At 47.0% G+C, this 50,520-nt stretch carries 47 protein-coding genes, 1 tRNA gene and 1 other RNA gene; 15 read left to right on the top strand and 34 right to left on the bottom strand.

Annotated elements, in window-relative coordinates; genetic code table 11:
• Positions 1–138: 138 nt before the first annotated feature.
• The 6 genes from AB1L17_RS28130 to secG form a co-directional block, all read right to left on the bottom strand.
• Positions 139–786: a 2OG-Fe(II) oxygenase gene (locus AB1L17_RS28130; protein ID WP_412848220.1), complete on the bottom strand. Its 648-nt coding sequence runs from the start codon at positions 784–786 to the stop codon at positions 139–141.
• Between the two features lie 272 nt (positions 787–1,058).
• On the bottom strand, positions 1,059–3,938 hold the full coding sequence (locus tag AB1L17_RS28125) for an HD domain-containing protein (RefSeq protein ID WP_412848219.1): 2,880 nt from the start codon (positions 3,936–3,938) through the stop codon (positions 1,059–1,061).
• A 74-nt stretch (positions 3,939–4,012) separates the two neighbouring features.
• Positions 4,013–4,368, bottom strand: a transfer-messenger RNA (tmRNA) gene (gene ssrA / locus AB1L17_RS28120).
• A gap of 153 nt (positions 4,369–4,521) precedes the next feature.
• Positions 4,522–4,995 carry an SsrA-binding protein SmpB gene (gene smpB / locus AB1L17_RS28115; protein WP_412848218.1) on the bottom strand — a complete coding sequence of 158 codons (474 nt, stop codon included), beginning with the start codon at positions 4,993–4,995 and terminating at the stop codon, positions 4,522–4,524.
• 138 nt (positions 4,996–5,133) lie between these two features.
• Positions 5,134–7,656, bottom strand: a complete 2,523-nt coding sequence (gene rnr, locus AB1L17_RS28110) for a ribonuclease R (protein ID WP_412848217.1) — start codon at positions 7,654–7,656, stop codon at positions 5,134–5,136.
• A gap of 143 nt (positions 7,657–7,799) precedes the next feature.
• Positions 7,800–8,042, bottom strand: a complete 243-nt coding sequence (gene secG / locus AB1L17_RS28105; protein WP_412848216.1) for a preprotein translocase subunit SecG — start codon at positions 8,040–8,042, stop codon at positions 7,800–7,802.
• 287 nt (positions 8,043–8,329) lie between these two features.
• Between secG and AB1L17_RS28100 the strand changes: the two genes are divergently transcribed.
• The 5 genes from AB1L17_RS28100 (at position 8,330) to AB1L17_RS28080 (ending at position 12,185) form a co-directional block, all read left to right on the top strand.
• On the top strand, positions 8,330–8,725 hold the full coding sequence (locus AB1L17_RS28100) for a YqzM family protein (protein ID WP_412848215.1): 396 nt from the start codon (positions 8,330–8,332) through the stop codon (positions 8,723–8,725).
• Between the two features lie 82 nt (positions 8,726–8,807).
• Positions 8,808–9,560, top strand: a complete 753-nt coding sequence (locus AB1L17_RS28095; protein WP_412848214.1) for an ABC transporter ATP-binding protein — start codon at positions 8,808–8,810, stop codon at positions 9,558–9,560.
• Entirely contained in the window at positions 9,557–10,321 is a 765-nt protein-coding gene (locus AB1L17_RS28090) for an ABC transporter permease (protein ID WP_412848213.1), read from the top strand. The genes AB1L17_RS28095 and AB1L17_RS28090 overlap by 4 nt, the downstream gene beginning before the upstream one ends.
• Positions 10,322–10,432: 111 nt before the next feature.
• Positions 10,433–10,957 carry an RNA polymerase sigma factor gene (locus AB1L17_RS28085; protein ID WP_412848212.1) on the top strand — a complete coding sequence of 175 codons (525 nt, stop codon included), beginning with the start codon at positions 10,433–10,435 and terminating at the stop codon, positions 10,955–10,957.
• Positions 10,947–12,185: a YjgB family protein gene (locus AB1L17_RS28080; RefSeq protein ID WP_412848211.1), complete on the top strand. Its 1,239-nt coding sequence runs from the start codon at positions 10,947–10,949 to the stop codon at positions 12,183–12,185. The genes AB1L17_RS28085 and AB1L17_RS28080 overlap by 11 nt, the downstream gene beginning before the upstream one ends.
• Before the next feature lie 50 nt (positions 12,186–12,235).
• Here AB1L17_RS28080 and AB1L17_RS28075 read toward each other — a convergent pair whose 3' ends face one another.
• Positions 12,236–13,240 carry an ABC transporter substrate-binding protein gene (locus AB1L17_RS28075; protein WP_412848210.1) on the bottom strand — a complete coding sequence of 335 codons (1,005 nt, stop codon included), beginning with the start codon at positions 13,238–13,240 and terminating at the stop codon, positions 12,236–12,238.
• A 183-nt stretch (positions 13,241–13,423) separates the two neighbouring features.
• Here AB1L17_RS28075 and AB1L17_RS28070 point away from each other — a divergent pair, with 183 nt between their 5' ends.
• The 3 genes from AB1L17_RS28070 to AB1L17_RS28060 all read left to right on the top strand — a co-directional run bounded on the left by AB1L17_RS28070 (position 13,424) and on the right by AB1L17_RS28060 (position 16,848).
• On the top strand, positions 13,424–14,431 hold the full coding sequence (locus tag AB1L17_RS28070) for a FecCD family ABC transporter permease (protein ID WP_412848209.1): 1,008 nt from the start codon (positions 13,424–13,426) through the stop codon (positions 14,429–14,431).
• Complete coding sequence (locus AB1L17_RS28065; protein WP_412848208.1) at positions 14,431–15,468, top strand: FecCD family ABC transporter permease; 1,038 nt, start codon at positions 14,431–14,433, stop codon at positions 15,466–15,468. The genes AB1L17_RS28070 and AB1L17_RS28065 overlap by 1 nt, the downstream gene beginning before the upstream one ends.
• 552 nt (positions 15,469–16,020) lie before the next feature.
• On the top strand, positions 16,021–16,848 hold the full coding sequence (locus tag AB1L17_RS28060; RefSeq protein WP_412848207.1) for an ABC transporter ATP-binding protein: 828 nt from the start codon (positions 16,021–16,023) through the stop codon (positions 16,846–16,848).
• Between the two features lie 83 nt (positions 16,849–16,931).
• Here the strand turns inward: AB1L17_RS28060 and AB1L17_RS28055 are convergent, their stop codons facing one another.
• From AB1L17_RS28055 to AB1L17_RS28000, 12 genes are all read right to left on the bottom strand, one after another.
• The gene (locus AB1L17_RS28055; protein ID WP_412848206.1) at positions 16,932–18,119 is read right to left on the bottom strand and encodes a pyridoxal phosphate-dependent aminotransferase; all 1,188 of its coding nucleotides are present in this window, start codon (positions 18,117–18,119) and stop codon (positions 16,932–16,934) included.
• Between the two features lie 168 nt (positions 18,120–18,287).
• Positions 18,288–19,574: a phosphopyruvate hydratase gene (gene eno / locus AB1L17_RS28050; protein ID WP_412848205.1), complete on the bottom strand. Its 1,287-nt coding sequence runs from the start codon at positions 19,572–19,574 to the stop codon at positions 18,288–18,290.
• An 88-nt stretch (positions 19,575–19,662) separates the two neighbouring features.
• Positions 19,663–21,204: a 2,3-bisphosphoglycerate-independent phosphoglycerate mutase gene (gpmI, locus tag AB1L17_RS28045; protein WP_412848204.1), complete on the bottom strand. Its 1,542-nt coding sequence runs from the start codon at positions 21,202–21,204 to the stop codon at positions 19,663–19,665.
• A gap of 12 nt (positions 21,205–21,216) precedes the next feature.
• The gene (gene tpiA, locus AB1L17_RS28040; protein ID WP_412848203.1) at positions 21,217–21,975 is read right to left on the bottom strand and encodes a triose-phosphate isomerase; all 759 of its coding nucleotides are present in this window, start codon (positions 21,973–21,975) and stop codon (positions 21,217–21,219) included.
• 21 nt (positions 21,976–21,996) lie between these two features.
• The gene (locus tag AB1L17_RS28035) at positions 21,997–23,181 is read right to left on the bottom strand and encodes a phosphoglycerate kinase (RefSeq protein ID WP_412848202.1); all 1,185 of its coding nucleotides are present in this window, start codon (positions 23,179–23,181) and stop codon (positions 21,997–21,999) included.
• Between the two features lie 99 nt (positions 23,182–23,280).
• Entirely contained in the window at positions 23,281–24,285 is a 1,005-nt protein-coding gene (gene gap / locus AB1L17_RS28030; protein ID WP_048034950.1) for a type I glyceraldehyde-3-phosphate dehydrogenase, read from the bottom strand.
• A 19-nt stretch (positions 24,286–24,304) separates the two neighbouring features.
• Positions 24,305–25,669, bottom strand: a complete 1,365-nt coding sequence (locus AB1L17_RS28025; protein ID WP_412848201.1) for a Na+/H+ antiporter NhaC family protein — start codon at positions 25,667–25,669, stop codon at positions 24,305–24,307.
• 18 nt (positions 25,670–25,687) lie between these two features.
• Positions 25,688–26,713: a sugar-binding transcriptional regulator gene (locus AB1L17_RS28020; protein ID WP_412848200.1), complete on the bottom strand. Its 1,026-nt coding sequence runs from the start codon at positions 26,711–26,713 to the stop codon at positions 25,688–25,690.
• Between the two features lie 193 nt (positions 26,714–26,906).
• Positions 26,907–27,185 carry a glutaredoxin family protein gene (locus AB1L17_RS28015; RefSeq protein ID WP_412848199.1) on the bottom strand — a complete coding sequence of 93 codons (279 nt, stop codon included), beginning with the start codon at positions 27,183–27,185 and terminating at the stop codon, positions 26,907–26,909.
• On the bottom strand, positions 27,185–28,558 hold the full coding sequence (rpoN, locus tag AB1L17_RS28010) for an RNA polymerase factor sigma-54 (protein ID WP_412848198.1): 1,374 nt from the start codon (positions 28,556–28,558) through the stop codon (positions 27,185–27,187). Before rpoN ends, AB1L17_RS28015 begins: the two co-directional genes overlap by 1 nt.
• 149 nt (positions 28,559–28,707) lie before the next feature.
• A complete protein-coding gene (locus AB1L17_RS28005) occupies positions 28,708–29,748 on the bottom strand; it encodes a FecCD family ABC transporter permease (protein ID WP_412848197.1) in 1,041 nt (346 codons plus the stop codon).
• Positions 29,741–30,751 (bottom strand): FecCD family ABC transporter permease, encoded by a 1,011-nt coding sequence (locus AB1L17_RS28000; RefSeq protein WP_412848196.1) that lies wholly within the window; start codon positions 30,749–30,751, stop codon positions 29,741–29,743. The genes AB1L17_RS28005 and AB1L17_RS28000 overlap by 8 nt, the downstream gene beginning before the upstream one ends.
• Before the next feature lie 146 nt (positions 30,752–30,897).
• Between AB1L17_RS28000 and AB1L17_RS27995 the strand changes: the two genes are divergently transcribed.
• A tRNA-Arg gene (locus tag AB1L17_RS27995) sits at positions 30,898–30,972 on the top strand.
• 58 nt (positions 30,973–31,030) lie between these two features.
• Here the strand turns inward: AB1L17_RS27995 and AB1L17_RS27990 are convergent.
• The gene (locus AB1L17_RS27990) at positions 31,031–32,008 is read right to left on the bottom strand and encodes an ABC transporter substrate-binding protein (RefSeq protein WP_412848195.1); all 978 of its coding nucleotides are present in this window, start codon (positions 32,006–32,008) and stop codon (positions 31,031–31,033) included.
• A 214-nt stretch (positions 32,009–32,222) separates the two neighbouring features.
• Between AB1L17_RS27990 and AB1L17_RS27985 the strand changes: the two genes are divergently transcribed.
• Positions 32,223–32,804: a TetR/AcrR family transcriptional regulator gene (locus AB1L17_RS27985; protein ID WP_412848194.1), complete on the top strand. Its 582-nt coding sequence runs from the start codon at positions 32,223–32,225 to the stop codon at positions 32,802–32,804.
• A gap of 91 nt (positions 32,805–32,895) precedes the next feature.
• Here the strand turns inward: AB1L17_RS27985 and AB1L17_RS27980 are convergent, their stop codons facing one another.
• Complete coding sequence (locus AB1L17_RS27980; RefSeq protein ID WP_412848193.1) at positions 32,896–33,936, bottom strand: FecCD family ABC transporter permease; 1,041 nt, start codon at positions 33,934–33,936, stop codon at positions 32,896–32,898.
• Positions 33,929–34,945, bottom strand: a complete 1,017-nt coding sequence (locus AB1L17_RS27975) for a FecCD family ABC transporter permease (protein ID WP_412848192.1) — start codon at positions 34,943–34,945, stop codon at positions 33,929–33,931. Before AB1L17_RS27975 ends, AB1L17_RS27980 begins: the two co-directional genes overlap by 8 nt.
• 203 nt (positions 34,946–35,148) lie before the next feature.
• Between AB1L17_RS27975 and AB1L17_RS27970 the strand changes: the two genes are divergently transcribed.
• A complete protein-coding gene (locus tag AB1L17_RS27970; RefSeq protein WP_412848191.1) occupies positions 35,149–36,165 on the top strand; it encodes an ABC transporter substrate-binding protein in 1,017 nt (338 codons plus the stop codon).
• A gap of 67 nt (positions 36,166–36,232) precedes the next feature.
• Here AB1L17_RS27970 and AB1L17_RS27965 read toward each other — a convergent pair whose 3' ends face one another.
• On the bottom strand, positions 36,233–36,388 hold the full coding sequence (locus tag AB1L17_RS27965; protein ID WP_412848190.1) for a hypothetical protein: 156 nt from the start codon (positions 36,386–36,388) through the stop codon (positions 36,233–36,235).
• Between the two features lie 205 nt (positions 36,389–36,593).
• Here AB1L17_RS27965 and AB1L17_RS27960 point away from each other — a divergent pair, with 205 nt between their 5' ends.
• Together AB1L17_RS27960 and AB1L17_RS27955 are read left to right on the top strand one after the other, a co-directional pair.
• On the top strand, positions 36,594–38,462 hold the full coding sequence (locus AB1L17_RS27960) for a PAS domain S-box protein (protein ID WP_412848189.1): 1,869 nt from the start codon (positions 36,594–36,596) through the stop codon (positions 38,460–38,462).
• A gap of 35 nt (positions 38,463–38,497) precedes the next feature.
• Positions 38,498–38,632 (top strand): DUF4023 domain-containing protein, encoded by a 135-nt coding sequence (locus AB1L17_RS27955; protein ID WP_015893478.1) that lies wholly within the window; start codon positions 38,498–38,500, stop codon positions 38,630–38,632.
• A gap of 254 nt (positions 38,633–38,886) precedes the next feature.
• Here AB1L17_RS27955 and AB1L17_RS27950 read toward each other — a convergent pair whose 3' ends face one another.
• Positions 38,887–40,134: a branched-chain amino acid ABC transporter substrate-binding protein gene (locus AB1L17_RS27950; RefSeq protein ID WP_412848188.1), complete on the bottom strand. Its 1,248-nt coding sequence runs from the start codon at positions 40,132–40,134 to the stop codon at positions 38,887–38,889.
• A 179-nt stretch (positions 40,135–40,313) separates the two neighbouring features.
• Positions 40,314–40,775 (bottom strand): copper amine oxidase N-terminal domain-containing protein, encoded by a 462-nt coding sequence (locus AB1L17_RS27945; protein ID WP_412848187.1) that lies wholly within the window; start codon positions 40,773–40,775, stop codon positions 40,314–40,316.
• A gap of 215 nt (positions 40,776–40,990) precedes the next feature.
• Here AB1L17_RS27945 and AB1L17_RS27940 point away from each other — a divergent pair, with 215 nt between their 5' ends.
• Both AB1L17_RS27940 and clpP read left to right on the top strand, forming a co-directional pair.
• A complete protein-coding gene (locus AB1L17_RS27940; RefSeq protein ID WP_026043328.1) occupies positions 40,991–41,212 on the top strand; it encodes a hypothetical protein in 222 nt (73 codons plus the stop codon).
• Between the two features lie 131 nt (positions 41,213–41,343).
• Entirely contained in the window at positions 41,344–41,946 is a 603-nt protein-coding gene (clpP, locus tag AB1L17_RS27935) for an ATP-dependent Clp endopeptidase proteolytic subunit ClpP (RefSeq protein ID WP_007720441.1), read from the top strand.
• Between the two features lie 68 nt (positions 41,947–42,014).
• On the opposite strand, the gene AB1L17_RS27930 is transcribed toward clpP, so the two are convergent.
• The 9 genes from AB1L17_RS27930 to AB1L17_RS27890 all read right to left on the bottom strand — a co-directional run bounded on the left by AB1L17_RS27930 (position 42,015) and on the right by AB1L17_RS27890 (position 50,118).
• Positions 42,015–43,277 carry an aminopeptidase P family protein gene (locus AB1L17_RS27930; RefSeq protein WP_412848186.1) on the bottom strand — a complete coding sequence of 421 codons (1,263 nt, stop codon included), beginning with the start codon at positions 43,275–43,277 and terminating at the stop codon, positions 42,015–42,017.
• A 200-nt stretch (positions 43,278–43,477) separates the two neighbouring features.
• Complete coding sequence (locus AB1L17_RS27925; protein ID WP_412848185.1) at positions 43,478–43,657, bottom strand: H-type small acid-soluble spore protein; 180 nt, start codon at positions 43,655–43,657, stop codon at positions 43,478–43,480.
• Between the two features lie 16 nt (positions 43,658–43,673).
• The gene (locus AB1L17_RS27920) at positions 43,674–43,856 is read right to left on the bottom strand and encodes a hypothetical protein (RefSeq protein ID WP_412848184.1); all 183 of its coding nucleotides are present in this window, start codon (positions 43,854–43,856) and stop codon (positions 43,674–43,676) included.
• A 127-nt stretch (positions 43,857–43,983) separates the two neighbouring features.
• Positions 43,984–44,241 (bottom strand): HPr family phosphocarrier protein, encoded by a 258-nt coding sequence (locus tag AB1L17_RS27915; RefSeq protein ID WP_048034964.1) that lies wholly within the window; start codon positions 44,239–44,241, stop codon positions 43,984–43,986.
• A 49-nt stretch (positions 44,242–44,290) separates the two neighbouring features.
• The gene (gene whiA, locus AB1L17_RS27910) at positions 44,291–45,238 is read right to left on the bottom strand and encodes a DNA-binding protein WhiA (protein ID WP_412848183.1); all 948 of its coding nucleotides are present in this window, start codon (positions 45,236–45,238) and stop codon (positions 44,291–44,293) included.
• An 8-nt stretch (positions 45,239–45,246) separates the two neighbouring features.
• Positions 45,247–46,257: a gluconeogenesis morphogenetic factor MgfK gene (locus AB1L17_RS27905; RefSeq protein WP_412848182.1), complete on the bottom strand. Its 1,011-nt coding sequence runs from the start codon at positions 46,255–46,257 to the stop codon at positions 45,247–45,249.
• 78 nt (positions 46,258–46,335) lie between these two features.
• Positions 46,336–47,217 carry an RNase adapter RapZ gene (rapZ, locus tag AB1L17_RS27900; protein WP_412848181.1) on the bottom strand — a complete coding sequence of 294 codons (882 nt, stop codon included), beginning with the start codon at positions 47,215–47,217 and terminating at the stop codon, positions 46,336–46,338.
• 235 nt (positions 47,218–47,452) lie between these two features.
• Entirely contained in the window at positions 47,453–48,412 is a 960-nt protein-coding gene (trxB, locus tag AB1L17_RS27895) for a thioredoxin-disulfide reductase (RefSeq protein WP_412848180.1), read from the bottom strand.
• Positions 48,413–48,474: 62 nt separating this feature from the next.
• The gene (locus AB1L17_RS27890) at positions 48,475–50,118 is read right to left on the bottom strand and encodes a tetratricopeptide repeat protein (RefSeq protein ID WP_412848179.1); all 1,644 of its coding nucleotides are present in this window, start codon (positions 50,116–50,118) and stop codon (positions 48,475–48,477) included.
• Positions 50,119–50,520: the final 402 nt, after the last annotated feature.

Raw genomic sequence — 50,520 nt, 5'->3', positions numbered from 1 at the left:
CTTAAGCTAATGACTACTACTGCCTTCGCCATTCGGGACTTTAACCCTATAGATAACGCCCATGCTGGGCGCACATTGAGAATGTCCAAGCGCAATGCTTGGACATTTTTTCTGGGACTCTTCCACATATTCACACGGCTAGGAGACTCGAAAGGCTTGTCTTCTCATCCACATCGTTGCAACCCACTTCTCCCCTTTGATCACGGGTGCACCTGCATGTAAAGTGGACTCGTTTAATTCATGATTGCTGTAAAAATATTCGAAGTAGACTGCCATACCTTTGGTGGGGAAAACAGATAAATTAAGCAAAGGGAATACCGTTTCTCCGCCTTGCTCCACATCATTCAAATACATCACGAGCGTACTAATACGATTGTTGGTACTCGCTCGACTCGTTTCTGCAAAGAAATCATAATGAGGTTTATATTCTTGTCCAGGGATATATCGCAGAACTTGCAAGCCATCACCATGCTCAATAGGAATATTCATGATTTGCGAGATTCGCTGCTCGATTCTTGTAATCGCCTCAGTCTGCTCGCAGAACACCCCGCTGCTCGTTCTCACTTGATTGACCGCACGATTTTCGCCTATTTTTGAGCGTTGCAATCGTTCCCTGGAATGTTCGATAAGCTCATCGCATTCGTCATCGCTAAGCACATTTCCTAATACGACAACCAGCGGTTCCTCATACTTGGCTAGAATTCGAATGTCTCGATCATCTGTATTGATCGTATTTCCAGTATGATCAAATAGCGTTCGTTCTTTCTCTGTCGTATACCCTTTCATCATTATGCAGCCCCATATATATGACATCTATAGCAAAAATAGAATACCATAAAATGGATAAAATCACTCAATTAAATTCACATAAATAAAAATATTAATAATAATGTGTTTGTTGTTGATGTGAGGGGATGCCATGCCCATAGACCCACTCCCACACTTCCGAGAACTCCTCCTGGCTCCAGGCGGAGACCTCCGGCGTATCTCACTAAAGTTGAGCGCTAGTCATGCTACATAGTGAATAAGCAGTAAGGAATTTGAGAGCTACTGTTTTATTAATATTGATTAGTTATTTCATTTCGGTATTTAAACATATACTTTTCTAATTCTATATATAATTTTGGAAACTTCTTTTTTCTTTCTTCAATATTATACGGGATTAAAAAGTCTTCAGTAAAATAATGTTCTAATAGTTCAGTAAAAATATCTTTATTTTTAAATTTTCGTTTCGATACAATTTTTGTACCTAAATCGGTAATTAGAACAAAGTTAAATGAATTTGCATTTTCTGAAATAAAATCAGTATTAAGTAAAGGGTTTAGACTACCCTGGCTCATCTCTACCCATTTTTCAGAAGTTTTATTAATATTGATACTCATTTTAAATTCTTTTCGTATTCTTCGTTCCGTATCCACAAAAAGAAAATCGCTATGTTCTTTAGTAATAAAAAAATGTTTAGCATTAATTTTAAAGCGTTTATCGAGTTCTAATACATTTGGATAAATATAAGGTTTCAAATGAGTTGCTGATTCTATTTGATCGGTACACAATGAAACGCAAATGTTTGAGTCAAAATTCGGTAAAAAATCTAAGTTAAATTTTTTATCATTCACCAGCCAGACTTTTACTATTTTTTCCACAGATAGCTTCTCTAAGAAAAATGAGTGGGGTAATGTATAACCACTATTAAATAATAGCAACTCTCCTTCGAACCAATTTAGGTCATAAGAGTTTTTATATGGTCGATCAAATGCTGGATGACTTAATGTAGTTATATTATGAGAGACTGACTCAAACAAATTAATTTCTGGCAATAAGAACAACTTAGCCAATAAATCTTTACAAATATCTTTTGCTAAATTATCACAAAAAGGCAATTCTCCATCCACACTCTGCCGATCTAAAGATAATGGGAGAATTCCATCAGGATCTAGCACGACTACTTTTGGATTGACTGGAAAGCTGGGATAATTATATTTAAATGAGAGCCCCCTCCAATTTGGAATTAAAAACCCATTGCAAAGCAATTCCTTTCTTTTTGCCCTAAAATCCCAATAAACTAACTGAAATCGATCCGGTCGGAAAGAATATCCGGAAGGCCCTTCAATATTACTATCGATATAGTTATTGATTTCTTCTACTCCTACCCAATTATCTGGGAGCTGTAAAGTTATCTTTGGATAATTTAGCCTGTACCACGCAAACCAAGCTGTATCACTTGGTTTTAAGTCAAAACTATTTTCAAAACATTCTATATCGAACTTCAGCGAGTGGGCAACCTCATTTGAAAGCTCTATTTCTACCGTAGTCCCGACATTTCTATCTATTTTTTCTACTTCAACTTGTTCCGAATCAATCATACATTTAAATTTCCAACCGCAACTATCACTAATAAATCGTGTGCTGACGGAGATTTGCTCCCCAAGTAAAAATGCAGCTAATACTCCAACTCCAAATCGACCGCTTCTAAGTATTTTTGATCCCCCAGCTTTGTCCAAATATTTCGTTGACCAAGCTTCGCTTTTTCTAAAAGAAGCACCTGCTTTGAAAAAGTAGTTCACTATTGTATCAGCAGTCATTCCTATCCCATTATCAGAAATAAAAAGAGAATATCCCTCCGACAAATTCTTTTCTATACTTATAGTAATTTCAGGTTTGTAATTAGTGTTTTCAGTCACTCCATCTTCGTTCTCGGAATAATGCTCACGTTCCCTACAAGCGTCTATTGAGTTTTGTATTAATTCTCTGACCCCAAATGTTGGATTTTTCCCATACAAAGGAGCAATTAATAACTTAATGAGATCAGGATTAGAATCAAAAGCTACTTTTTCTGGCAAATAATTTACTTGAAGATTTTTTTTATCATCTATATTAGATTGAATTCTTCTCAAGAGTATCATTAAATTTTTAAAATCCTTATGATTCCCATAAACCTCACCAAGGACAGCCCACGCCATATCTAATTCACTTTGAATATCATTTAAAAGACGTTTTAATTTTAAGAATAGTTCACTAGATTTAGGATTACCATGAACATATAGCAACTCAGGGTCATCTGCATTATTATGTATACTTTCTATCGATTTATGAGCCTCTCTTTCTACTCTTGAGAGGGGGCTAGTGTACTTTCGTATTTCTAGAGAAGTCGGATTAACTCTGTCCGGTGTAATATGTAGATAGTCCGATATACGTAATACTACCATCAAGAAAATAATTTTAACGTCTTGAGGCGTTTTCCAAGAATGTCTAGTATACTTTTTTTGTAAATAATTAAATGTTTCCCGTACATTTATCCCATGACTTCTTGCAACTAGACCTATCAAATCTCTTAAATATTCAGGTAGTTCTGTTGCGAACGGAATATATCTCCCATCAAAAGCTGGGAAGCCAAAAATTGAAATCTCATGAGCCAATCGCGAATGTTTCCGCCTGATAAATTCGCCAATTAATGATTTATCGTACCCCGTTAATTCGGCTCTTATCAAAGATGGTTTTCGTATGTTTAATTTCTCCCCGAATACTTTTATTATCCTCTTGTCATCCCACTGCTTCATTTCGACCAAATATTTATCCCATTCGTTAGCCCATAAATCATCTTCTTCAAATATCCCCTGTCTATCTTTAGCGCTTCCGTTAATAAGTTCTAAAAAACCTTCATAGCTTATGTGCATTCCTAAATCATGTAAAAGTATTGCTAACATAAGAATCGTGATATCTTTTGCGTTTAATAAATTGTAGGTTTCATCTGTTATTAACCATTGAGCTGTTGCTAATACGTTTTCAATGTGATCTATTCCATGATTAGTGTACTCATCAAAAAATTCAAACTTACTTTCTTTTACAATAAGTTCAAATTTAGCGAAGGTAGTATATACAATACCAGCAAGCTCTTGATTAGTTTCTAGTATCTCTTTAAATTTGCTAGGAACAAACATGTTATCACATCACCCTTTTTAACAAAATAAAAAGACACCAAGTCTATAGGTGTCTTAACTAGTTGATATGTATTTGGTGGAGGCGGGGGGATTCGAACCCCCGTCCGAAAACAGCGATACATGAGCATCTCCGAGCGCAGTCACTCATTTAAATTTCGGTACTGGATTCGCGGAGTGACGCGCTGACCCGTTACCTAGCCTGATTGATCTTCTTCCTTCGGCTCCAGGCGGAAGCCTCCGGCGTATCCCACTAAAGTTGAGCGCTAGTCATGCCACATGGGCGATGGAATGGTAGCGCCTCACTGGTTATTAAGCAGCGAGAGAAAGTTGTTTGTTGCCAGTTAATGGCGTTCCGCGTTGTTGACGAGGTCCGCAGCCCCCCGGCTCGCTTCTCATGCTCTACCATCCCCGTCGAATCCAGAACGCCCCCAGGTAGGTGAGAAAAAGTCTAGGTGAAGAGCCATTAAATCCGCACCTAGACTATAAATAACAGTGTATTGGCTTGTTGTTGCTTATTAAATATAGCACAAGCGACAGCCAAAACTCAACGTTGATTGCTGCCAAGCCTGCCAGTGCAATCCAATCAACCCTTTTGACGTTCGCGCAGAGCACGTTCGATATCTCGGGCAGATTCCTTCTTCTTGAGGTCTTCGCGCTTGTCGTAGTTCTTTTTCCCTTTAACGAGTGCGAGCTCGACCTTGGCCCAGCCGCCCTTCAAATAAATGCTGAGCGGAACCAGCGAGTACCCTTTTTCACGAATCAAACCGTTGAGCTTAAGGATTTCCAGTCTGCTCATCAAGAGCTTGCGGGTCCTTTCTGGCTCGTGGTTGAAACGATTACCCTGCTCGTACGGACTGATGTGCACGTTGTACAAAAGCAATTCGCCATCCTGCACACGGGCGAAGCTGTCCTTGAGCTGGACACGCGCTGCACGCACGGACTTGATCTCCGTACCGGTCAGGGCAATGCCTGCTTCGTATACTTGCTCGATGTGGTAATCGTGGCGTGCTTTTCGGTTTTGGGCGATTGTCTTGGTTCCGGCCTTGTCTTTTGCCATGGAGATCACCTCACTTGTACGTACTGCGTTTCGTAACAGTTAGTCTAGCAAATTTTGCCCATTGTGGCAAGTGATTTACCGGGTCATGAACGAGGCCCCGAAAAGGAAAGCAGCGCTTTTCGGGGCTTAAACAACTGTTTAACGGCGTTTTCTTTTCGCCTGGCCAGCTACATTTTTGCGATTCTTTTTCTTCGATTTGACGAGATCTTCCCAGAATCCCTTCTGACGTTTGGTCGGGGTATCCCCTTCAGCGGCTCCGATTGGCAGTACATCCTCACTGCCTGATGCTCGGCCTGAACCAGCGCGACGAGGAGGTTTGTTCCCTTCTGCTTTACGGCGATCCTTGTATTTTTGACGGATTTCCGCTGGATGCTTCTTGTCCTTTGTCTGCTCTGGTCGTCCTGGTCGACCTGGACGTTCTGGACGGCCTGTGCGAGAACGATCTTGCTTGCCGCGAGTCGGCTTGCGATCTCCGCCACGTCCGTCAATTACGCGAGGAGTACGTTCGCGACTGCCACGGAATCCAGCAGACTTTGGCATGCCCACGATTTCGAAGTCGATAGTGCGTTCGTCCACATTCACACTCGCTACACGTACCTCGACAACATCCCCGATCCGATACTGCTTACCAGTCCGCTCGCCTACCAAGGCAAACATTTTCTCATGGTAATGATAGTAGTCGTCGGTCAAAAAGCTGACGTGTACCAAGCCTTCAATGGTGTTAGGCAGCTCGACGAAAATACCGAACGAAGTCACACTGGAAATGACGCCTTCGAATTCTTCTCCCACTCGTTCCAGCATGAACTCCGCTTTTTTCAGGTCATCTGTTTCACGCTCGGCATCGACAGCCAATCGCTCACGCTGGGACGCATGCTCCGCAATTACTGGCATTTGCTCTGCCCAGTACGCCAGACGTTTTTCTGATATTTCATTCCCCAGCTCGATCCATTCGCGAATCCGACGGTGAACGATCAGGTCGGGATAACGGCGAATCGGCGAAGTAAAATGCGTATAGAACTCCGTAGACAAGCCGTAATGCCCCAGGCTTTCCGCGTCGTAACGCGCTTGCTTCATCGAGCGCAGCATGACCGTGCTGATGATGATCTCTTCCGGCGTTCCTTTAACCTCTTCCAACAGCTGCTGCAACGCACGGGGATGAACAGAATTGCCCTTCCCGCGGATCGAGTAGCCAAAATTCGTGATGAACTCCATAAAGGCCATGAGCTTTTCAGCGTTAGGGTCTTCGTGAATCCGGTACATGAACGGCTGCTTCATCCAATGGAAGTGCTCCGCCACTGTTTCGTTGGCTGCCAGCATGAACTCCTCGATGATCTGCTCCGCAATCGATCGCGTACGGAAGCCGATTTCCGTAGGGGTCCCCTCTTCATCCACGTAAATTTTCGCTTCACGGAAGTCAAAGTCAATAGCACCACGCTGCATCCGCTTTTTACGCAGCGTCAGAGCCAGATTTTTCATTTCCTCGAACATCGGGACGAGCTTGCTGTACTTCTCGATCAGCGCTTCGTCCTTATCGTCCAAAATACTGCGTACATCCGCATACGTCATGCGCTCATCTGTGCGAATCACGCTCAAAAAGATATCGTACTTAACGGTGTTCCCGCCTGCATCCATCTCCATATCACACGAAATCGTCAAGCGATCTACATGTGGATTGAGACTGCAAATCCCATTGGACAAGCGATGTGGCAGCATCGGAATGACGCGGTCCACCAAGTAGACACTGGTACCGCGACGATACGCCTCATTATCCAGCTGGGACTTATCGCGAACGTAATAGCTCACGTCAGCGATATGCACGCCGAGTCTTACGTTTCCGTTTGGCAGCTTCTCAAGAGACACAGCATCGTCCAAGTCCTTGGCATCTGCTCCGTCAATCGTGACCATCATCCGATCACGCAAGTCACGACGCCCCTTGATCTCTTCCTCGGATATCTCATCTGGTGCTGCCTCTGCCTCAGCCAGCACATCCTCTGGAAAAGCTTCCGGCAAGTTAAACTTGCGGATGATCGACAGGATATCGACGCCCGGATCGTTCTTATGCCCGAGAATCTCGACGACTTCCCCTTCTGGATTCACCCGTCCCTCTGGATAGCGAACGATGTTCACGACCACCTTGTGACCATCTACAGCTCCGTTGAAGGCGTCTTTCGGGATGAAAATATCTTTGCCAATTCGCTTTTCGTCAGGGATGACAAACGCGTAATGTGTCTCATCCTTGAACGTACCTACGACCTGCTTCATTCCCCGCTCGACAATGCGAATGATCTGCCCTTCCAGACGATTGCCACCCGCTTCTTTTTCCACGCGGACAAAAACCGTATCGCCATGGAGCGCTCCATTCATATCATTCGCATGTACGTATACGTCGTCCGTGTCAGGTGTCTCCGGGATCACAAATCCGAAGCCCTTCGGATGGCTTTGCAGGCGTCCTCGTACCAGATTCATTTTTTCAGGCACACCATACCGATTCGCTCTGGTGCGGATCACCTCTCCGCTTGCTTCCAGTGCATTTAACGTTTTGACAAGCTCCTTGAACGTGGCAGAATCCTTGATCCCAAATGCTTCTTCCAGCTCCTTCACCGTCATCGGGTGATAGGCTTGCTCTCGCATGAACGAGAGAATTTTTTCTTGATCTTCCATTTACAAACCTCCTTTTTCGCGTGGCATTCCCGCGCTTTTTCCATGACCATCCTATTATGTAGTATTCACCGTTCCCGCTTATCGCAATCGGAATAGAGAAAAAGACAGCAAGTCGCACTCGCTGTCTTTCGGCCGTTCGTCTATTACGCTCCTGTTTTCAAGAAATACCCGAGCAAAATCGCAAAAAGCATGAAGCCAACCGCAAATACAACGGTCAGTTTCCCTAAAAGTGCGTCAATCCCGCGGGCTTTTTGCTTGCCCATCAGTTGCTCTGCGCCGCCACCAATCGCTCCGGAAAGGCCGGCACTTTTTCCAGATTGCAGCAACACGACGATAATTAAGCCAATACTTGCGATCACAAGTAAAATTTTCGCAGCCAATGCCATTTTCATTCACCTCAAAACGTATTTCCAAGGCGGAAAAAACCAATACAACAACTTTATCACACTTGTCTGGTAACAGCAACCCGCTATCCCTTCCATTATAAGAGAAATTCTCTCAAATAATCTGGACCGTTTTTAGGTAGAATAAGAGCGTACTGTTTTTACGAAAAAATGGCAAATTGTGTACTTTCTTTGTCTTGTTTAGTAGTCGCCTTGATATTGTCAAGATTTTGCCGTAAAATTGCAATGAAACTTTAACTTTATCCTTTGCTTTGGGAGGTCTTTGTCAGATGGCTGGGTCCAACAAAAAAGACATGAATCAAAACGACGTAATTGATTCCGCGAAGGCCTTTTTCACTTCGTTTGGTATCTTGTTTCTTGTTTTTCTCATTGCACTTGTAGGATCAATTATTTTCCCACCAAAACATGGGGAAGAGGCTAACGGTGGCGGCGCGCCAACTGCACAGATTGACGCCCCTGCTATTTTTAAACAAAATTGCGCTTCCTGTCACGGTCAAAATCTGGAAGGAATCGCAGCTCCAAACCTGACGAAGATTGGAGCAACGCTCAGCGCAGATGACATCGCCAAAATTATCAAAGAAGGTAAAGGCGGCATGCCTCCTGGATTGCTGAAGAAACAACCAGAAATTCAAGCGGTTTCACAGTGGCTGTCGGAGAAAAAATAAGTACATAGATAGCCCGTAGGAAAGAAACACCGAAGACTCGTCCTCTTCGGTGTTTTCCGCGTTCATGGGGAGGCTTTACTATATGACCATCCAGATTGAAGCTTTGGGGAAACAAATCCACTCTCCCACGAGTACATGGTTGTTCCATGATTTCAATGCTAGCATTACGGAGCCTACGATTATTGGAATTCTAGGAAAATCAGGTCAAGGAAAAAGCACCTTGCTCCGTATTTTGGGTCGCCTTCTACAGCCTGACGTCGGTACTGTTCACTTAGAGAATAGAGAAATGTCACAGTGGGACCCAAAAGCATGGCGAATGAAAATCAGTTACGTGGCACAACAGGCTGTCATGCTTCCTGGTAGCGTCGAAGACAACCTGCGCACAGTGAGCAGCCTGCACCATCGCCCATTTGATAATAAGCTCGCCTCTGATTTAATGGAGCAGCTATATATGGAAGAGATCGATTGGTCCAAGCCTGCCGCGCAGCTATCTGGCGGAGAAAAGCAACGCCTCGCTCTCGTTCGCACCCTGTTGCTTCAACCACCTGTCCTCCTACTAGATGAGGTCACAGCTTCACTCGATACGAAGAGCAAACATGCTGCTGAACGACTCCTCGTCGATTTGCACCACCAAACAGGCACGACCTTAATCTGGGTCACTCATGATTTGGAGGAAGCGCGAGTCGCCTGCAAGCGCATTTGGTTTATGGCCAATCACCAGCTGGCAGAAGATGCGGCGTGCGAAACGTTTTTCCACTCCCCCCGATCCCTTGAAGCTCGTGAGTTTTTGCGAGACGGGAATGTGCATGCAGCCCTAAGCGAGGTACAGCGATGACTCATACGTATACGTTTTCATCCATGTGGCTTCTGTTTGCCTTTGCCTTTGTTTTGATCGCCCTACTGCTCTCTACTTGGCAAAAGCTCGGATTAGAAAAAGAAATCATGATCGGCACCATTCGCTCGACCGTTCAACTGCTGGCTATCGGTTATGTCCTTCATTTTGTATTTGCCACAGATAGTGTCTGGTTTATTTTACTGATTATTCTCATGATGATTTTGGTCGCCTCGTGGAATGCGTTTAGCAGAGCAAAGCATTTATCGGGGATTTTTTGGCGGATAGCGATTTCACTTGCGATAACGGAGCTAATCACGATGGGGCTGTTAGTGTTGCTCGGACTTATTCAGCCTACACCACAGTACCTCATCCCCATGAGCGGCATGATTATTGGCAGCTCCATGATTGTTACGAGCCTTTTTCTTACGCATATGAACAGGGAGGTAGAAGCCTCTCGTGGAGAAATTGAAACACTACTTTGTCTCGGAGCTACCACACGACAAGCCGTGCAAACGGTACTGAAACGCGCTGTCAAAGCAAGTATGATCCCTACCTTTGACACGATGAAAACGATCGGACTCGTTCAATTGCCAGGGATGATGACAGGAATGATTGTCGCTGGTGCCAGTCCGATAGAGGCTGTGCGCTACCAAATTCTCATTATGCTCAGCTTCAGCTCCTCTGCTGCCATTTCGGCTGTTCTGATCAGCATGCTGAGCTATCAGCTCTGGTTTACACGCGATTCCATGCTCCACTCGTAAATGCTTGACACTCACTGTCGGACTTTGCTTCCGACAGTTTTTTCGTTTTTGTAATGAAATGCTGCCTGGGTCGTCAAATTACAAGTAGAACGTACAAAAGGTGGTTCAGCTATGGACAAAAACGGCTTAGTAGAGCAATGGTTCCTTCGCTATGGCGATGATATTTACAAATTTCTCATTTACTACACAGGTAACCGTGATGTAGACGACCTCGTCCAGGATGTCTTTTTAAAAGCACTTCGGTCAATGGAATCATTCGAGGGCAGATCGCAACCGAAAACATGGCTGTTGACAATCGCCAGGAATACTGCCATTGATCATAGGCGCAAGCAGCGACTTCGAAATTGGCTGCCCGATAAATGGCTAGCACACGTAGAGGCGGATGAGAAAACACCGGAAGAGATACTGTATTTGCACGAGGAGCAGCAAGCACTTTATCACGCCATCCGTGAAGTCAAAACAGCTTATCGCGAGGTGCTCATTTTGCGTGGCCTCAAAGGACTATCTCCCAAGGAAACAGCTGAAATCCTTCATTGGTCCGAAAACAAAGTGAATGTGACATTCCACCGTGCCATGAAAGCCGTCCGGGAAATACTTGAGCGTGAGAAAAAGGAGATGATTGGTGATGCGATCTAATTCAGATCAAGACTTACTTGGCAAATTGCAGGGCTTGCCAGATATGAAAATGAGTGCGGAGAAAAAGCAAGAGATCGTATCTGCTATTCGCCAAACAAAAGTGAGCAAATCTGGAGGAACTGCTTCTTTTCGTGGGTTCTCTGCTTTCGGCAAGGGATTGGCCATCTGCTCCGTTCTCGCTGCTACCGTCTGGCTGGGCATCGGGCTCATAACGAACCAACAACAGAGCACGCTGCCAGACTCCGTACCGCCTATTGCGCCTGGCTCTCCCACAGCTTCTCCTGGACCCGGTCCGAACAACAGCGTGACAACACAACCCGTTCAACAAACGGAGGAACTATTGTCACAAATACGCTCAGATGCTGAAAAAGGTAGAGTCATCTGGCTTCCCTTCGTCTTGGAGACAACGATACAGCAACTAGAAAAGGGTTGGAGCAAACCTGAGAAAACCTACGATGCCAATGGACTCACCTACGCCGCTTTTCCCAGTCGAGGAGTTGTATTTGGCTACAACAAAGGCATGCAGCTCGTCGACATGCACAGGACAGATCCGAAGTTACAGCGAGTAAGCCTGTCTGCCGTCGAAAAGAGCTGGGGAGAACCGAGTCGTATCAGTGAGTTTGGCAATCAGACGATTTACACCTATGATATGACGAGCAACTATCAGGTCAAGCTGATCTTTCAAGGAACGAAAAGCACGAGCAAGGACGACCTGATTCTTGTTGAATACCATCTGTATTACCCACAAGGAAACAAAAATCTGATGCTGTACGCGGACAATGCCGAGATATTGCAGAGCGTGCGTGATCTAGCTCAAAATGGTCAGACGTTCGAGAGTCAATACCGGGTAGAGAAAGATGTGTTCGATGACGTAGAAAAACAGCTGGGCAAACCGGATGTCGTCTCCGTTATTAATGGCATCACATACAATACGTACCGGGATCGCAATCTTGTCTATGCCTTTAACAAAGGAATGCAGCTAGTCGATATTCGTTCCTATGATCCACGCCTGCAAGCAATCACACTCGCTGAAGTACAGAAAACGCTTGGAAATCCAGCAAGCGTGGCCACGACAGGCGGACAAACCATCTACACCTATAAAGTAACGCCTAATTATGAACTGAAAATCATTTTCTCTGGTATCATGACCAAGGAATCAAGCACTCTCTACATCGACCACGTAAACATTTACTACCCACGAGGTACGTTCAACAACATGGCCGGATAAACAGCATCATAAACAAAAAAAGACGGGAGCATCAGTCCCGTCTTTTCTCATTATTTACCGATGATGTAGCCTTCCAGCTCATCCAGTACTTTATTCGCTGCGATTACGCCACCGGAAGTGTTCCAGATGGTGTCATCCACTTTGAATGCCTTGTTGTTTTTCACGACGTTCAGGTTTTTCCAGAGAGGATCGTTCGTCCACTCTTGCTCCAGCTTGGAAGCATCTCCCTTGCCTGTTTCGTACGTGAAGTAGAACATGATGTCGCCGTCCATTTCTGGAATGCGCTCTTTGGTTACTTCTGCTGCGAATTCTTCTTTATCTTGGGAAGCTGGACGTGCCAGGCCAAGATCCTTGAAGATCGCACCAGTGAAGGTGTCTTTGTAGTAGATGCGAACTTTACCAGGCATGAAGCGTACTACGGATACTTTCGTATTCAGCTTGTCCCCGGCTTTTGCTTTGAAGTCTTCTACGCGTTTGTTCCAGTCAGCGATAACTTTTTCGCCCTCAGCCTTTTTGTTTACAGCTTCAGCGAACAAGGAGAAGTTTGCTTTCCAGTCGCCACGTGGCTCTTCCACGAATACGGTTGGAGCGATTGCCGTCAGTTGTTGATAAATTTTTTCGTGACGGAATTTCATACCCAGAATCAAGTCAGGCTTCAGTGCCGCAATTGCTTCCAGGTTAGGTTGACTTTCCGTACCTACGGATTTTGTCCCCTCAAGGAAAGACTTGGTGAAATCGTAGAATTGAGTAGGATCAATCGTGGAGCCTACAGCGCCTACTGGCTTCACACCAAGAGCCATCAAGGTTTCTGTGCCTTGGTTGGTCAACATGACGATGCGTTGTGGTGTACCTTTAATGGTAGTTTCACCCATTGCGTGTTTTACTGTATAGCTTTGTCCATCAGAAGTGCCAGTTGCTTGATCAGCAGGCTTTTGTTCTGCAGGCTTTTGTTCGCTTGCTTGTGGAGCGCCACAACCTGTGACGATCAGCAAGAGCGCCATCAAGACAGCAAAGAAAGCTTTACCGCCTGCGGTCCGATATGTACGAGAAAACATGATGAGAGGACCCCTTTCATACTTCTATAATGAGAATTCATATCAATGACAGAGTCTATCCTACTCCCCTGCTTGTCAAAAGTCAATCATAAAATGATAATGACTATCAACATCATTGACACTTCCTCGGCGTGGCTCTACACTTAACTATGAAACCATCTAAGATATAAGGATGTAGCCATCATGAATGCTTTATTAGCAAGCAACTTTCGTAAAATTCTGGGAGTGGCATTTGCTATTCTCATCTTGACTTACCTTAGTTATGCCAGCCTCATCTTTGGCGTCATTGACACGAGTTGGCAAACTGCGATTGATGCCTATACGAATTTTAATGGTTCTAATGAACACATCGTCATTAAGGAAGTACGGGTTCCGCGTGTGCTGAATGCGCTCACCGTCGGTTTCTGCCTCGGCTTGGCCGGGACACTGCTCCAATCCTTGACGAGAAACCCTGTTGCTGACGTTGAGCTGTTCGGTCTTAATGCAGGTGCTTCTCTTTTTGTTGTGTTCGCTGTGACATTTGTCGGCATCAGCTCCTTGACCCAGTTTACGTGGATTTCCTTTCTAGGAGCCGCTGTAGCGGGGCTAATCGTGTATTTACTCGGTTCATTCGGGAGAGACGGGCTCTCGCCTGTGAAGCTGGTTCTAGCAGGTGCTGCTATCACCGCTTTGGCTTCCTCGATCCGACACGGCATGATGGTACTTAATGAAAAAGCCACTGACGAGGTGCTTTTCTGGCTGGCGGGGTCAGTCGGCGGGAGAAAGCTGGAGTACTTAGCCACAGTCTTTCCTTATATGATCATCGCCTGGATCGCTGCTTTTGTCCTCGCTCGTCCGATTCAAACCTTGTTAATGGGTGATGATGTAGCCAAAGGCCTTGGACAACGCACATTATTAGTAAAACTCAGTGTTGGAATCGTCATTGTCCTATTATCCGGTTGTGCGGTTGCGGTTGCAGGACCAATTGGTTTTGTCGGATTGGTAACCCCGCATCTGGCCCGCTATCTCGTGGGAATCGACACACGCTGGGTGCTTTTGTACAGCGGTCTGCTCGGGTCAATTCTGTTGCTACTGGCAGACATCGGCGCGCGGTATATCGCGATGCCAGCTGAAGTGCCTATCGGCGTTATGACAGCCCTGATTGGTATTCCGTTCTTCATCTATGTCGCACGCAAGGGGCTGGATAAATAATGAAAGACTACCTGTCTCTTCGCATCGGCAAGCGCTTTACATCGTTTCAGCTGCATAAAAAAACGATAATCTTTTCGCTACTCGCTTTATTAATCGTCATCGCGGTGTCAGTTATCAGTCTCGGAATGGGTGAAATGAAGATCGCCCCTCTCAATGTCGTAAAAGTTCTATTGGGAATTGGCTCAGAAGAAGATGCTCTGATTGTGGAGCAGTTTCGCCTGCCACGCATCGTCATTGCCATTCTGGTAGGTGCCGCACTCGCAGTAGCTGGTGCCATCATGCAGGGCCTCGTCCGCAACCCGTTAGCTTCCCCGGATATTCTTGGGGTATCGGGTGGAGCATCTGTTTTTGCAGTCGGCTTCTTGATCCTATTTGAAACAGCGAGCATCAAGTGGCTTCCTCCCATCGCTTTTCTGGGTGCAACATTCACGACATTCCTGCTGTACGCCCTTTCTTGGAAAAAAGGCGTCACGCCGCTTCGTCTCGTCATGATCGGTGTGGGAATCAAAATCGCAGCGGGTGCCATTGTCACCATGCTGATCATGTTCAGTCCGTTTTTGCTGCAAAATAAGGCATTGCTCTGGCTGACGGGAAGCATCTACGGCGTTGCCTGGAATGACGTATTCATGATTTTGCCGTGGGTCATCGGTCTGATTCTCGCAGCCGGTTTACTAGCTAGACGAGTGAACATTCAACAGCTCGGCGATGATCTGGCGACGAGTCTTGGCAGTTCCTTGCAATTGGATCGATTCCTCCTGCTCATGATTTGCGCGGCTTTGACGGGAACAGCCGTCTCTGTTGGAGGAGATATCAGCTTTGTGGCTTTGCTGGCCCCACACATTGCCAAGCAACTGATCGGCCCATCCTTTGGCGGTGCCATGACACTCTCCGCTTTCCTGGGTGCCATTATCGTATTGCTTGCGGATTTGATTGCACGTATGGCCTTTTCACCAATCGAAGTGCCTGTAGGGGTCTTCACCTCTGCCATCGGCGCTCCGTTTTTCATCTACTTGCTGTATAAAAACCGAAATCGCTAGGAAAAGACTATGTCCCGCTGTCGTGGTGGGGAGGAAACAGGAGAAAACGCTCAGATTCTTGGGCCACCCGATTTGGGTTTGACTGCCCGACTCCATGCAAAAAGCGAAACCGCGTCCAAAGTGGTCCATTCAGGATGTTGTTTCAGAGGTGGACGCTTAAAAAAGTGTTTCGCTTTTTGCATTCCGTCTCGGTCGGTGTCCCAAAGATCTTCGCTTATTTCTCCTGTTTCCTCTGCGAGCTTTCGGTGTTCATCCGTGTTTTAAATCTTTGAATGAATGAAGAATTTTATCAGTTACGCCAGAGAAGAATATTTCCAGACGTAGCGACTTGTGGAGTCCTACCAAGCTCCGAAGGGATTCGCGGGTAAAAGAAACGCAACGTGCCAGAGCGACGAAGCGGCTACCACTTTTGCGTTTCCCCACGAATCCCTTCGGAGCGGACAGTCCACTCTCTCAGAGGGACGGAGCACTGAGCCTAGTCTGGAAATATTCTTCTCCCCACCGCAGCCACATCTATAAAATCCTACATACATTGAAAGGAGTCCTGACCTTATGCAAGCTTTGGAAACCCAACGGCTTACGTTGTCGTACGGAGAACGCAATATCATTGAAGCGCTGGACCTAAACATCCCACGTGGAAAAATCACGGTTTTCATCGGCAGTAATGGCAGTGGCAAATCGACGTTGCTGCGCTCTCTGGCACGTTTGCTCAAACCGAAGGAAGGCGCCATCCTGCTCGAAGGAGAATCGATTGCAAAACGCTCTACCAAAGAGGTAGCCAAACGTCTAGCCATCCTCCCTCAAGGCCCATCCGCGCCAGAAGGGTTGACGATTCTCCAATTGGTCAAGCAAGGACGCTATCCCTATCAAAACTGGCTGCAGCAATGGTCAGAAAAAGACGAGCAGATGGTCAATAAAGCATTGGCAGCTACTCAACTCACGGATATGGCTAACCGTGCCGTCGACAGTCTCTCTGGCGGCCAACGTCAACGCGCCTGGATTGCCATGACGCTCGCCCAAGGAACGGAAACCATTTTGCTGGATGAGCCTACTACTTACTTGGATATGTCGCATCAGATTGAGATTTTGGACCTGTTGTTTGAATTGAATCAAACCGAGCAGCGTACCATCGTCATGGTGCTTCACGACCTGAATCTCGCTTGCCGCTATGCCCATCACATCGTTGCTGTACATGATCAGACAGTTGTGGCAGAAGGTGCTCCAGGCGTAGTGCTGACCACCGACCTCGTACGTACGGTTTTCGATATGGATTGCCAAATTACAAAAGACCCGCTTTATGACACACCGATGTGTATTCCATACAGCAAGAGCCTGTTGAGTACTGTAGCCGCCGAACCAAAAGCTGTTGCCATGTCTTAAAGCCTTCTCACTGAAAAAACAAACTGCCCCCATCTCTACAGTTGTAGGACAGGGGCAGTATTTTTTTATGTCTTACCTTATCCTTATGTACGATATTTCTCCAGCAATTGCTTGAATACATCACGTGAGCGCTCGATTTGTTCGATAGATACACTATAGCTTAACCGGAAATAACCCGCTCTTCCGAAACCACTACCCGGAACTATTAAAACACGAAACTCTTCTGCTGCACGTAAACAAAATTCGATATCATCCTCAATGGGTGCTTTCGGGAAGATAAAGAATCCGCCCTCAGGAGGCTGAAATTCAAAGCCTGCCTCATTCAATACCTCTACCATCAAATCTCTGCGCACACGATATTCTTCCTGTGGCACCGAGAGAGAATCCATGCGGCTAATCGCGCGTTGCATCAGAACCGGTGCATTCACAAAGCCTAGCGTACGATTGCAAAAGACAAATGCGCTCGTGAGCAGCGAAGCATCCTGAATCGTTGGTTCAATCCCAATATAACCAAGGCGCTCTCCAGCAATTCCGAGATCTTTACTGAAAGAACTGACAAGCACGGTACGATGATAGGCTTCAAAAGGATTTGGCGGCGTGATACCAAAAGTAAGTTGATCATACGGGCTATCGTATAGCAAATAAATCGAGCTGCCGTAGAGCTCCTCTGCTTTTTTCAAAATGGCCCCGAGTGCATTGAGCTGCTCCTGACTAATGATCGTTCCCGTCGGGTTATGCGGCGTGTTTACAATAATCGCTTTCGTTCTTGCACTAAGCTTTTGCTCAATCTCAGCTAGGTCGAGAGAGAAATCTTCAGCCAGCTCACCGTGCACGATCGTTCCACCGTGATTTTTCACATAAAAATCGTACTCCACAAAATAAGGACGGAGCACAATGACTTCCTCTTCTGGTTCTAAAATCGTCTTGAGAACCATATTCAAAGCCCCGCCTGCGCCTACTGTCATGACGACCGATTGGGCATTCATCTTCGTCTGGAAGCGTTGATTCAAGAAATCGGCAACCTTGCCTCGGGCTTGCTCTAAGCCTTGATTCGGAATGTATCTGTGCTTTCCTAGTGCTTCATCTGCTACGACTTCCTCTAGCGCCTTCAAAAAGGCTGCAGGCGGCTCGACAATCGGATTGCCCAAGGAAAAATCATACACATTCTCTTCGCCATAAATGCCTTTTAGCCGTGCTCCTTCGTCAAACAGTTTGCGAATCCAAGAGCCTTTGCTTAGTTCGAGTGTAATTTTACTAGATATCGTCCCCATGCTTTTCCTCCTGTTTCGCTACATATGTCCCTTCTCTAAATATAACTGTATTTTCAAAAAATATAAAGTCATATAGCCTTGCTGTTTTTAGGATCGTGAAACAAAAGACGGCACCCACGTAAATGCCCCGCAGGTACCGCCTTATTTATCACACTGTCTAATAATCTTTTACTTCTTCAGGTTGTAGAAAGCAGAACGACCACCAAAACGAGCTGTATCACCGAGTTCGTCCTCGATACGCAGCAATTGGTTGTACTTCGCTACACGGTCAGTACGGGAAGGAGCACCTGTCTTGATTTGACCCGCGTTTGTAGCTACCGCGATATCAGAGATCGTCGAGTCTTCGGTTTCACCGGAACGGTGGGAGATCACTGCTGTATAACCAGCCAGCTTCGCCATTTCAATTGCTTCGAAGGTCTCTGTCAGTGTACCGATTTGGTTTACTTTTACCAGAATGGAGTTACCTGTGGAGGTCTCGATTCCGCGAGCCAGACGCTCTGTGTTCGTTACGAACAAGTCGTCCCCTACCAGCTGAACTTTGCTGCCCAGCTTGTCAGTCAGTGCTTTCCAGCCATCCCAGTCGTCTTCAGACAGACCGTCTTCGATGGAGATGATTGGGTATTTGTTTACCAGATCTTCGTAGAACGCGATCATTTCTTCGGTTGTTTTCACAACGCCTTCGCCTTCGAAGTGGTATTTACCGTCTTTGAACATTTCCGTAGCTGCTACGTCCAGCGCGAGGAACACGTCTTTGCCTGGCTCATAGCCTGCTGCCTTGATCGCATCCAAAATGGTTGTGATCGCTTCTTCGTTGGATTTCAGGTTTGGAGCGAAGCCGCCCTCATCCCCTACTGCTGTGCTCAGTCCTTTTTCACCCAATACTTTTTTCAGAGAGTGGAAAATTTCTGCACCTGTGCGCAGCGCTTCCTTGAAGGATTCAGCGCCTACTGGCATTACCATGAATTCCTGAATGTCTACCGTGTTGTCTGCGTGCTTACCACCGTTCAGGATGTTCATCATTGGTACTGGCAGCATTCTCGCATTGAAGCCCCCGAGGTAGTTGTAGAGAGGAACGCCGAGAGAATCTGCTGCCGCACGTGCTACTGCCATAGACACGCCGAGAATCGCGTTTGCACCCAGCTTGCCTTTGTTGTCCGTGCCGTCGAGCTGAATCATCGCCATATCGATGCCAACTTGATCCAGCGCATCCATGCCGATCAATTCAGGAGCAATGATTTCATTCACGTTTTCTACCGCTTTCAGAACGCCTTTACCCAAGTAACGGGATTTGTCGCCGTCGCGGAGCTCAACAGCTTCATAGGCACCAGTAGACGCTCCAGATGGAACATCTGCACGGCCCATTGAGCCATCTTCGAGATACACTTCTACTTCCACAGTTGGATTACCGCGGGAGTCCATAATTTCGCGTGCATAAATGTCAGTAATCATTGCCATTTCTCGTCCATCTCCTTTTTATTGCGTAGGTTGCCCTACATGTATTTCGCTACCACCTAGCCACCTTTTCAGTGTGTCCCAGTGAAGCCTATTTTGCAAGTAACGATTTACCTGTCATTTCAACCGGTTGTGGTACGTTCAAAAGCTCCAGAAGCGTTGGTGACAAGTCGGCCAAAATCCCGTCTTCGCGCAGAGCAGCACCGTCTTTGGTCACGATTACAGGCACCGGATACGTACTGTGCGAGGTGATCGGACGTCCTGCCTCATCCAGCATCAGATCCGCATTGCCGTGGTCTGCCGTAATGATGGCTACGCCACCTTTAGCCACGATCGCATCGACTACTCTGCCCAGGCATGCATCTACCGTCTCGACTGCTTTAATCGTCGGCTCCATCATACCCGAATGACCAACCATGTCGCAGTTGGCAAAGTTCAGGATGATCGCATCAAAATTGTCCGCCTCGATCTCAGCCACAACGGCGTCTGTCAGCTCTGGCGCACTCATCTCCGGCTGCAGATCGTACGTCGCCACTTTTGGCGAAGGAATCAGGATACGTGTCTCACCCGGAAACTCCTTCTCACGCCCGCCGCTGAAAAAGAAAGTCACGTGCGGATACTTCTCCGTCTCGGCAATGCGCAGCTGCTTCAACCCATGCTGGGAAAGCACCTCTCCCAACGTGTTATCCAGATTGGAAGGCTTGTAAGCGACATACCCGTCAACTGTCTCGGAAAAATGCGTCAGGCACACAAAATGCAGATCACGCGGACGCTCATCGCCGCGGTCAAAGCCACGGAAGTCTTCGTTCGTAAATGCCTGCGACATTTGAATCGCACGATCCGGGCGGAAATTATAAAAAATGATCGAATCGCCGCTTTGTACGGTCGTCACTGGTTTGCCTGCCTCATCGAGAATCACCGTCGGCATGACGAACTCATCCATGATGGACTTTTCATAGGATTCCTTGACCGCGTGAACCGGATCACGATAAGCCGGCGCATCTGCATACACCATAGCGCGATACGCCTTCTCTACGCGCTCCCAGCGTTTGTCCCGATCCATTGCATAGTAGCGGCCTTGTACCGTAGCTATACGGCCCACGCCGATCTCGGCGATTTTGGCTTGCAGCTGTTCGATATAGCCCACTGCGCTGTCTGGCGATACGTCGCGACCATCGAGGAACCCGTGAATGTATACATCCTTGAAGTCCTGCTTTTTCGCCAATTCCAGCATCGCAAACAAGTGGTCGATATGACTGTGCACGCCGCCATCGGACAAAAGCCCAAACAGATGGAGCTGCTTGCCGTTTTGCTTGGCATGCTGGAAGGCAGCAATCAGTGTCTCGTTCTCATAAAAGGCGCCCTCTCGAATCGACTTGGTGATGCGCGTCAAATCTTGATAAACGACACGCCCAGCTCCGATATTGAGATGGCCTACCTCGGAATTCCCCATCTGCCCTTCTGGCAGACCAACAGCCAGCCCGCTGGCCTCAAGTGACGCGTGAGGGTATTGGTTCCAGTAACGGTCGAAATTCGGCTTACTAGCTTGTGCTACTGCATTCCCATACGTTTCATTACGCAGAGCAAAACCATCCAAAATCAAAAGGGCAACCGGTTTTGGTCTTTGTGCCATCTGTTCTTCCTCCTATCGCGACACAGCACCTGCAACGAGTTGCAAATAGCTGTCAGCCACGAGACTCGCCCCACCAACCAATGCTCCGTCGATGTCAGGCTGCGCCATGTAATCTGCGATGTTTTCCGGCTTTACACTTCCGCCGTATTGAATGCGCACTTTCTCTGCTGTCTCTTGTCCGAAGCGTTCGCCTATTACGCTCCGAATAATCGCAATCGTTTCGTTCGCATCCTCTGCGGATGAAGACTTGCCTGTACCAATCGCCCAAATTGGCTCGTATGCAATGACGGTATCCGCCACCTGTGCAGCGTCCAGACCAGCAAATGCACCTTCTGTCTGCGTACGGACCACATCAGCTGTCTCGCCCGCTTCCCGCTGCTCCAGACTCTCACCTACACACACAATCGGAACAAGACCAGCTGCCAAGGCTGCTACTACCTTTTTGTTCACCGTCTCATCTGTTTCGTTGAAATATTGGCGGCGCTCGGAATGGCCGAGAATGACGTACTGCACACCAATTTCTTTGAGCATGGACGCACTGATTTCACCTGTATATGCACCTTGCTCTTCAAAATGCATGTTTTGTGCGCCGATAGCAATATCTGTGCCCGCCAGCTCTTCCTTTAGTGCAGCCAGTGCTGTAAAAGGTGCGCAAATGACTTTTTGTACTCCGGAAGTATTGTTGCCTGCCTTGGCTTCCTGTGCAAATGCTCTTGCCTCAGCCATCGTCTTGAACATCTTCCAGTTTCCCGCGATAATCGGTGTTCGCATGCAAACTCCTCCTCTTCGCTCTTATTCGTTCTCTGCCAGTACAGCTACGCCCGGCAGCTCCTTGCCTTCCATGAATTCCAGGGACGCTCCGCCACCTGTAGAAATGTGCGTCATCTGCTCGGCTACGCCTGCTTTCTCCACAGCTGCTACGGAATCTCCGCCACCGATGATGGTCGTACCGTTGCATGCTGCCATGGCCTTTGCTACACCAATTGTTCCGCCTGCAAAAGCATCCATTTCAAACACGCCCATCGGACCGTTCCACACCACTGTTTTGGAATCTACGATGACACTGTGGTACGTCTCCACTGTTTTTGGACCGATATCGAGTGCCATCCAGCCCTCTGGAATAGCATCGATTGCCACGACCTGCTTTTCTGCATCTGCCGCAAAACGGTCAGCTACCACAACATCAACTGGCATCAGCAATTGTACGCAGCGCTCTTTTGCCTGCTCCATCAATGTACGTGCGAGGTCGAGCTTGTCATCTTCACACAGGGATGCACCAATGCCATACCCTTGTGCTTTGAGGAATGTATTCGCCATACCGCCGCCGATAATCAGATGATCGACCTTGGTTAACAAATTTTCAATAACAGCAATCTTATCTTTTACTTTTGCACCGCCGACAATCGCTGTAAATGGACGCTCCGGATTGGACAAGGCTCCGCCCATGAAGCGAATTTCCTTTTCCATCAGAAGTCCGGCTACTGCTGGTATGTACTCAGCGATTCCCGCTGTAGAAGCATGTGCCCGGTGAGCTGTCCCGAATGCATCATTCACAAACAGATCAGCCAAGGCCGCAAAGCTTTTTGCCAGTTCTGGATCGTTCTTTTCTTCTCCCGCATGGAAGCGCACGTTTTCTAACAGGATGACGTCGCCAGATTCCATCTGTTCCACTGCCGCTTCCACGTCCGCTCCGTGGCAATCGTCCAGCTTGCGTACGTCCTTACCCAACAACGAGGATAGATGGGCTGCGACTGGAGTAAGACGCATCTCTTCCACTACTTGGCCTTTAGGACGGCCAAAATGGCTCGCCAGGATTACTTTGGCTCCTGCTTCCATCATGAAACGGATGGTTGGTACAGCAGCACGAATGCGTGTATCGTCGGTGATTACCCCGTCCTGCATCGGCACGTTAAAGTCGACACGGCAGAATACGCGCTTGCCTGCCAGCTCAACATCGCGGATAGATTTCTTGTTCATGAACGATCCTCCCAAATCATTGGCTTTTTATTCGGAAAAAAGATATGGGAAAAGGGAGATTGCTCTCCCTTTTTTTCCACAACAGTTCTATTTTACGTGTTAGAAGCCGCGCTGTGCAACATAATGACACAAGTCTACGACACGATTGGAGTAACCCCACTCGTTATCGTACCAGGAAACGACTTTCACCATGTTTCCTTCCAGTACCATAGTAGACAAAGCGTCGATTGTGGAGGATGCAGGGTTTCCGTTGTAATCAGAAGATACAAGCGGCTCTTCGGAGTAACCGAGGATGCCTTTGAGTGGGCCTTCTGCTGCTTCCTTCAGGGCGTTGTTGATCTCTTCAACAGTCGCGTCTGTTTTCAGCTCAACCACCAAGTCCACTACGGAAACGTTTGGAGTTGGGACACGCATCGCGAAGCCATTCAGCTTGCCTTTCAGCTCAGGCAGTACGAGTGCAACCGCTTTTGCTGCACCAGTAGAGGTAGGAATGATGTTCTCTGCAGCTGCACGTGCACGACGCAAATCCTTGTGCGGCAGGTCTAGAATTTGTTGGTCATTGGTGTAAGAGTGAACGGTTGTCATCAGACCGCGTACGATACCGAATTTCTCATTAAGCACTTTCGCGTATGGCGCCAAGCAGTTCGTCGTGCAGGACGCGTTGGAGATCACTGTGTGTTGCGCTGGATCGTACTTGTCTTCGTTTACACCGATTACGACCGTAATGTCTTCGTTCGTTGCTGGTGCGGAGATGATGACTTTTTTCGCGCCACCCTCCAAGTGCTTCGCTGCATCTTCGCGCTTCGTGAAGCGTCCAGTCGATTCTACGACGATTTCAACGCCGTAATCTGCCCACTTGAGCTGAGCTGGGTCACGCTCTGCCAGCACCTTAATTTCTTTGCCGTCAACGATGAGCGTGTTCTCGGAAGCTTCAACGCTCACGTTCAGTACACCATGAACAGAGTCATATTTCAGAAGGTGCGCCAGTGTGTGCGCATCTGTCAGGTCGTTGACCGCTACGATTTCTACATTTGGATTGTTCAGTGCTGCACGAAATACGTTACGACCGATGCGACCAAATCCGTTAATACCTACTTTTACCATAATGTATACCTCCTGCTCATTAGCTAGCTTTATTCTTCATCGCGAGAAATCTGCCCTCTGGCGAAAACCAGCGGGTCGATAATATCGTAACAATCGGTAATAAGATTGGAAAAAACACAAAGGGTAATGTCTGGATCGTCGAAACACCTAAAGTGAGTGCCATCATCATCGAAAGCCCGTTCCACGGAATCAGTACAGGCATGACGACTGTAGAGTCCAGCATCGTCTTGCCCAACAGCTCGCGCCCTCCCTCCCATTGGGAGAATCGCACCAGAAGAGTAGAGCCGAGAACCAGAATCGGAATGGTTTGATTACAGCTGATGATGACGACTAACAGCGATAATGCCGCTGCCTTCGCTACCAATATCGTCTTATTTTTTGTATGGCCCATCATTTTGTCTACGATGGGGGTTAATAAATTGGCTCTGTTCAAAATGCCGTTTAAGAAGCCTGCGAGAATGATTAACGCCAGTACACTGAAGATGGCGAACATCCCGCCCCCATGGACCAGTTGATCCAGCGGCGTTCCTGAATGAAGCTCAAATCCAACTAGCATCGATGTAAAAAACGTCTTCACATCCAGATTCCCATTGATCCCGACTAGAATCGCACTGGCACCGATACCGTAAAACAATGCCTTAACCGCTTTGACTCTCAGTGCAAAAGAGGCAATTAACACGACGAGAGGCAGCATCAAGAGCCAATGTACAGAAAAATGACTGACTAACAGCTCTTGGTACATCTGAATGGTATCGGTTGAATTCGCCTGAGGACGAAATAGATCAAGGATCAGGAATAGTAACGCGCAAATCGCTACCGTAAGCAAAGCAGGACGCCGTATTCTTCTTTCCTGCTCTTCTGTCATACCGACATTGGAAAGCACCAGTAAACGACTGCTGGATATAGGTGAGAAGCGTTCCCCCACCATCGCTCCCGAGATGAGCGCACCTCCTACAATCGCAGGTGATATCCCTGCTGCATGTGCAATTCCCATCAAGGACAGCCCAATCGTACTCAGTGTACCGATTGACGTACCCAGTAAATAACTGACGCCCGCGGTCAACAGAAAAGAGAGAACGAACAAATACTCGACATTCACAATCGACAACCCGTAGTAGATGATGGCGGGAATGGTTCCTCCCATCATCAATAGCGGAATCAAGAGTCCTACTAAAAACAGAATCGTAAGGACGGGCTTTGCCTTTTGGACACCTTCCCAGCCATACGCGAACTGCTGCTTCCACGGATGCCCCAATCTTTTTACACTAACCAGTGTGACCAAGATCGCGAAAACAATCCCCCATGCAATCGGAAAACCGAGTGACAGGCTCAAGATGATGCCCGCGATCATTGCCAAGATGGGCGTTACCGATGTGATAGACATGCGACCGACTTCCTTCCGTTACAATCGTGTGGACAACAGGGTATAAGCTGCCCCTTCATCCGTAATGAGTACATTCTGACACGATTGTTTGGCAAAGGAAAGAATCGCTTTTGCCTTGCTTTCGCCCCCCGCAATGGAGAGCACAGTTTCAGCCTTGTGCACTTCCTCTAGCTGCAAACCAATGGTCGGCATTCTGTGGACCGTTTCTCCCGCTTCATTAAAGTAGTAGCCGAATGCTTCTGATACAGCTCCCGTTTCCACTAATTCAGCGAGCTCTTCCTCGGAATAATTTCGCCTCCGCGCCATTGTGACGGCGTCCCCGATTCCGTGTAAAACGATTCGGGTCTCGCCCAAGAGCGACAGCACATCTTGTACCTGCGGCTCTTTGACCAATGTCTGCAAGGCTTCCGGATGGAGTCGATCCGGCACGTGAAGAAGCCGATAAGTAGCACCTGTTTTCGCTGCCATGGCGGAGGCGAGCGTATTCGCTTGCAGCTCCACACGTTCCCCCAGTCCACCGCGAGCAGGAACAAATTGAACGTTTTTGAACGAAGCAGAAGGCGTCAAATGACTTGCTACGCTGGCAATCGACGAGCCACCTGTTACCGCTACGATGTCTCCCTCTTGCACAACCTGCTTGAGGACTCTTGCACCTACCCGACCGAGCTCTTCCTTCACCCATGGCGATTGGTCTGCATTGCCCTGCACGACAATGACTTCTGATATGCCGAGCTTTTTTTGCAGGCGTTCTGCCAGTTCAGTAAGACCGAATAGCTCTCCGACGAGAGGCTCCATGTCGTCCAAGACTTGTAGTCCTTCTTCACTCAGGCTCATTCCCGCAGCCGTCACATGAAGGAGCCCCGTCTCTTTTAGCAGTTCCACTTCTGCTCGCAAAATACGCTCTGTGGTATCCATGGCTTGAGCTAGACCTCTTCTGCCAATTGGCTGCAAATGATAGATGGATCGGAGCAACATGTACCGCTCACGCAAAACCTGAATCAAGTCAGGCAACAATTTTTGTTGCAGTTCCAGTAAACGTCGCATTAGACCTTCTTCCTTGGTTCCAGATTGTTGATCGGGACATTTTACGTCCCTGTATATACATTTTTTGTCCCGCTTGGTGCAAAAAAAAGATCACTTGCTACAACTTGAATGTATCATATTTAACAATATCTTGCAAGTTACCCTGAGCCATTATAAAAACCGCCAGGGCTATACCCTGACGGCTGGCAAACACTCATAACAGCTCGGTACGTCTATGCAGTTCCTCGCGCAGCTCCTCGAACGTCACCACATGTGTAATCGAACGAAACACAATCTCTCCATCAATCTCGACTACCGGAATGACAAACATCATTTCTTCATGCAAGACCGGATCACTTTCAATATCAATCATTCTCATACGAAGGGGGAACTCCTCCGCCAGGGAGCGGATGTAGAGCTCCACCTCGTCGCACAAATGGCATTTTTTCCGTCCGTACAAAACCATTTCAAAAAGCTTTTCATTCATGATCATTAGAACCTCTTTCGCTTGGCCGACGATGGGATCAGCATTTCTTCCCGATACTTGGCAACCGTGCGGCGGGAGATTTCAATTCCTTCTGTAAGCAGCATCTCACCCAGCTTTTGATCAGATAGCGGAGACTTCCGATCTTCTTGCTCGATCAGTGCTTTGATTCTGCGCTTAACACTCTCAGAAGAAGTCGCTTCCCCGCTGGAAGTAGAGAGTGCTGACGTAAAGAAATACTTCAGCTCAAATATTCCGCGCGGTGTCTGGACGTATTTGTTGCTGGTTGCCCGACTGATTGTCGATTCATGCAGGCCGACCCGCTCTGCAATTTCCTTTTGCGTCATGGGCTTTAAATAATGAATACCCCGATCGAAAAACTCCCGCTGCATATCGAGGATGGCCTGTGTGACACGCATGAGCGTCAAGCGACGCTGCTCCAGACTTTTTGCCAGCCACATCGCTGCATTCAGCTTGTCATGAATGAACTGCTTTGCTTCGTCCTGACTTTTTTGCTGGCTCAGCATCTTCTCATAGAAGCTGTTGATTTTCAGGCGCGGTGCAGCGACATCATTGACCAGCACAACATAATCATTCCCAACTTTCTCAACCGTCACATCTGGAATGACATATCGTGTCTCCACTGCGGAAAAGGCCGCCCCTGGACGCGGATTCAGCGTACGGATCAGGTCTGCCATCGCCTGTACCTCTTGAGGCGTGCTTCCGATCTTGTCAGCGATGCGTTGATAGCGATTGTCGGCCAAATCTTGCAGATGGTTGCGAACAACCTGAACGATCTTTTCGTCATCGAGTGCCAAGTGCTCCAGCTGCAGCAAGAGACATTCTTCCAAGCTGCGGGAAGCCACCCCAACCGGATCAAAATGCTGCAGGACGGACAATACGTCCTCAATCTCCAGCATGTCAGCTCCCAGGCGCGCACTCGCTTCCTCCAGTGTAATCTCCAAATATCCCTTCTCATCCAGATTCCCGATCAAAAAGAGAGCGATCTGTTTTTGCAGCGACGAGAATCCTTTTACATAACCGAGTTGACTCTCCAGATGTTCGTACAGCGTCTCCGCACCCTGCTGGACGTGATCCAGCGGATTGTAAGTGCTTTCATTTTTCACCGAACCGTACTCACCTGTAGCGCGATTGCCCACAATTTCTTTCCAGTCAATTTCAGGAGCTGGTTTCTCTGCTTTTGCAGAAGCGACTTCTCCCGCTACTTCCAGATCAAAAACAGGATTTTCATTTGCCTGATCCTGCAAATAGGAGATGAGATCAATGGCTGAATACTGCAATATGGTAATCGCTTGGCGTAATTCCGGCGTCATCACTAATTTCAGTGTTTGTTCTTGAAATAACCCCAATCCCATGTTCATGAAGCTCGCCTCCTTCGCACTTGCTCTTGCTGCTCGATGACTCTTTATTTTCATTATATTCGTTCTCTCTTGCAATTTTCCTGCCAAATTATGATACGAGAGCACAAAAAAGTGACCCTTGTGGTCAGAGTCACTTTCGGAGTCTTTTCCTATCCTTGACGGCTGCGATAAAGCAAGAGCATAAAAAATGGAGCCCCTACCGCTGCCGTAAACACGCCAACAGGCACATCCAGTGGAACAAACAGCGTCCGAGCGGCCAGATCAGCCAATAATACGAAAAGTCCACCCAGTATCGCGGAGGCAGGGAGCAAACGACTGTAGCCTGAACCAATAAGCTTGCGTGCCATATGCGGAGCCATCAAGCCAACAAAGCCTATACCTCCCGCAATCCCGACTGCTGCCGCTGCTAACGCCACACTAATGGCAATCAAAATGAGCCGCTTTCGTTCGACGGAAACACCCAATCCTTTTGCTACTTCGTCCCCTAGCTCCAGTGAATTCAGTGTCCTTGCCTGCATCATAATCAGAATGAAGAATCCGACTGTCCACGGAAGTAAACTAAATACATGCTTCCACGAACTCCCATACACAGTCCCGGACATCCAGCCAAGCGCTTGAGAAGCGAGATAGATCGGACCGGATAAGATGAAATACATAGACAATGCAGCCATTGCCGTGGAGATCGACACACCAATCAAAGCAAAGCGAAACGGAGAGAGTCCGCGTTTCCAAGCAGTGATGTAAGTGAGAAAAGCAGCAAAAAATCCACCAATTAATGCTGCAACTGGCAACCAGTGAATGCTGTAAGCCCCATTAGAAAAAGCGATGAAGGCCATAGCGGACGCTGTTGCACCACTTGTCGTCCCGATCAAATCAGGTGAAGCCAGCGGGTTACGGACGAGGGCTTGGAGAATAGCACCGGACACAGCCAACGCTGCTCCCACAAGTACCGAAAGCACAATGCGCGGCAGACGCAACTCGAGCACGATGAGTTGCTCGGTGCCATTTCCCAAACCAACCAATGTCTTCAAAACCTCCAACACTGGAATGCGTGTACTGCCCAATCCGATACTAATGACGACAACAGCCACCAGCAGAATAGCCAAAAGAATCAAGATGCCCATCGGCCGTTTTTCCACATGAAAAGAGAACGTAGGCTTCTGACTTCGAATCACTTTAAAGTTATTCATGTGCCCTCCTCCTTACAATGGCAATGACGAATGGCACTCCTAGAACAGCAGTAGCTACCCCTACAGGAACTTCTTCCTGCACAAGCAAGAAACGGGAGATCACGTCAGCCACAACGAGGAATATTGCGCCTAGCACGACGCTGTAAGGCAAAATCCAGCGGTGATCAAAGCCGACCAAATATCGCGCAATATGGGGAATCATGATTCCAACAAAGCCAATGGGGCCGGTCAAGGCTACAGACCCACCTGCGAGAAGTACGACAACCAAAACGATCGCCGTCTTTATCCAAATAATCTTTTGTCCCAGACCTGTGGCAACATCGTCACCCAATGCCATTAAATTGAGCGAGCCTGCCAGTAGGCCTGCCAGTATCCACCCACAGAACAAATAAGGAATAATCATCAAGGCGTGCTGCAAGTCGCGTCCGGACACAGATCCTACCAGCCAATAGAGTGCTTCCTCTAACGTCTGGTTACTGATCAGCATCAACAGGGAAGTCATCGAAGAGGCAAAAGCCGCCACAGCCGAGCCTGCAAGTGTCACTTTTAACGGCGAGCTCCCCCCTCGTCCTGCCGACCCAAGCAAATAAACCAGAACAGCCGTAAATCCCGCGCCCAAAAATCCAATCCACATCAATTGTGTAAAGGAAAAAACGGTCCCCGCCAAAAACAACGCAATGACAATGAAAAGGGCCGCTCCCGAATTGATTCCCAAAACAGAGGGAGAAGCTAATGGGTTGCGGGTGAGTGCTTGCAGAAGAACTCCCGCTACAGCCAGGCTACCCCCGACAACTGCAGCCGTAATTGCCCGAGGTACTCTCGTATCCTTAATAATCAGATGTTCCGTACTCCCATCGAACTGAGTATACGCATCAATGGCAGTTGATAGCGGGAAGTTTTGCAATCCATACAGTACACTTGCCGTCATGGCCAGCGCAAGAATCACGATTCCCATAATCAGTACAGACCATTTTTGACCACGGCTGCATAAAAAAGATTGCACGTTCGATCCCCTTCTCTCATGCTGCTGCCCATTTACATATGGACCGAGTTCATATTCATGAAAAAATCCACTAAAACCACGTTTTTTCGTTTGCATTTTGCCTGATCGCTGTCATATAATGAAATAGTGTCCTTAAAAAACACTATACGCCTGTAGCTCAGTGGATAGAGCAATGGTCTCCGGAACCATGTGCGGGGGTTCGATTCCCTTCAGGCGTACCATAATGGCTAACCAAAAGGCTGGATGCTTCCAGCCTTTTATTTTTGCCTATCTCTTCTCTTAGTTGATATCCGCAAAAATCTTCTCGATATCCTTCACCATCAAGTCCGCTGCCAGGATTCCCCCAGCCGTATTCCAGATAGCTTCGTTTACTTGATAGGCACGACCCGTCTGTACTACCTTCATGTTCTTCGCGAGTGGATCACTTAGCCATTCTTGTGCGGTCTTGGAAGCCCCGGTATCTCCATTACGGTCTGAGGTGAAGTAAAAGAAAATATCCCCATCCAGTACATTGATTTGCTCTTTTGCGATATCTTTGGAAAACTCCGCCTTGTTCTGCTCCGCTGGACGTGCAAAGCCTAGCTCGTCCAAAATAACCCCTGCAAAGTTTTGTTTATAGTAGACACGTACCTTTCCAGGCTGGAATCGTGCCAACGAGATTTCCATCTTCGTTTTGTCACCTAGCTTGGTTTTGGTGTCTGCAATCAACTTGTCAAAGTCAGCCAGAATTTTCAAACCTTCTGTTTCCTTATTTAACGCTTTTGCATATAATTCGAAGTTTTCAATCATACTGTCACCAAGGTTTTCAGTAAATACGGTTGGTGCAATCGCTGATAACTGCGTGTAAATCTTCTCTTGTCGCACTTTTGTTCCGAGGATCAAGTCAGGCTTCAAGCTCGCAATCAGCTCCATATTAGGTTGTGTCTCGTCCCCTACGACTTCAACCCCACTCATCTGATCTTTAATATGGTCGAACCACGGATCTCCAATCCACGATTTAACTGCTCCTACCGGCTTGATTCCCAATGCAAGCAAGCTTTCTGTCCCCTGATTGGTCAAAACAACGATGCGCTGTGGGGTGCCCTTTATTTCTGTTTCACCCATGGCATGTGTAATCTTGCGAACCTGTTCTGCCTGTGGCTGTTCTGTTTGTGCCTGCTGGGCTGGAGCAGGAGCAGCCGTTTCCGTACCGCAAGCAGCCAAAAGCAACGACATGATCATCGTCACAAGCAGCGATAGCTTTCCTTTTTTAAACATAAGTGGTGTCTCCTTTTTGTGGTAATGAGTATCATTATCAATTTGGAAGTAAAAAAATAGGCCTATCCATTCGTGCTTCCTCTTTCACCATGTTCTCCCACTGCGCAAAGGGAGATCAAATGTTACAATTGTACACTAATATAGATATCTCCTATTTTCAATTGAATTCAGGAAAAACCACTCGAAAATAGACAAAAGCAAGGATGTGTCACATTTGATTACCAACGTAAGCAACCGAACACAACCGTCAAAAGAATGGATCACTCTTGCCCTGCTTCAACTCATGGAAAAAACGCAATACTCGCATATCTCCATTACTGAAATCACACGAAAAGCAGGGCTTGCCAGACAGACCTTTTATCGCAATTACGAGGATAAGGACGATATCTTATATGAATATTTGTGCGATCAATATGCGACCTATTGGCGAATCATAGATGAACAGAACGATTTGCATGAAGATATGCTAGTAGCTTTTTTCGATATGTGGCAGCAGCACACTCCCCCTTCCTTACTGGAGAACATTTGGAATGGGGACAGGAAAGTGAGACAGATCATTTTTCGGAGCGTTGACTTTTCTATTCAAGAGCGTTTTCCGAACAGGGCAAATCCAGAGAACGCTCATCACCAGGAGAACCTTCACTATTATGCACAAAGATCGATGTCCTCCACCTTCCATGTTATTTTAATTGAGTGGACATTGAGACGATTTCGAGAGTCCTGTGATGAAATGGGGAGACTTGCCTATCGACTGACAAGCTCAATGCGCGACCTTCTTTCTAGCAAGAGCTTCTGATTAAAAAGCTGCGCTCTACTTCTTTCCTTGGAGGAAGTTCAGTCACAAAAAAACCCTGGAGCATTACTCTGCTCCAGGGCCATCCCGCACCTTACTGTTGATTCCTCGTTTTATACAAAAGATACACAAAAAACGGCGCTCCAATCGCTGCGGTAAAAATCCCTGCCGGCAAATCATGTGGTAAGAACACCGTTCTCCCAATCAAATCAGCCAAGACGACGAGCATTCCGCCCAAAACAGCGGAGGCCGGCAGCAAGTAGCCATATGCGGAGCCGACAAGCCTGCGCGCAATATGCGGGGCCATCAATCCGATAAAACTGATCCCTCCTGCCACACCGATTGCAGCACCTGCCAACGCTACGCTGATCGCAATCAAGAGCAGTCGTTTTTTATCAATCGCTACACCGATACCTTGTGCGATATCATCACCGAGCTCCTGGGCATTTAAATAGCGAATTTGGAAAATCGTAGCCACGAGAAACAAAACGGTCCACGGAAGCAACGTCATGACATTTACCCAAGACATACCGTACACCGTTCCAGTCATCCACCCAAGTGCATTGGAGGCTTTGTGGGTTTGGGTAATAACCAGAAAAAAGATGGTCAATGCCCCCATACCTGCTGAGACACATACCCCGACCAGCGCGAGACGAAAAGGCGAGACCCCGTCTTTCCACGCAGTTAGATACGTAAGCGTAGCGGTTAATAATCCACCGATCAAGGCCACCAATGGCATCCATTGCACACTTACATCTTTTGCGAATGTGATAAATGCTACCGCTGCTGCCGTCGCTCCCGCTGTAGTCCCGATCAAATCAGGAGAAGCTAACGGATTACGCACCAAGGACTGCAGGATGGCCCCCGATACTGCCAGGGACGCCCCCACCATGACGGAAACGACAACGCGAGGCAGCCGCCAATCGAGCACGATCAATTCATTCTGTTCACTGCCCGCCCCCACAAAAGCTTTGATGACGTCCCACACAGGAATATGCAAGCTTCCCAAACCAATACTCAATACGATGACCATACATAACAGCAGAAACAGAAACAAATTAATACCTACCGCCCGCTTGTTTACATGAAAAGAGAGCGCTGGCTTTTTGGTCCGAATGACTACATGTCTATGCATACGCCCTCCTCCTGACCAGCGGGATGATAAAAGCCACTCCGATCATGGCCGTTGCTACACCTACTGGTACTTCCAAACGCATAGGCATCAATACAAGGCGAGCAAGCAAATCAGCGCAAACCAGAAAAGCTCCGCCAAAGACAATCGAATACGGAATCAACCATCGATGATCAAGGCCGACTAAAAAACGACACAGATGCGGTATGATGATACCTACAAATGCAATCGGTCCGGCGAGCGCGACACTCCCGCCTGCCAAGAATACCACGATCAATATCGCTGAAGCTTTTACCAAGATAATCTTTTGGCCCAGACCAGTTGCTACATCATCACCGAGTACCATCAAGTTCAACGAGCCAGTCAGTAGCATAGCCCCTAACCAGCCTACAATCAGATAGGGAATAATCATCAAAAGATGATCGAGCTGTCTTCCCTCCACGGAACCAATCAACCAGTAAAAGGCCTCTGTCATCGTCTTTTCTTGCAGCAGCATGAACAGAGAGGTCACAGACGAAGCAAAAGCACCAACCGCCGCACCCGAAAGTGTCAGCTTGATCGGAGTCATGCCTCCCCGCCCAGCGGATGCCAGCCCGTATACAAGCAGAGCAGTTGCACCCGCTCCAATAAACCCTGCCCACATCATTTGCGACATTGGGAATCGCGAGCCAAAAACAGCAATCGTCGTCACAATGGCTGCTGCAGCTCCAGCGTTTACACCGATGAGAGATGGTGAAGCCAATGGGTTGCGAGTTAACGCCTGCAACAAAACACCTGCTACAGCCAGGCTGCTCCCCACCGCTACCGCTGTCAGAGTACGCGGCATTCGGGAAGTCGTAATAATCAAATGCTCCTCCGAACCGGAAAATTGGGTGTATGCCTCCACTGCAGTAGTGAGCGAATACCGATTGATACCGAAAAGGATACTAGCCACCATCACGACAGCCAAGACGACTATTCCTAATATGAGTACAGTAGTCTTTTGCAGACGACTGGGCAAAATCACATTCACGACTGTCCCCTTCTTTCACTTGCATTCTACCTATTCTGTCTATTTCTCCCACCAATCAGTGTAAGCTTGGAGCTAAGGCAAGTCAATGATATTGATTTTTATTATCATACTTGGAAAAATATGTTGACACATCGGCATATAAGCATATACAGTAATGAAGGAAAAATGATAATCATTATCAGTAAAAAGGGGGATTTTCCATCATGCGCAAAACTTCCATGCGTTTGATGTTGGGGGCTATGCTTTCCGCTGTCCTGCTCGTAACAGGCTGCGGAGGACAAGCAACGCCTTCATCCAGCACATCTTCTTCTACTCCAGCCGCTTCAACAACTACACCAGCACCTACACCGGCAGCGTCTGAAGAGAGAGAAGTAAAACACTTCATGGGGACAACAAAAATAAAAGGAACTCCTCAGCGTGTCGTCGCTCTCACAAGTGAAAGCACAGAAGCAGTTCTTGCATTAGGGATCACGCCCGTTGGGGCTGTCATGAGTGGTCTGGGTAAACCAGGTGACCCATGGCATCCACATATTAAAGAAAAAATGAAGGATGCAGTTGAATTGGGTGACGAGAACCAACCAAACGTTGAGCTGATCGCCAGCCTGAAGCCAGATCTGATCCTGGGAACAAAAGGACGCCAAGGGCAAGAAAAAGTATACGCTCAGCTTTCCGCGATTGCCCCAACCGTCTTCTCTGAGGATCTCGTAGGCAGATGGAAAATCAACTTTGCCCTTTACTCAGAAGCTCTGAACAAAAAAGCTGAAGGCGAAAAGCTGATGGCTGATTTTGATAAGAAGATTGAAGATGCAAAAGGAAAACTGGGTGACAAGACGAAGATGAAAGTCTCTGTCGCTCGTTTCGTAGCAGGCAAAACTCGTCTTTACTTGAAAGACACTTTCTCTGGCGTTGTTTTGAGCCAGCTCGGCTTTGCTCGACCAGCCTCCCAAGACATCGATGAGTTTAAAAAAGACATTACAAAAGAGCTCATGGCTGAAATGGATGGCGACGTCTTGTTTTACTGGATCGGCGATTACTCCGGTGATGGATCTGCGAACAAATACACCGAGGAATGGATGAAAGATCCGCTCTATCAAAACCTGAATGTCGCGAAAAACAAAAAAGCATTCGAAGTTGACGAAGTGATCTGGAACGTAGGCGGCGGTATTCTTTCTGCTGAGCTGCTTGTTGATGACATCGTAGAACGCTTCTCCAAACTGTAGGCTATCAAGCCAGTCAAAAAAGCAGGAGTGGTTGAGATAACCACTCCTTTTCCTTTGCCTGAATGTATTATTGATCGAGTTCCTTAGTCCCGGCATCTTTACTGGGCAGAATCGGATCTATTTGTTCAGGTTTACGGGAATAAGCTTTGTTAGTAACCAAAATCGTCGCCCCGATGATTACGACAAAAATGAGCACCAGCGCTACGATAAAACCCGTTGTCATGCATACACCCCCGACTTTTTTCTAACTCTTATTATAGCTGATTTCCATACGAGTCAGAACCTTCATCCAGTACCAATTCATTTGCATCACAACACAATTACAAACAATTCGAAATTAATTGATAGGAAAATGGCTCCTCTATCTCGAATATTTACGACGACGTTCTCTCATTCAAATACTTGATAGCCAATGCGGGGGAAATAAGATGAACAAGCTAAATACCCCTTTCTTATGGAAAAAGAAACGCTCGAAAAAGGAAATTACGCAAGTGTTGTTTCCAGATCAAATATTAAAAGCATTTTTTCACTTTACGACGGATGCGATTTCGATTAGTGACCTCGATAACAATATCGTGTTGGTGAATCATGCTTTTGAGCAATATTACGGTTGGTCAAAGGAAGAAATCTACGCTACGCCACACTGTTTTATTCCAGACGAGTACAGGAACGAGACCAAGCAATTATTTGATGCGGTAAGAAGCATGGGCGTATTGCTTACCAATTATGAAACCGTGCGCCAGCGAAAAGATGGCACAGTAATGGATGTCGTCTTGTCAGCTGCTCCTATCAAAGACGAAACAGGAAAGATTATTGGTGCTTCCTGTATCACCCGTGACATTTCCGACCGCAAAAAAATTGAAGAGACTCTGCGTCAAACCGAAACGAAATATCGTCTCCTCATCGATCATACCCAGGACATCGTGACGATATATGATTTAGCCATGAGACGCATCTACGCCTCCCCATCGATCGAGCAATTGGGATATGTACCAGCCGAGGTCACTTCCCCTAATAATGTACAGCTCACTCATCCAGAAGATATCCCAACGTTTCAGGCAAAATTTCAAGAAATCATGGTAACGAAGCAACCTGTTCATTTCGAGACGCGCTCTATGGATAAGTACGGGAACGAGGTCTCCTTCGAAGCTCGGGGCATCCCCATTCTAAGTGCCTGTGGAGACGTCCAAAACTTTATGTTTGTGTCACGAAATGTCACGGATCGCAAGTACTCGGAAGCTGCCTTGTTTAAAAGTGAGAAAACGAACAAAATCATCTCGGAATACACCGATGACTTCATTCTGATTACGGACATACATGGGGACATCATCCACCTCTCCCCTTCTCATTCACGCGTCATTGGAATGAACGAGAATTGCCGCCATATCACCTTCACAGACATTCATCCAGAAGATCGTCAGACCGTCATCAACCATTTTCACCATATGCTAGCAACGAAGGAACCGAGGATATGCGAGTTCCGCTTCCAAACGAAAAATAATAAGTGGATCGTTCTCGAATCAAAAGGAGCCCCCATCCTGACAGAAACGGGAGAGTGCGATGGCTTTATCATCGTATCGCGTGATATTACAGAGCGCAGAAATAACGAGGATTTATTACGGAAGGCCGAAAAGCTCTCCGTGATTGGCGAGCTGGCAGCCGGGATCGCTCATGAGATTCGCAATCCGCTTACATCATTAAAGGGCTTTATTCAATTTCTGTATCCAACCATGAATGATAACAAGCGCTATGCGGACATCATGCTCTCCGAACTGGACCGGATCAATTTTATTGTGAGTGAATTACTAGTCTTGGCCAAGCCGCATAGCATTCAGATCAAGCCGCTTCCGCTCATTCCTTTACTGGAAAAAGTCTTGGCACTATTAGCTTCAGAGGCCAATTTGAAAAACATTCATCTTCGAACAGAATTTGCTTTTCAGCCGATCATTGCCGGAGAAGAAAATCAGCTCAAGCAGGTTTTTATCAACATCATTAAAAACGCCATTGAAGCGATCGACGGATATGGTGAAGTTCTTCTTACCACCGCCTTAAAGGACGAAAATCAGGTTCTCATCACGCTTACGGATACTGGCTGTGGAATCTCGGAAGAAATGATCCACAAATTGGGCGCCCCCTTTTTCACGACAAAAGAAAAAGGAACTGGCCTTGGGCTTATGATCAGCAGCAAGATCATGAAAGACCACAACGGCAGCTTGGAAATAAAAAGTAGAGAAAACGAAGGCACGGTGGTAGAGATTACGCTGCCGATTGCACAGGACCGAATTGGGCCATCCTAGGAAGGTGTATATTCCATCATCAGTGGAGGTGCCCTATGGATTTCACCAAAATGAGCACAAGTGAGTTCGTGGCCAAAATTCGCGAATCTCAGGCGAAAAACCTGCGAAGCAGACAGCACCAAGGCTACGGTCATCCCGAAAAACGTTTGCCCAGCAAGCAAGGCATTTAACAAGCAAAAGCCCTCCCGCGAGCTCCTTTGGCTCAAACGGGTGGGCTTTTGTCATTGTTATTGTGGATCTTGTTTATTCAGGTTACGGTCTCTTTCTGACTTTTGCTTCTGAGTGCCTTGCGACTTGCTGCTGTGCCCTTGATTGCCACCGTTTTTCGTATTTCGATTGTTTGACATCTGAATCCCTTCCTTTCCAGCTCTGGTCTTCATGCCAAACGTAGTATGTCCCAAAACGGCTTATTCATCATGAATGATTACTTCGCTTCACCCATGAATACTTTCTTTCCGTCCTCATACTTGTACACGTATACGGAAGCAAAGTCGTTGTCGCCTTTTTCGTTGAACGTTACGTTAACGAATTTGCCTTTGTAATCTTTGGTTTTGTGAACAGCTTCCAGCACTTGTTCACGGGTTGGCTTTTTGCCGCCGTTTGCTTTGATCGCTTCTTCCAGACCGTTCAGCATAACACCCATGGAGTCATAACCAAACGAAGTGAAGATCCCTACCTTGTTGCCAGTCGCGCTCTCGAAGTCAGTGATCCATTTCTTGCCATCTTCCGTAGCACCAATATCGCCAACAGTAGAAGTAAATACAACGTTATTGGCATTTTCTGCACCAGCAATTTTTATCAGGTCAGCGGAGTCGTAGCCATCGCCACCCATGAAGACACCTTTGAAGCCTTTTTCACGTGCTTGCTTCACGATGATACCTGCATCAGAGTAGTATCCGCCGAAGTAGATCATCTCCGGGTTTTTCGCAAGGATTTGGGTGATGATCGCGCTATAATCCTTCTCCCCTGCCGTTACCCCTTCAAAGCCGAGAACTTGTACGCCATCTTTTTCAAATTGCTTTTTCACTTCTTCAGCAAGACCTTGTCCATAAGCAGCCTTATCATGCATGACAAAAGCTGTTTTGATATTCAACTGATTTTTTGCAAAAACCGCAGCTTTGGAGCCTTGTTGATCATCACGCGCACAAATGCGGTGTACGATCTTCTTGCCTTGCTCAGTCAAATCAGAGCCTGTCGCGGATGGCGATACCATCACGAGGCTTTCTTGCTCGTACTGAGCTGCTGCTGTAATCGAAGCACCTGTTGTAGCATGGCCTACTACCCCGACTACATCAGGATTCGAAATCAGCATTTGTGCGACTGCTACCCCTTGTTTCGGGTCAGCTTGATCGTCTTGAGCGGACAGCTGCACGTCAAATCCAAGTGCTTTGAATGCTTCTGCCTTTTCTTTCAACGCATATTCAGCACCAGCCTTAGCTGTGCTGCCGTAATCGGAATATTGACCAGACATCGGACCTACCACGGCAATCACGAGCTTCTCAGTAGCTCCGCTCGCTCCACCCGTGCTACCTCCGCTATTGTTACTCGGCTGTGGAGCTGCACTTTGTCCACCAGTGCCTGTACCAGCACCTGTACCGCCGCCGCAACCTGCTAGCAATGTGCTCAGAGCAAATGTCGCAGCCAGTATCGACAATGATTTCTGTTTTCTCATAGCAAAACTTCCCCCTCTTTATTTATGAACAAACTATGAATCACAATCTTATTGTAGGATATTTTAGAAAATTTGCAATAGAAATGATAAAAAGAAGAATCAATCATATTATGGGAAAGCTGCACAGAAGAAAATAACCACTTCTACGCATAGAAGTGGTTATCTGGACAAAACGAATGTTACTTCGTGATTGGAATGCTTAGCTTGTAGGTAAGAGTTTTTGCATCGTACTCTACTGTTGCACCCAATTCTTGTGCGATGAATACGAGCGGAACAAGCACTGCTCCCGTCACTGGACGTGGCGGATTTGCGATACTCGTCTCTTTGCCGTTTTTATAAGCAAAGTTTTTGTCTTCGTACATACGCAGAGCGTACTTGTTTTCTTTGGCAATCAGCAGGGATTTGGTCGTGCTATCCCATGCTGCGGTTCCGCCCAATGCAATCGCCAATGTGCTCGCATTTACATAAGCCACACCGTTTTCTGTTACGATTTCTTGTGGGAATGGGAACTCCTTGCCGTTAAGCTGAACCTTGATTTTTTGTTGCTGTACAGGTGCTGTTTGAGCAAAAGCAGCAGTTGCTGCTACACTTCCAGTCAATAGAGCCGCTGTCAGCATCAATGTCGAAAACTTGCGAAGCATAAGAAACACCCCTTAAATTTGATGAAATGAATTCCAATTTTGTAAAGTTCGACACAAATCAACTTTTTCCTTCTTTTTTATTCCATACTTTTCCTATGTAATTCTCTCGCCAAACATGACCAGACTAGGAAAAAAATAAATATCCCGCGAACAAATGTTTTTGTGCACAACCTGTGCATAACATTGTGGATAACTATCGAAAGTGAGGCTAACTCATGGCAGGGGAACGCTTTTTTCTCATATATCAAGAAGCAAGTGACGAAGAATGCTTATTAACCATTGAGCCATACAAGGATCAACAAGAGCTGGCGGAAGCCATTAATCAGCTTCAAGCCAAACAAGTCGATGAATACACGATCATCAAGGGAAAAAAGATGAAGGCCACGCTGAAACTTGCGGTTGATTTGACCGAAGCTGATGAGAATTCCAAGGAATGATTGTTTTCTTTTTCGAGTAGGTTTAGAGAGAGGTAAATTGGCAAACATGGTAGTGAGGGCACGCAGTTATGTGTTTGACCTTCATTGACCTTTTGTGTATGATATTGTTACAAAGAGAGGAGGAAGACTAGATGCACATGAATTTGATTCCAACTGTCATTGAACAGACGAACCGCGGGGAACGTGCTTACGACATTTATTCCCGCCTGCTCAAGGACCGCATCATCTTTCTGGGAACCCCAATCAACGACACCGTAGCCAACATCGTTGTGGCACAGTTGTTGTTCCTTCAGGCGGAAGATCCGGAGAAAGACATTCACCTGTACATAAACAGCCCAGGTGGTTCTATTACTGCCGGTATGGCGATTTACGATACGATGCACTTCATCAAACCTGATGTGTCCACCATTTGTATCGGAATGGCTGCTTCCATGGGAGCTTTCCTACTGGCTGCCGGGGCAAAAGGCAAGCGCTTTGCTCTACCGAACAGTGAAGTGATGATTCACCAGCCATTGGGCGGCGCACAAGGACAAGCGAGCGACATCGAGATTGCCGCTAAACGTATTTTGAAGATGCGTGATCATCTGAACACCATCTTGGCTGAACGCACAGGTCAGCCTTTGGAGCGCATCCAAAAGGATACCGATCGCGACAACTTCCTCTCTGCCGCAGAAGCAGTAGAGTACGGATTGATTGACAAAGTGATCACTTCCGAACCGTCTTCCAAAAAATAAATGATCGTAAGTAAAAAAAGCACTCGTGCCTAATCTACTGGCCGAGTGTTTTTGTATGTTTTGTATGCCTATTCCTTTTTCCCGATCAACAATTCCACCTCTTCGATTTCCTTCGGGATCTGCGATGATAGCACCTCGCAGCCGTCTGCTGTTACTAACACATCATCTTCAATCCGAATACCAATTTCTTCTTCCTCTATATACAGACCGGGTTCAATCGTGATCACCATACCGGGTTGCAAGGCAGTACTGTAATCTGGTATATCGTGCGTATCCAGTCCAAGGTGATGAGACACGGAATGGTAGTAGTATTTTGACAGCTCACTGCTATCTTGGATGAGACCGAGACGTAGCAGACCATCTGCAAAGACTTGTTTTGTGACATCATTTAGTTGTGGAAGTGTGACACCAGGCTTCACTGCTTCGATGGTCTTGATTTCTGCTTCGAGCACGAGTTGATAGATCTCCTTCTGACGTTCTGTAAAGCGACCATTCACGGGAAACGTTCGCGAAATATCAGCCGCATAGTAGTTCGATGTTGCACCGAGGTCGAGGAGGACCAAGTCACCGTCTTTCGCACACTGATTGTTGGCTTCATAGTGCAAGACAGTTGCATTGAGCCCGCTAGCAATAATGGGTAAATAAGGGAGCTCTCGAACACCATGCGACTTCAACGAGAAATCATAGTGCGCCTCTAGCTCATATTCCATGATTCCAGGACGTGCATGCGACCACATGCGCCGGATTGCTTCATCCGTAATCGCAACCGCGCGTCTGATTTCTTCGATCTCTGCCGGACTCTTCACCATACGCAGTTCTTTTAGCCATGGGCCGGCGTCGTGAATCTGCAGAGTCCGGTATTTCTTCTGCGCGTCTTCGGCAAAAGTCTCGGCAGGGGTCAGCTCATCGTTCCACAGACAGCGATACAAGTCAAGATAGAGCGAGCCCTTTCCTTCGCAGCGCCTTATAAAGGTTCCAAATGACTGGTGCCACTCATCGAGATAGTCGAAGTGTTCGATACCAGACTGCTCTTTCGCCTCTCGATCCGATAAGACGGCTCCTGTCCATTTCGCTTCCAGTTCATTTGGGCGCTGAAGAAATAACGTTTCGGTCACGGTGCCCGCGCGTTTCGTGATCATGAGAATGAGGTTGCTCCCGGCAATGCCGGTTAGATAATAGAAGTTGCGATTCGGGGTAAACGGATATTTATCGTCATGGCTGCGTGTCTTGACCACCCCTGAAAATAGTACCAATGCGCTGAAATCAGGCATTTTTTCCGCGAGTCTTTGACGGCGATTGATGAACTCTTTTGGATCCATGGATATTGTCATTTTTCTCCCCCTCTTCGTTGAAAACACTTTGAGTTCAGTATAGTCTGACAATTAATATTTTAGGATACTTTTATCATTTGGGAAACGACTTTACCCTTTTATTGATCTATACAACAAAGAGCAGTTCCTTTAGGTAAACTGCTCCTTGTTATAGTAGATTGCTACCGCATTTTATTAAACGATCCTGCGATAGATCATTGTTATACTTCCATTAACTGACTGACATAAACGGTACGACTATGTCCTGGATTCTTTTCCTCATGGACACTTGCTGTAGAGGTTTTCTCGTCTACCGCATCGATCCACACGGCTTGTCCTTCGTACTCAACCTTGATATGGTCGTCGGATTTCATGATGGCTTGTGCTCTCGATACATTCATAAGTGACTGACTCCCTTTATTGATCATCGTCAAGGGCTTGCTTGGCTGCCGTAGCCCCTGTCATCGTGTCTACACTTGTCTCTTCAATCAGGCCATTTTGGTCGGAAACAACTCCGCCCCCTAGTCCCTCGTTTATCATCCGATCAATGTCCATGTCATAACAATCGCGGCCTTCGTGACACGTATCACGGTTACTCATGTCTCATTCCTCCTTCATGCAATATACATGGTTAGAAATGCCCTGCGCGAACTGAATTGATACATGTACATCAAAACGATCCACAAAAAAAGACACCTCCCTTAAGGGAAAAGTGTCTCTCATGAGTCTATTCTTCCTTGCTTACCAGATTCGTAAGGCTGGTGACTGCCTGGGAGGCATCCGGCCCTTCTGCCAAAATGGTAATTTCCGTTCCAGAGCTGATTGCGAGGCTCATGATACCCATGATGCTTTTCGCATTGACCTTTTTGTTGCCTTTTTCTACGAAGACTTCCGATGCAAAACGGTTGGCCTCCTGTACGAAAAAGGCTGCCGGACGAGCCTGCAAACCGGTCTTTAACTGAACCACGACCTGCTGTTGAACCATGAATGGACCTCCTTACTTGTAGACTATTATCCTTTAGTATATCATGCATCTACATCGAAATATTTTGTTTTTCTCGTATTTTGTCAGCGATTTCGTTAATTTTTCGCAAGCGGTGGTTAATGCCCGATTTGCTAACAACTCCGCTCGGCACCATCTCTCCCAATTCTTTCAAATTGATGTCAGGATGAGCCACTCGAAGCTCCGCTACCTCGCGCAGACGCTTTGGCAAATTCTCTAATCCCATCTCTTGATCGATGAGTTGAATATTTTCCATTTGTCTGGTTGCTGCATTCACCGTTTTGTTAATGTTGGCGATTTCACAATTGTGTAAGCGGTTCACCGAGTTGCGCATGTCCTTTACGATTCGGACGTCCTCGAAATACAGAAGAGCCTGATGAGCCCCAATCAAGCTCAAAAACTCTGTAATCTTCTCGCCTTCCTTAATATAGAGAACATACCCTTTTTTCCGCTCGATGCACTTGGCATTTAGTTTATACCGATTGGCGATCTTGGTCAATGCTTCGCAAAAATCCTGATAGGAAGTGAAAATCTCCAGATGATAGCTGGACGCCTCTGGATGATTGACTGAGCCTCCCGCCAAAAAAGCACCACGCAAATACGCTGCTCGACAGCAGGACTTTTTCACAATTTCTGGAGCTACTCCCGGGATAAACGATAGGCTTTGATCCATGATGCCCAAGTCTTGCAAAATCTCATTGGCCTTATTCGGAATACGCACAATGTAGACGTTATTTTTCTTCAGACGCATCTTTTTACGAACCAGAAGTTCAGCGTGTATCTGAAACAGCCTCTTGATTAATGTGTAAATACGTCGGGCAATCGCCGCATTCTCTGTTGTCACATCCAGCACCAGTCGTCCGGCTCCAAACTGCAGACTTCCATTCATCCGAATCAAGGCTGAGAGCTCTGCCTTGCTGCAGCAATCGGCACCCTCCGTCATGGTAAGCTCTTTTTTGGTATGCGCGGCGAATGACATCGACTTCACTACTCCTTCTCTATCTTCAGCACCTTCCGTCTTCGCTTGACGAGTGACACAACCTGCTTGCTGACAGCATGTGCATCATGACGTAGGTATCCATCCTCAAATGTGACCAGCGACTTCGCCACAACATGCAGCCCAAGCTGGCGCAATTGTTTTAGGTCACATAGGACAGGAGCTGCTCCTTTTTCCGCGTATTTATCCAATACATGAATAGGCAGCTCGGCTGAATTGACAATGATCGTATCCAAAAATGGTCTATCTACATGTTCATACATAACATTCACATGCCTGGATGCAGAAAAGCCGTCTGTCTCTCCCGGCTGCGTCATAACATTGCAGATGTAAATTTTCGGGGCTTCAGCGCGTGTAATCGCTTCAAATAACCCGCGTACTAATAAATTGGGCAGGATGCTCGTATACAAGCTACCAGGCCCAATCAAAATGGCATCCGCTTCGGCAATTGCCAGCAAGGCTTCGCTTAGAGGAACTGCATCCTCCGGATCGAGGAAAACTCGCTTAATTTCTTTGCCAGTCAACGGTATTTGGGATTCTCCGATTACGAGAGATCCATCTGTCATTTCCGCTTTCAACCGAATGGATTGCGTGGAAGCAGGTAATACATCTCCACGTACCGCCAAAACTCCACTTAATGTTTTGACTGCGGTGACAAAATCTCCAGTGATTTCGTTCATCGCTGCAAGTAATAGATTTCCCAAATTATGCCCTGCTAATCCCGTGCCTGTGGAAAAACGATACTGCATGACTTTTTCCATCAACGGCTCTGTATCGGCCAGAGCAGTCAATACATTTCGAATGTCGCCGGGTGGAAGCATATCCATTTCTTCTCGCAAACGTCCAGAGCTTCCCCCATCGTCTGCAACCGTTACAATCGCTGTGATATGCACCGGTTCGTGCTTCAAGCCGCGCAGAAGGACAGAAAGACCCGTTCCTCCGCCAATGACGACAAGCCGTAATGGCCTTGACTGTAGCCTCCCGATTCCCTTAGTAGGCATATGTCACCTCATTATTTCTAATACACATACCACAGGTGGCTTTTTATGAACGCTTCAGTATTTCCTGCCATCTTATGCTCATTTGTTCTTTTCCATGTCTCGATGACTGACACGGACAGAAAAATCTTTTCCAAAGGTTTCTCCCAAATGTTCTGCAATGGCGACCGAGCGATGCTTGCCACCGGTACATCCAATCCCTATCACAAGTTGACTTTTTCCCTCTCGCTGGTAATGCGGCAGGGTATACCCCAAAAAGTCTGTAAGCTTTCCTAAAAATTCTTTCGTGTCCTTGTGCTGCATCACATACTCTGCCACCTCTGGATCACATCCCGTTTTCGGACGCAAATCCTCCACATAGTGCGGGTTAGGCAAAAAACGGACATCGAACATCAAGTCAGCGTCTATAGGTGCGCCATATTTGAAACCAAACGACAATACATTAATCGTAAGTGGTGATCCTTGTTGACCGTATTGGTTGATGATTTTTTCTCGAAGCTGAACTGGCTTCATTTGACTCGTATCGATTATCTGATGCGCCCAGCCCTTCATTTCTTCCAGCAAGCGGCGCTCAGCGTGAATTCCTTCCAGAGGGGAACCGTTCGGAGATAGCGGATGTCTGCGACGTGTTTCCTTATACCGGGAAACCAATGTCTGATCGCTCGCATCCAGATAAAGGATATGGTATGATAATCCGTTCATCTGATTGAGGCTCTCCATGGTTACGGCTAGATTTTCAAAAAACTCACGTCCTCGCAAGTCAATCACCAATGCGACTCGCTCAATACTCCCACCAGACTGTTTGACCAACTCAGCAAATTTGGGAATCAGTACAGGCGGTAGGTTGTCTACACAAAAATAGCCCAGATCCTCCAAGCTTTGTACAGCAACTGTTTTTCCCGCACCTGACATTCCGGTAATAATCAGGAGATTCATGGCCTTGTCGTTTCCCAATTCCGTCACGCAACTCGCCTCCTACGATTCTGACAATAGCATACCATATTGTCCACCCTATTCGCACCTTTTTGAGCGGCTTCCCCTGTTTTTCCATCCTTGTCTTCAACAGGAGTACAAGCTTCTTTAGAAAAAAAGATGCGTGACTGAATGCCAGCCACGCAACAATTGTTTATATAGATAAGGGGGTCAATTCATTGTCTATATATTACCTGTGAATTATTTCACCCATGTTACAAGCAGGTTAAGAGATTGTGACATTTTGTTCCTTTAGCTTTTCATTCAGCTCTTCTACATAGTGCTGAGCAGATTGCGCAGCGATGGAACCGTCTCCGGTAGCTGTCACGACTTGGCGCAGCATTTTTTCGCGTACATCACCTGCTGCAAAGACACCTTTTACTTTGGTGTTCATTTTTTCGTCAGTCAGTACGTAGCCTGCGTCGTTGGTGATGCCCAATGGGCGTACGCTTTCAGTCAGTGGGTCCATTCCTACGTAGATGAATACGCCATCTGCCGGGAATTCTTTTTGTTCACCTGTTTTGGTGTTTTCCAAGAGAAGCGTTTGTACTTTGCCTTCACCACGGATTTCTTTCAGTTCTGTATCCCAGATCACTTCGATTTTTTCGTTATCGAAAGCGCGTTTTTGCAGGATTTTCTGTGCACGGAACTGATCACGACGGTGTACAATCGTCACTTTAGAAGCGAAGCGAGTAAGGAATACAGCTTCTTCCACCGCAGAGTCTCCTCCACCAACAACCACCAGTTCTTTATTACGGAAAAATGCACCGTCGCAAACCGCGCAGTAAGAAACGCCACGACCGGACAATTCTTTTTCTCCTGGTACACCGAGCAAGCGGTGCTCTGCCCCAGTTGCCACAATGACAGATTTGGTCAAGTATTCCTTGTCACCTGTGATGACTCGCTTGTACGGTGCTTCATCGCGGATTTCCTTGATTTCGCCGTATGCGTACTCCGCACCGAATTGCTGTGCATGCTCGAACATTTTTGTAGAGAGATCAGGACCGAGAATAGAACTGAAGCCAGGGTAGTTCTCGATATCTTCCGTGTTAGCCATCTGGCCGCCTGGAATTCCTCTCTCCAGCATCAATGTGCTCATGTTAGCACGGGATGTATATACAGCAGCCGTCATTCCGGCAGGGCCAGCTCCGGCGATAATGACATCATAAATTTTTTGGTCGCTCATGCTTGTTGCCTCCTCATCTCACACAGTCTATTCCTTGTTTAAACTAATTATAATGTAATAATCTATTTAAAATCAAGTGTCGACAATACTTTGACGCACTTTGCCAAGGTAGCGACAGAAATGCCGTATTTCTGAGCCAGATGGGTTTGCGATTGCTTTTCGTTCGTTATCGTTCCGTATACATATTCCAATGCTGCGACCCACGCTACTTCTTTTCGCACTTGTACATGCTTTTGGGCATATTCGTGGTGTTTGTGCCATACATCGAGGCACCATTCCCCGGCTTCCTGCTTGCCCTGCGCGAGTAAATATTGACGTATGCCTTCTTCTACACTGTTTGCAAGCGTATCCGCCTTAGTTGAGCAGTTTGCCAAATCTGGGGTTTCTTCTGGCATGTCTGCACCCATATCAGCCAATGCCAGCAATGCCAGCTTCTGTAGCTGTTCGTTATCGGTCTGGTAATAAAATTGACGAACCGCGGTTTCAGCTTCGTCGTCTCCAATCAGAGACAACGTTTGCAGCACTGCGAATTTGACTTCATCACGTCCGTGCTGCAATGCCCAGAGAAGGGATGCACGGATCATTGGGTCTGTTTTAAAATCCTCTACTCCCGTGAATGAAGCTTTTTCCCAAGAAACTTCACGCTGCGTCGTATTATATTGATAGGGGATCGGTTTTATAGTCTCCCCTTCTTGTTCGCTTTTTACCATTTGAATGTATTGATCTGCGATGCCTGCTTCTGGATCCAACTGCTTGGCTTTTTGCCACCAGCGCAGTGCCTGATCCTTTTTCCCGCTCAAGTAAGCCGAGATCGCAGCATAGTGGTATGTGCACGCCTCATGCGGTCGTCCATTTCGCAGCATTCTCTGGTAATGGAAATACGCTTCGTCATGCTGACCGAGCACTCCCATTGTTGTTGCGAGCTTATACGTATTTTCCGGATGGAACGGAACGACCTTTTTCAGCATATCGATCAAGCTCAACAAATCTGTCGTTTGATTGTGATGGGAGAGCAAAACCGCCAGATTGCACAGCGCGTGCAAGTTTCCTTCTTCCTTATCCAGCGTCTGTTCGATGGTCTCCATCGCCTTCTGGAATTCCCCGGCATAATAGTAGGCAAGAGACAAATTGTTCCACGCTGGCAAAAAGTCAGGATCGGCTTCCACGATTTCTTTTAGCGTGTCCAACGCCTCCAGGAATCGTCCCTCTTCCAGACTGCGACGAGCTCGTTCGTGTTTGCTGTATACATCCTCTTTTTCACTCGGGAGGAAATGTCGTGGTGGCATGTCCAGCTCAAAGTAAATGTAGTCGAGGAGTTCTTCAGCGTCTTCCCGATACGGTCCGTTGCTATCTTCCTGCAAATAACGAACCGCCATTTCTTCTGCCATATGGTAATCTTCCAGGTTGGCGTAGTTGTTTGCCATGTAGAAATACACTTCTGTCATGGATGTATCCCATTTTTCTATCACTTCATAGAGGACTTCATTCGACGCTTCAAATTGTCCCGTTTCGGCAAGAGCACTAGCCAGATGGCAGTGGCATTCTGCATTCGTCGGCTCCATTTCAACTGCTCGGCGAAATGAACGTAACGCCTTTTCATAGTCGTACCGATTCAAACAACGCATACCCCGGTCTACAAAAAAAGCAGCATCTTGCTTAAAGTCAACGACGGTCGTTTTCTTCAAAATACTTTTGTTATGTTTCATAAAACCTCCAACATCGTAGGAGCTTACACTCCAAGTATCGTACCAGAAGCATCGGCACCCTACAAGCTGACTCGTCTTTTAAAGTGTTCTATAAATGAGCGTTCAAAAAGTCGACTTTTCAGCACCAAGAAAGTGGCGAGAACCTGAAGAAGGAGGAGCGGATTGTAGGGAACCTACATGAGCACCGGACTTTGAAGGTGAACGCCTCTTTCGATGTCGAATCAGCTTTCAGTATTACCACGTGATCAAAAGTCGAATTTTTGACTACCTTTATAAATAAAGCAAGAAACACCACTGGCACATAGCAAGTGGTGTTTACGAACAAAAATGGAGCGGACGAAGGGTCTCGAACCCTCGACCTTCGCCTTGGCAAGGCGACGCTCTACCAATTGAGCTACGTCC

The organism is Brevibacillus jepli, from assembly GCF_047229145.1.
In the GTDB taxonomy this organism is placed as follows: Bacteria; Bacillota; Bacilli; order Brevibacillales; family Brevibacillaceae; genus Brevibacillus.
This window is presented reverse-complemented; position numbering and strand designations above follow the sequence as displayed.

Coding starts and splice junctions, on each gene's coding strand:
- AB1L17_RS27965 (WP_412848190.1), bottom strand. CDS start 36,388: ATGACAACGGGTTTTATCGTAGCGCTGGTGCTCATTTTTGTCGTAATC.
- secG (WP_412848216.1), bottom strand. CDS start 8,042: ATGGCATTGGCTGCGAAAATTTTACTTGTGATCGCAAGTATTGGCTTA.
- AB1L17_RS28090 (WP_412848213.1), top strand. CDS start 9,557: ATGACTCATACGTATACGTTTTCATCCATGTGGCTTCTGTTTGCCTTT.
- AB1L17_RS28035 (WP_412848202.1), bottom strand. CDS start 23,181: ATGAACAAGAAATCTATCCGCGATGTTGAGCTGGCAGGCAAGCGCGTA.
- AB1L17_RS27940 (WP_026043328.1), top strand. CDS start 40,991: ATGGCAGGGGAACGCTTTTTTCTCATATATCAAGAAGCAAGTGACGAA.
- whiA (WP_412848183.1), bottom strand. CDS start 45,238: ATGTCATTCGCCGCGCATACCAAAAAAGAGCTTACCATGACGGAGGGT.
- AB1L17_RS28130 (WP_412848220.1), bottom strand. CDS start 786: ATGAAAGGGTATACGACAGAGAAAGAACGAACGCTATTTGATCATACT.
- AB1L17_RS28065 (WP_412848208.1), top strand. CDS start 14,431: ATGAAAGACTACCTGTCTCTTCGCATCGGCAAGCGCTTTACATCGTTT.
- AB1L17_RS27945 (WP_412848187.1), bottom strand. CDS start 40,775: ATGCTTCGCAAGTTTTCGACATTGATGCTGACAGCGGCTCTATTGACT.
- tpiA (WP_412848203.1), bottom strand. CDS start 21,975: ATGCGAACACCGATTATCGCGGGAAACTGGAAGATGTTCAAGACGATG.
- gap (WP_048034950.1), bottom strand. CDS start 24,285: ATGGTAAAAGTAGGTATTAACGGATTTGGTCGCATCGGTCGTAACGTA.
- AB1L17_RS28070 (WP_412848209.1), top strand. CDS start 13,424: ATGAATGCTTTATTAGCAAGCAACTTTCGTAAAATTCTGGGAGTGGCA.
- AB1L17_RS28025 (WP_412848201.1), bottom strand. CDS start 25,669: ATGTCTATCACATCGGTAACGCCCATCTTGGCAATGATCGCGGGCATC.
- trxB (WP_412848180.1), bottom strand. CDS start 48,412: ATGAGCGACCAAAAAATTTATGATGTCATTATCGCCGGAGCTGGCCCT.
- AB1L17_RS27905 (WP_412848182.1), bottom strand. CDS start 46,257: ATGCCTACTAAGGGAATCGGGAGGCTACAGTCAAGGCCATTACGGCTT.
- AB1L17_RS27915 (WP_048034964.1), bottom strand. CDS start 44,241: ATGGTTCAACAGCAGGTCGTGGTTCAGTTAAAGACCGGTTTGCAGGCT.
- smpB (WP_412848218.1), bottom strand. CDS start 4,995: ATGGCAAAAGACAAGGCCGGAACCAAGACAATCGCCCAAAACCGAAAA.
- rnr (WP_412848217.1), bottom strand. CDS start 7,656: ATGGAAGATCAAGAAAAAATTCTCTCGTTCATGCGAGAGCAAGCCTAT.
- AB1L17_RS27970 (WP_412848191.1), top strand. CDS start 35,149: ATGCGCAAAACTTCCATGCGTTTGATGTTGGGGGCTATGCTTTCCGCT.
- AB1L17_RS27960 (WP_412848189.1), top strand. CDS start 36,594: ATGAACAAGCTAAATACCCCTTTCTTATGGAAAAAGAAACGCTCGAAA.
- eno (WP_412848205.1), bottom strand. CDS start 19,574: ATGGCAATGATTACTGACATTTATGCACGCGAAATTATGGACTCCCGC.
- AB1L17_RS27925 (WP_412848185.1), bottom strand. CDS start 43,657: ATGAATGTATCGAGAGCACAAGCCATCATGAAATCCGACGACCATATC.
- AB1L17_RS27930 (WP_412848186.1), bottom strand. CDS start 43,277: ATGACAATATCCATGGATCCAAAAGAGTTCATCAATCGCCGTCAAAGA.
- AB1L17_RS28005 (WP_412848197.1), bottom strand. CDS start 29,748: ATGAATAACTTTAAAGTGATTCGAAGTCAGAAGCCTACGTTCTCTTTT.
- AB1L17_RS28060 (WP_412848207.1), top strand. CDS start 16,021: ATGCAAGCTTTGGAAACCCAACGGCTTACGTTGTCGTACGGAGAACGC.
- AB1L17_RS28020 (WP_412848200.1), bottom strand. CDS start 26,713: ATGCGACGTTTACTGGAACTGCAACAAAAATTGTTGCCTGACTTGATT.
- AB1L17_RS28085 (WP_412848212.1), top strand. CDS start 10,433: ATGGACAAAAACGGCTTAGTAGAGCAATGGTTCCTTCGCTATGGCGAT.
- gpmI (WP_412848204.1), bottom strand. CDS start 21,204: ATGGCACAAAGACCAAAACCGGTTGCCCTTTTGATTTTGGATGGTTTT.
- AB1L17_RS27920 (WP_412848184.1), bottom strand. CDS start 43,856: ATGAGTAACCGTGATACGTGTCACGAAGGCCGCGATTGTTATGACATG.
- AB1L17_RS27950 (WP_412848188.1), bottom strand. CDS start 40,134: ATGAGAAAACAGAAATCATTGTCGATACTGGCTGCGACATTTGCTCTG.
- AB1L17_RS27990 (WP_412848195.1), bottom strand. CDS start 32,008: ATGTTTAAAAAAGGAAAGCTATCGCTGCTTGTGACGATGATCATGTCG.
- AB1L17_RS28015 (WP_412848199.1), bottom strand. CDS start 27,185: ATGATCATGAATGAAAAGCTTTTTGAAATGGTTTTGTACGGACGGAAA.
- AB1L17_RS28125 (WP_412848219.1), bottom strand. CDS start 3,938: ATGTTTGTTCCTAGCAAATTTAAAGAGATACTAGAAACTAATCAAGAG.
- AB1L17_RS28075 (WP_412848210.1), bottom strand. CDS start 13,240: ATGTTTTCTCGTACATATCGGACCGCAGGCGGTAAAGCTTTCTTTGCT.
- AB1L17_RS27980 (WP_412848193.1), bottom strand. CDS start 33,936: ATGCATAGACATGTAGTCATTCGGACCAAAAAGCCAGCGCTCTCTTTT.
- clpP (WP_007720441.1), top strand. CDS start 41,344: ATGCACATGAATTTGATTCCAACTGTCATTGAACAGACGAACCGCGGG.
- AB1L17_RS28080 (WP_412848211.1), top strand. CDS start 10,947: ATGCGATCTAATTCAGATCAAGACTTACTTGGCAAATTGCAGGGCTTG.
- AB1L17_RS28055 (WP_412848206.1), bottom strand. CDS start 18,119: ATGGGGACGATATCTAGTAAAATTACACTCGAACTAAGCAAAGGCTCT.
- rpoN (WP_412848198.1), bottom strand. CDS start 28,558: ATGAACATGGGATTGGGGTTATTTCAAGAACAAACACTGAAATTAGTG.
- AB1L17_RS28100 (WP_412848215.1), top strand. CDS start 8,330: ATGGCTGGGTCCAACAAAAAAGACATGAATCAAAACGACGTAATTGAT.
- AB1L17_RS27890 (WP_412848179.1), bottom strand. CDS start 50,118: ATGAAACATAACAAAAGTATTTTGAAGAAAACGACCGTCGTTGACTTT.
- AB1L17_RS27955 (WP_015893478.1), top strand. CDS start 38,498: ATGGATTTCACCAAAATGAGCACAAGTGAGTTCGTGGCCAAAATTCGC.
- AB1L17_RS28095 (WP_412848214.1), top strand. CDS start 8,808: ATGACCATCCAGATTGAAGCTTTGGGGAAACAAATCCACTCTCCCACG.